This is a genomic window from Streptomyces harbinensis, assembly GCF_900116145.1.
Classification (GTDB): domain Bacteria; phylum Actinomycetota; class Actinomycetes; order Streptomycetales; family Streptomycetaceae; genus Streptomyces; species Streptomyces carpaticus.
In genome coordinates, this window is sequence record NZ_FPAB01000004.1 from 1 (window position 1) to 56,036 (window position 56,036).

51 protein-coding genes, 8 tRNA genes and 1 riboswitch (1 of these 60 running past the window's edge) are annotated in these 56,036 nt (G+C 73.0%); of the genes, 33 read left to right on the top strand and 26 right to left on the bottom strand.

What is annotated here, in order from left to right; all coding sequences use genetic code 11:
* Positions 1–461 precede the first annotated feature (461 nt).
* Together BM385_RS11370 and BM385_RS11375 are read right to left on the bottom strand one after the other, a co-directional pair.
* Complete coding sequence (locus BM385_RS11370) at positions 462–2,108, bottom strand: ATP-binding SpoIIE family protein phosphatase (protein ID WP_093842975.1); 1,647 nt, start codon at positions 2,106–2,108, stop codon at positions 462–464.
* Positions 2,109–2,169: 61 nt separating this feature from the next.
* The gene (locus BM385_RS11375; RefSeq protein WP_019431888.1) at positions 2,170–3,537 is read right to left on the bottom strand and encodes an NAD(P)/FAD-dependent oxidoreductase; all 1,368 of its coding nucleotides are present in this window, start codon (positions 3,535–3,537) and stop codon (positions 2,170–2,172) included.
* Between the two features lie 223 nt (positions 3,538–3,760).
* Here BM385_RS11375 and BM385_RS11380 point away from each other — a divergent pair, with 223 nt between their 5' ends.
* Together BM385_RS11380 and BM385_RS11385 are read left to right on the top strand one after the other, a co-directional pair.
* On the top strand, positions 3,761–4,513 hold the full coding sequence (locus BM385_RS11380) for a helix-turn-helix domain-containing protein (RefSeq protein ID WP_093842977.1): 753 nt from the start codon (positions 3,761–3,763) through the stop codon (positions 4,511–4,513).
* A 129-nt stretch (positions 4,514–4,642) separates the two neighbouring features.
* Complete coding sequence (locus BM385_RS11385) at positions 4,643–6,628, top strand: sigma-70 family RNA polymerase sigma factor (protein WP_254791521.1); 1,986 nt, start codon at positions 4,643–4,645, stop codon at positions 6,626–6,628.
* On the opposite strand, the gene BM385_RS11390 is transcribed toward BM385_RS11385, so the two are convergent.
* Positions 6,615–9,995 (bottom strand): AfsR/SARP family transcriptional regulator, encoded by a 3,381-nt coding sequence (locus tag BM385_RS11390; protein WP_093842979.1) that lies wholly within the window; start codon positions 9,993–9,995, stop codon positions 6,615–6,617. The genes BM385_RS11385 and BM385_RS11390 overlap by 14 nt on opposite strands.
* Positions 9,996–10,080: 85 nt before the next feature.
* Positions 10,081–12,084, bottom strand: coding sequence for an asparagine synthase-related protein (locus BM385_RS11395; protein WP_093842980.1), 2,004 nt, complete (start codon positions 12,082–12,084; stop codon positions 10,081–10,083).
* Between the two features lie 514 nt (positions 12,085–12,598).
* Between BM385_RS11395 and BM385_RS11400 the strand changes: the two genes are divergently transcribed.
* Both BM385_RS11400 and trmB read left to right on the top strand, forming a co-directional pair.
* Complete coding sequence (locus BM385_RS11400; RefSeq protein ID WP_026047107.1) at positions 12,599–14,008, top strand: NsdA family TPR-like regulatory protein; 1,410 nt, start codon at positions 12,599–12,601, stop codon at positions 14,006–14,008.
* 126 nt (positions 14,009–14,134) lie between these two features.
* Positions 14,135–14,878 carry a tRNA (guanosine(46)-N7)-methyltransferase TrmB gene (gene trmB, locus BM385_RS11405; protein WP_093842981.1) on the top strand — a complete coding sequence of 248 codons (744 nt, stop codon included), beginning with the start codon at positions 14,135–14,137 and terminating at the stop codon, positions 14,876–14,878.
* On the opposite strand, the gene BM385_RS11410 is transcribed toward trmB, so the two are convergent.
* The 9 genes from BM385_RS11410 to BM385_RS11445 all read right to left on the bottom strand — a co-directional run bounded on the left by BM385_RS11410 (position 14,866) and on the right by BM385_RS11445 (position 22,868).
* Positions 14,866–16,008 carry an MrcB family domain-containing protein gene (locus BM385_RS11410; protein ID WP_078575775.1) on the bottom strand — a complete coding sequence of 381 codons (1,143 nt, stop codon included), beginning with the start codon at positions 16,006–16,008 and terminating at the stop codon, positions 14,866–14,868. The two genes, trmB and BM385_RS11410, sit on opposite strands and share 13 nt — an antisense overlap.
* Positions 16,009–16,216: 208 nt before the next feature.
* Positions 16,217–17,218: a M23 family metallopeptidase gene (locus BM385_RS11415; RefSeq protein ID WP_019431896.1), complete on the bottom strand. Its 1,002-nt coding sequence runs from the start codon at positions 17,216–17,218 to the stop codon at positions 16,217–16,219.
* 7 nt (positions 17,219–17,225) lie between these two features.
* Positions 17,226–17,379: riboswitch (cyclic di-AMP (ydaO/yuaA leader) on the bottom strand.
* Positions 17,380–17,596: 217 nt separating this feature from the next.
* The gene (locus BM385_RS11420; protein ID WP_093842982.1) at positions 17,597–18,403 is read right to left on the bottom strand and encodes a type 2 periplasmic-binding domain-containing protein; all 807 of its coding nucleotides are present in this window, start codon (positions 18,401–18,403) and stop codon (positions 17,597–17,599) included.
* A gap of 7 nt (positions 18,404–18,410) precedes the next feature.
* The gene (locus tag BM385_RS11425; protein ID WP_093842983.1) at positions 18,411–18,659 is read right to left on the bottom strand and encodes a hypothetical protein; all 249 of its coding nucleotides are present in this window, start codon (positions 18,657–18,659) and stop codon (positions 18,411–18,413) included.
* Positions 18,626–18,811, bottom strand: a complete 186-nt coding sequence (locus BM385_RS26740; protein ID WP_139275167.1) for a hypothetical protein — start codon at positions 18,809–18,811, stop codon at positions 18,626–18,628. Before BM385_RS26740 ends, BM385_RS11425 begins: the two co-directional genes overlap by 34 nt.
* Positions 18,812–18,884: 73 nt before the next feature.
* On the bottom strand, positions 18,885–20,003 hold the full coding sequence (locus tag BM385_RS11430; RefSeq protein WP_093842984.1) for a PP2C family protein-serine/threonine phosphatase: 1,119 nt from the start codon (positions 20,001–20,003) through the stop codon (positions 18,885–18,887).
* A 58-nt stretch (positions 20,004–20,061) separates the two neighbouring features.
* Positions 20,062–20,137 (bottom strand) — tRNA-Lys (locus BM385_RS11435).
* A gap of 164 nt (positions 20,138–20,301) precedes the next feature.
* Positions 20,302–22,137: a DEAD/DEAH box helicase gene (locus BM385_RS11440; RefSeq protein ID WP_019431900.1), complete on the bottom strand. Its 1,836-nt coding sequence runs from the start codon at positions 22,135–22,137 to the stop codon at positions 20,302–20,304.
* 194 nt (positions 22,138–22,331) lie between these two features.
* Entirely contained in the window at positions 22,332–22,868 is a 537-nt protein-coding gene (locus tag BM385_RS11445; RefSeq protein ID WP_093842985.1) for a hypothetical protein, read from the bottom strand.
* An 80-nt stretch (positions 22,869–22,948) separates the two neighbouring features.
* Between BM385_RS11445 and BM385_RS11450 the strand changes: the two genes are divergently transcribed.
* From BM385_RS11450 to BM385_RS11485, 8 genes are all read left to right on the top strand, one after another.
* Positions 22,949–23,299, top strand: coding sequence for a metallopeptidase family protein (locus BM385_RS11450; protein WP_019431902.1), 351 nt, complete (start codon positions 22,949–22,951; stop codon positions 23,297–23,299).
* A gap of 85 nt (positions 23,300–23,384) precedes the next feature.
* Positions 23,385–23,460 (top strand) — tRNA-Glu (locus tag BM385_RS11455).
* 87 nt (positions 23,461–23,547) lie between these two features.
* Positions 23,548–24,003 (top strand): type II 3-dehydroquinate dehydratase, encoded by a 456-nt coding sequence (gene aroQ, locus BM385_RS11460; protein WP_037755297.1) that lies wholly within the window; start codon positions 23,548–23,550, stop codon positions 24,001–24,003.
* A 44-nt stretch (positions 24,004–24,047) separates the two neighbouring features.
* Positions 24,048–24,122, top strand: a tRNA-Asp gene (locus BM385_RS11465).
* A 4-nt stretch (positions 24,123–24,126) separates the two neighbouring features.
* A tRNA-Phe gene (locus tag BM385_RS11470) sits at positions 24,127–24,200 on the top strand.
* A 122-nt stretch (positions 24,201–24,322) separates the two neighbouring features.
* Positions 24,323–24,664, top strand: coding sequence for a PadR family transcriptional regulator (locus BM385_RS11475; RefSeq protein WP_093842986.1), 342 nt, complete (start codon positions 24,323–24,325; stop codon positions 24,662–24,664).
* A complete protein-coding gene (locus BM385_RS11480; protein WP_093842987.1) occupies positions 24,661–25,620 on the top strand; it encodes a hypothetical protein in 960 nt (319 codons plus the stop codon). The genes BM385_RS11475 and BM385_RS11480 overlap by 4 nt, the downstream gene beginning before the upstream one ends.
* Before the next feature lie 16 nt (positions 25,621–25,636).
* Positions 25,637–26,479 carry a phosphatase PAP2 family protein gene (locus BM385_RS11485; protein WP_093842988.1) on the top strand — a complete coding sequence of 281 codons (843 nt, stop codon included), beginning with the start codon at positions 25,637–25,639 and terminating at the stop codon, positions 26,477–26,479.
* On the opposite strand, the gene BM385_RS11490 is transcribed toward BM385_RS11485, so the two are convergent.
* Positions 26,476–27,480: a hypothetical protein gene (locus tag BM385_RS11490; protein ID WP_093842989.1), complete on the bottom strand. Its 1,005-nt coding sequence runs from the start codon at positions 27,478–27,480 to the stop codon at positions 26,476–26,478. The two genes, BM385_RS11485 and BM385_RS11490, sit on opposite strands and share 4 nt — an antisense overlap.
* Before the next feature lie 190 nt (positions 27,481–27,670).
* On the opposite strand from BM385_RS11490, the gene BM385_RS11495 reads away from it, so the two are divergent.
* Positions 27,671–27,850 (top strand): hypothetical protein, encoded by a 180-nt coding sequence (locus BM385_RS11495; RefSeq protein WP_019431927.1) that lies wholly within the window; start codon positions 27,671–27,673, stop codon positions 27,848–27,850.
* A gap of 38 nt (positions 27,851–27,888) precedes the next feature.
* On the opposite strand, the gene BM385_RS11500 is transcribed toward BM385_RS11495, so the two are convergent.
* Positions 27,889–28,869, bottom strand: a complete 981-nt coding sequence (locus BM385_RS11500) for an ABC-2 transporter permease (RefSeq protein WP_093842990.1) — start codon at positions 28,867–28,869, stop codon at positions 27,889–27,891.
* Positions 28,870–28,946: 77 nt separating this feature from the next.
* On the opposite strand from BM385_RS11500, the gene hrpA reads away from it, so the two are divergent.
* Together hrpA and BM385_RS11510 are read left to right on the top strand one after the other, a co-directional pair.
* Positions 28,947–32,903 carry an ATP-dependent RNA helicase HrpA gene (hrpA, locus tag BM385_RS11505; protein WP_093842991.1) on the top strand — a complete coding sequence of 1,319 codons (3,957 nt, stop codon included), beginning with the start codon at positions 28,947–28,949 and terminating at the stop codon, positions 32,901–32,903.
* A gap of 94 nt (positions 32,904–32,997) precedes the next feature.
* A tRNA-Asp gene (locus tag BM385_RS11510) sits at positions 32,998–33,072 on the top strand.
* A 501-nt stretch (positions 33,073–33,573) separates the two neighbouring features.
* Here BM385_RS11510 and bldC read toward each other — a convergent pair.
* Both bldC and BM385_RS11520 read right to left on the bottom strand, forming a co-directional pair.
* Positions 33,574–33,780, bottom strand: a complete 207-nt coding sequence (bldC, locus tag BM385_RS11515; protein WP_019431930.1) for a developmental transcriptional regulator BldC — start codon at positions 33,778–33,780, stop codon at positions 33,574–33,576.
* Between the two features lie 452 nt (positions 33,781–34,232).
* Positions 34,233–35,114 (bottom strand): DUF8083 family protein, encoded by an 882-nt coding sequence (locus tag BM385_RS11520; RefSeq protein WP_019431931.1) that lies wholly within the window; start codon positions 35,112–35,114, stop codon positions 34,233–34,235.
* A 170-nt stretch (positions 35,115–35,284) separates the two neighbouring features.
* Here BM385_RS11520 and BM385_RS11525 point away from each other — a divergent pair, with 170 nt between their 5' ends.
* Both BM385_RS11525 and BM385_RS11530 read left to right on the top strand, forming a co-directional pair.
* Positions 35,285–36,427, top strand: a complete 1,143-nt coding sequence (locus BM385_RS11525; RefSeq protein WP_019431932.1) for a Leu/Phe/Val dehydrogenase — start codon at positions 35,285–35,287, stop codon at positions 36,425–36,427.
* Positions 36,428–36,722: 295 nt separating this feature from the next.
* A complete protein-coding gene (locus tag BM385_RS11530; protein ID WP_019431933.1) occupies positions 36,723–37,028 on the top strand; it encodes a DUF3073 domain-containing protein in 306 nt (101 codons plus the stop codon).
* Between the two features lie 103 nt (positions 37,029–37,131).
* Here BM385_RS11530 and purM read toward each other — a convergent pair whose 3' ends face one another.
* The 3 genes from purM to BM385_RS11545 all read right to left on the bottom strand — a co-directional run bounded on the left by purM (position 37,132) and on the right by BM385_RS11545 (position 40,731).
* The gene (gene purM / locus BM385_RS11535) at positions 37,132–38,208 is read right to left on the bottom strand and encodes a phosphoribosylformylglycinamidine cyclo-ligase (RefSeq protein WP_019431934.1); all 1,077 of its coding nucleotides are present in this window, start codon (positions 38,206–38,208) and stop codon (positions 37,132–37,134) included.
* Between the two features lie 93 nt (positions 38,209–38,301).
* On the bottom strand, positions 38,302–39,843 hold the full coding sequence (gene purF / locus BM385_RS11540) for an amidophosphoribosyltransferase (protein ID WP_093842992.1): 1,542 nt from the start codon (positions 39,841–39,843) through the stop codon (positions 38,302–38,304).
* A 102-nt stretch (positions 39,844–39,945) separates the two neighbouring features.
* On the bottom strand, positions 39,946–40,731 hold the full coding sequence (locus BM385_RS11545; protein ID WP_019431936.1) for a sterol carrier family protein: 786 nt from the start codon (positions 40,729–40,731) through the stop codon (positions 39,946–39,948).
* 148 nt (positions 40,732–40,879) lie between these two features.
* Here BM385_RS11545 and BM385_RS11550 point away from each other — a divergent pair, with 148 nt between their 5' ends.
* The 3 genes from BM385_RS11550 to BM385_RS11560 all read left to right on the top strand — a co-directional run bounded on the left by BM385_RS11550 (position 40,880) and on the right by BM385_RS11560 (position 43,326).
* Positions 40,880–41,365 (top strand): PH domain-containing protein, encoded by a 486-nt coding sequence (locus BM385_RS11550; protein ID WP_019431937.1) that lies wholly within the window; start codon positions 40,880–40,882, stop codon positions 41,363–41,365.
* Between the two features lie 59 nt (positions 41,366–41,424).
* Positions 41,425–41,967 carry a hypothetical protein gene (locus BM385_RS11555; RefSeq protein ID WP_019431938.1) on the top strand — a complete coding sequence of 181 codons (543 nt, stop codon included), beginning with the start codon at positions 41,425–41,427 and terminating at the stop codon, positions 41,965–41,967.
* Positions 41,968–42,435: 468 nt separating this feature from the next.
* Positions 42,436–43,326, top strand: coding sequence for a DUF418 domain-containing protein (locus tag BM385_RS11560; protein WP_367889594.1), 891 nt, complete (start codon positions 42,436–42,438; stop codon positions 43,324–43,326).
* Here BM385_RS11560 and BM385_RS11565 read toward each other — a convergent pair.
* Together BM385_RS11565 and BM385_RS11570 are read right to left on the bottom strand one after the other, a co-directional pair.
* Positions 43,308–43,775 (bottom strand): pyridoxamine 5'-phosphate oxidase family protein, encoded by a 468-nt coding sequence (locus tag BM385_RS11565; protein ID WP_019431940.1) that lies wholly within the window; start codon positions 43,773–43,775, stop codon positions 43,308–43,310. The genes BM385_RS11560 and BM385_RS11565 overlap by 19 nt on opposite strands.
* 58 nt (positions 43,776–43,833) lie before the next feature.
* Complete coding sequence (locus BM385_RS11570) at positions 43,834–44,247, bottom strand: hypothetical protein (RefSeq protein WP_019431941.1); 414 nt, start codon at positions 44,245–44,247, stop codon at positions 43,834–43,836.
* Positions 44,248–44,281: 34 nt separating this feature from the next.
* Between BM385_RS11570 and BM385_RS11575 the strand changes: the two genes are divergently transcribed.
* The 4 genes from BM385_RS11575 to BM385_RS11590 all read left to right on the top strand — a co-directional run bounded on the left by BM385_RS11575 (position 44,282) and on the right by BM385_RS11590 (position 46,582).
* Positions 44,282–45,037, top strand: coding sequence for a PIG-L deacetylase family protein (locus BM385_RS11575; protein WP_093842993.1), 756 nt, complete (start codon positions 44,282–44,284; stop codon positions 45,035–45,037).
* A 57-nt stretch (positions 45,038–45,094) separates the two neighbouring features.
* Entirely contained in the window at positions 45,095–45,790 is a 696-nt protein-coding gene (locus tag BM385_RS11580; RefSeq protein WP_093842994.1) for a maleylpyruvate isomerase family mycothiol-dependent enzyme, read from the top strand.
* Between the two features lie 138 nt (positions 45,791–45,928).
* Positions 45,929–46,201, top strand: a complete 273-nt coding sequence (locus tag BM385_RS11585) for a hypothetical protein (RefSeq protein WP_037755263.1) — start codon at positions 45,929–45,931, stop codon at positions 46,199–46,201.
* A 186-nt stretch (positions 46,202–46,387) separates the two neighbouring features.
* Complete coding sequence (locus BM385_RS11590; RefSeq protein WP_019431944.1) at positions 46,388–46,582, top strand: hypothetical protein; 195 nt, start codon at positions 46,388–46,390, stop codon at positions 46,580–46,582.
* Here BM385_RS11590 and BM385_RS11595 read toward each other — a convergent pair.
* The gene (locus BM385_RS11595; RefSeq protein ID WP_019431945.1) at positions 46,577–47,266 is read right to left on the bottom strand and encodes an ArsR/SmtB family transcription factor; all 690 of its coding nucleotides are present in this window, start codon (positions 47,264–47,266) and stop codon (positions 46,577–46,579) included. The genes BM385_RS11590 and BM385_RS11595 overlap by 6 nt on opposite strands.
* Before the next feature lie 70 nt (positions 47,267–47,336).
* Between BM385_RS11595 and BM385_RS11600 the strand changes: the two genes are divergently transcribed.
* Positions 47,337–48,104 carry a sulfite exporter TauE/SafE family protein gene (locus BM385_RS11600; protein WP_026047116.1) on the top strand — a complete coding sequence of 256 codons (768 nt, stop codon included), beginning with the start codon at positions 47,337–47,339 and terminating at the stop codon, positions 48,102–48,104.
* A gap of 76 nt (positions 48,105–48,180) precedes the next feature.
* On the opposite strand, the gene purL is transcribed toward BM385_RS11600, so the two are convergent.
* The 3 genes from purL to purS are packed head-to-tail and all read right to left on the bottom strand — an operon-like array spanning position 48,181 to position 51,376.
* Positions 48,181–50,436 carry a phosphoribosylformylglycinamidine synthase subunit PurL gene (gene purL, locus BM385_RS11605; protein WP_093842995.1) on the bottom strand — a complete coding sequence of 752 codons (2,256 nt, stop codon included), beginning with the start codon at positions 50,434–50,436 and terminating at the stop codon, positions 48,181–48,183.
* The gene (purQ, locus tag BM385_RS11610; protein WP_019431948.1) at positions 50,433–51,113 is read right to left on the bottom strand and encodes a phosphoribosylformylglycinamidine synthase subunit PurQ; all 681 of its coding nucleotides are present in this window, start codon (positions 51,111–51,113) and stop codon (positions 50,433–50,435) included. The genes purL and purQ overlap by 4 nt, the downstream gene beginning before the upstream one ends.
* Entirely contained in the window at positions 51,110–51,376 is a 267-nt protein-coding gene (gene purS / locus BM385_RS11615; RefSeq protein ID WP_093842996.1) for a phosphoribosylformylglycinamidine synthase subunit PurS, read from the bottom strand. The genes purQ and purS overlap by 4 nt, the downstream gene beginning before the upstream one ends.
* A 376-nt stretch (positions 51,377–51,752) precedes the next feature.
* On the opposite strand from purS, the gene BM385_RS11620 reads away from it, so the two are divergent.
* From BM385_RS11620 to BM385_RS11655, 8 genes are all read left to right on the top strand, one after another.
* On the top strand, positions 51,753–52,070 hold the full coding sequence (locus BM385_RS11620) for a histone-like nucleoid-structuring protein Lsr2 (RefSeq protein WP_019431950.1): 318 nt from the start codon (positions 51,753–51,755) through the stop codon (positions 52,068–52,070).
* A 100-nt stretch (positions 52,071–52,170) separates the two neighbouring features.
* Positions 52,171–52,242, top strand: a tRNA-Gly gene (locus BM385_RS11625).
* Between the two features lie 45 nt (positions 52,243–52,287).
* A tRNA-Gly gene (locus tag BM385_RS11630) sits at positions 52,288–52,359 on the top strand.
* Between the two features lie 88 nt (positions 52,360–52,447).
* Positions 52,448–52,520 (top strand) — tRNA-Gly (locus tag BM385_RS11635).
* A gap of 149 nt (positions 52,521–52,669) precedes the next feature.
* A complete protein-coding gene (locus BM385_RS11640; protein ID WP_026047117.1) occupies positions 52,670–53,590 on the top strand; it encodes an ABC transporter ATP-binding protein in 921 nt (306 codons plus the stop codon).
* A complete protein-coding gene (locus BM385_RS11645) occupies positions 53,587–54,462 on the top strand; it encodes an ABC transporter permease (RefSeq protein ID WP_019431952.1) in 876 nt (291 codons plus the stop codon). Before BM385_RS11640 ends, BM385_RS11645 begins: the two co-directional genes overlap by 4 nt.
* A 50-nt stretch (positions 54,463–54,512) precedes the next feature.
* On the top strand, positions 54,513–55,817 hold the full coding sequence (locus tag BM385_RS11650; RefSeq protein WP_254791523.1) for a sensor histidine kinase: 1,305 nt from the start codon (positions 54,513–54,515) through the stop codon (positions 55,815–55,817).
* 106 nt (positions 55,818–55,923) lie between these two features.
* Positions 55,924–56,036, top strand: partial view of a response regulator transcription factor gene (locus BM385_RS11655; RefSeq protein WP_093842997.1) — the beginning only. It continues 493 nt past the right edge of the window; only the first 113 of its 606 coding nucleotides appear in the window; its start codon is at positions 55,924–55,926; its stop codon lies beyond the right edge, outside the window.

Here is a 56,036-nt window from a genome sequence, read left to right on the forward strand (position 1 = left end):
TAAGAGCAAGGAAAATCCTCGCTTAAATGCTGCACCTCAGACGAGGTCGAGATGCAGACTCAGTAAATAATCTGGCATTGACTATTTGGCACGCTGTTGAGTTCTCAAGGAACGGATGCTTCCTTTGGTTCCCTCTCGGGCCCCTCCGGGCTTTCCCTTCGTGTTTCCCAGCTTACCACATCCGATTTCTCGAACTTGGCCCCCGCTGGGGGGAGTTAAGCCTTTGAGTTTTGCGCCCTCCGGCGTGTCCACCACTTTAGGGGATTCCCCCGCCGGATTCAAAATCCGGGGTTCGGAACCGAATTCGGACATGCCGAATAAGGCCCCTCACGGGTTCGATCTCTTACGAGTGGGTGCCGCTCCGGTGATCGTGCGACCGCCGGCGGCGAGACGTGCTGACCCGCCTCCGGGGAAAACCTCCGGGGGTGGACAGCTCGGAGAACGTTACGCGCCGGCCCGCGTCACGTCAACTCGAACTCGGCCCACACGGCCTTGCCGCCCTCCGGCAGCCGCCGGGAGCCCCATTCCGTGGCGATCGTGGCCACCACGGCGATGCCCCGGCCCGTCTCGTCCGCCGCGTCCGCCTGCTGCCGGCGCGGCAGATGCTCGTCCCCGTCCGTCACCTCGACGATCAGCCGGCGGTCGGTCCTGCGCAGCCGCAGCCGCATCGGGGCCTTGCCGTGCTTGAGGGAGTTGCCGACGAGTTCGCTGGCGGTCAGCACCCCCAGCTCGCGCAGTTCCTCGGGGAAGCGCCAGCTGGTCAGCACGCCTTCCGCGAAGGCGCGGGCCCGCGAGGCCGCCTCGACACCGCCGAGCAGTTCCAGGGCGGCGCCCCGGAAGAGATCCGCCTCCTCGCCCTCCCGCTCGGGGCAGGCGAGCACCAGCACCGCCACGTCGTCGTCGTGGTCGCCGGTGATGCCCAGGGCGCGCAGCAGCCGGTCGCACACGATCTGCGGGCTGTCGCCCGAGCCGGCGAACGCGCGCTCCAGGGCGGTGAGGCCCACGTCGATGTCCGCGTCGCGCCGCTCGACCAGGCCGTCCGTGTACAGCACGGCGCTGGCGCCCGGCCCGAACGGCACCGAGCCGGAGGTGTGCAGCCAGCCCCCGGTGCCCAGCGGCGGCCCCGTCGGGCCGGTGACCCGGCGTACCTCGCCGTCGGCGTCGCGCACGATCAGCGGCAGATGACCGGCCGAGGCGTACGTCAGCGTGCCCTCATTGGGGTCGTAGACGGTGTAGGCGCAGGTGGCGATCTGGCTCGGGGCGATCTCGCCGGCCAGTCCGTCCAGCAGCTGGATCACCTCGTGCGGCGGCAGGTCCAGGCGCGCGTACGCCCGGACCGCCGTGCGCAGCTGGCCCATGACGGCGGCGGCGCGTACCCCGCGGCCCATCACGTCGCCGATGACGGCGGCGGTGCGGCCGGCGCCGAGGGTGATCACGTCGTACCAGTCGCCGCCGACCGCCGCGTCGATGCCGCCGGGCTGGTAGGTGGCGGCGACGCGCAGGTCGTCGGGCTGTTCGAGCTTCTGCGGCAGCAGGCTGCGCTGGAGGGTGACAGCGGCCTCGCGCTGGTGGCTCTCGCTCTCCCGCAGCCGTTCGGCCGAGGCGGCCTGGTCGGTGACGTCGGAGGCGAAGACCAGGACGCCGGGGGCGGTGGTGGCTTCCTCGGGGGTGAGGAGTTCGACCGGGGTGCAGGTGAAGGTGTACACGGCGTCCCGGCCGGCCGAGGCGACGCGGCGCGACTTCAGGGTGCGGGAGGTGCCGCTGCGCCGTACCTGGTCCATGAGGGGCAGCAACCCGACGTCGACCAGTTCGGCCAGGGTCTCGCGGGCCGGGTTTCCGGCGTCGCGGGAACCGAAGGCGGTGGTGTACGCATCGTTGGTGTAGACGAGGCGGTGTTCGGAGCCGTGGACGACGGCGACCGGGGCCGGCACCTGGCCGAGCAGTTCGTGGACGGCGGCGGCGTCGACACCGCGCCCGGTGCCCGGCGGTGCGGGGGGCGCCGGCTGGGGCTCCGTGCGCGCCGCGGGAACACTGCCCGTCTCCGCGCGGGCCGCGGCGTTGCGCCGCTGCGCTCCGGGCAGCCGGATACTCCAGCGCGTCAAGTTCACTGCCATCCGATCATTCGTCGTCTTGTGTGAGCCGCCGCCCACTCATGGTCCCATGCGGGCGTCAGGGGCGGTCCGGTCGGGGGATGCCGCCGGCTGCCTCCTCGAACTCGGCTCGCGGGTGTTCCAGGGAGCCGAGAGAGACAATCTCACGTTTGAACAATCCCGCAAGGGTCCATTCCGCGACGACGCGCGCCTTGCGGTTGATCGTGGGCATCTTGTTCAGATGGTATGTACGGTGCATGAACCAGGCGGGGAAGCCTTTCAGCTTCCGCCCGTACACCTGTGCCACGCCCTTGTGCAGTCCCAGTGATGCGACCGACCCCACATAGGCGTGCCGGTACGGCGTCACCGTACCCCCACGCAGCGTCGCCAGCAGATTGCGGGCGATGTGCCGGCCCTGGCGCACCGCGTGCTGGCCGTTGGGGGCGCACAGCGCGGTCGGGTCGTCCGCGGTGAGGTCCGGCACGGCGGCGCTGTCGCCGGCCGCCCACACATGCGGGGTGTCCAGCACCCGCAGCTCGGCGGTGCAGCGGATCCGGCCCCGCTCGTCCAGCGGCACGCCGCAGTCGGCCAGCACCGGGTGCGGCTTCACGCCGGCGGTCCACACCAGGGTGCGGGTCGGGTAGCGGGAGCCGTCGCTGAGCACCGCCACCCGGTCCTCGATGGTCTCCAGCCGGGTGGACAGCCGGATGTCGATGTTCCGGCCGCGCAGTTCCCGCACCGTGTACCGGCCCATCTCGGTCCCGACCTCCGGCAGGATGCGGTCGGTCGCCTCGATGAGCATCCACTTCTGCTCCTCCGGCCGCAGATTCGGGTAGTAGCGGCAGGCGTAGCGCGCCATGTCCTCCAGCTCCGCCATCGCCTCCACGCCCGCGTACCCGCCGCCGACGAAGACGAACGTCAGGGCGGCCTGGCGGATGGCGGTGTCGCGGGTGGAGGAGGCGATGTCCAGCTGTTCGAGGACGTGGTTGCGCAGGCCGATGGCCTCCTCGACGGTCTTGAAACCGATGCCGTGCGCGGCGAGCCCGGGGATGGGCAGCACCCGGGAGATCGATCCGGGGGCGAGGACGAGTTCGTCGTAGCTGATCTCCATGGCCGGCCCGCCGCTGTCGCGGGCGGCGGCGGTCCTGATGGTGGCCACCCGGCGGGCGGTGTCGATGCTGGTGACCTCACCGGTCACGAAGCGGCAGCGGTTGAGCACGCGGCGCAGCGGGACGACGACGTGCCGGGGCGAGATGTTCCCGGCGGCGGCTTCGGGGAGGAAGGGCTGGTAGGTCATGTAGGGATCGGGACTGACCATGGTCATGCGGACGTCGCCGCGGCCGAGCTCGCGCCGCAGGTGCCGCTGGAGGCGGTGGGCGGTGTAGAGGCCCACCGAGCCGCCACCGATGATCAGGATGTGCGGGGGCTTCGTGGCGTCCTTGGTCACCTGTCCATGAGGCACGTGCCGGGGCCGTGTTGTCCACAGGTCGGACGCGATGCTGCGCCGAACGGGCGGTGGACGGGCCGGACGGTCGCACTGTGCGATCGCGGGGCTCCGGCGGGTGGCGGTGCCGTGGTTCTCAGTGCCGGTGGCCTCAACTATGTTCGTGGGACAGATGGCCGAGGGGCGTTCTGTAGGGGGGCGTCCGTGCTGACGGGGGTTGACGGACATGATGCGGACGGACGACGAGAGCGGGCGGCGCGCGGGTGGGGGCCGGGCCGGGGGCTTACGGGTGGACGCGCAGCGCAATCTGCGCCATGTGCTGAGCGCGGCGCGCGACGTTTTCGGGGAGCAGGGGTACGGCGCGCCGATGGAGGAGGTGGCGCGGCGGGCCCGGGTCGGGGTCGGCACGGTGTACCGGCGGTTTCCCAACAAGGAGGCCCTGGTGCGGTACATCGCGGAGGAGCAGACCCGGTGGCTGACGGAGCGGGCGGCGGAGGCGCTGGCGGTGGCGTCGGCGGGTGAGCCGTGGCGGGGGCTCGAAGGGTTCGTGCGGGGGTCGGCCGCCTCGGGTTCGGGGCGGTTGCTCCCGCCGGAGCTGTGGTGGCTGGCCCCGGCGGAGGAGCGCGGCGCGGAGCGGGTGCCGCGGCAGCGGGGGTGCTGGGAGCGCGCGGGGGACGGCGCGGGCGGCGCGGAGGGCGCCGTGGAGAGCGGCCCGGGCGCGGAGGGTGCGCCGGGCGGGGAAGGTCCGGCCGGGCATCCGGGCGGTGAGCGCCGGGGGGCCGCCGAGTTGCTGGGGACGGTGGGGCAGTTGGTGGAACGGGCGCGCTCGGCCGGGGAGTTGCGGGCGGATGTCACGGTTGCGGACGTGATGCTGGTGATCGCCGCCGCGCCACCGCGGCTCGCGGATCAGCAGCGTCAAGAGGACGCCGCAGAGCGCTTGTTGGAGGTTCTGCTGCGCGGTCTGCGCCCCGGCACGTGACTGATGTGTGTTCGCGCGACCCCTCGGAAGGGTGGTTCCGGGGTCGACTCCGACCGCTGTGGGCCGAAGGTGTGGCAACCTGACCCCTGTCGCTGACACGTATGTCAATACCGGGGGGCTTTCCTTCGTATGAGTGCTGACACCGGCGGGGCTCAGGAGAGTTCGGGAGAGCGCGAAGGGCTTGTGGAGGGTTCGAAGGTGCCCCGGCAGCGGGAGCCCGCCCCGGCGGACGGCCCTCCGGGCGCGCCGGCCACCGACGCGGAGGACGGCGGGGCCGCGGCCGGGACCGCGACCGGGACCGGGGACGAGAGCCGGGACACGGGCGGCCGGGACGCGGAGGACCGGGCCGTGGGGCCGGCCGACATCGAGCTGGTCGAGCGGATGCGGCAGGGGGACGCGGCGGCGTACGACGAGTTGTACCGGCGCCACCGGGACGCGGTGCGCCGGTACGCCCGTACCTGCTGCCGGGACGCCGACACGGCCGACGATCTGACCAACGAGGTCTTCGCGGCCACGCTCCAGGCGGTACGTGGCGGCGCCGGTCCGGACACGGCGGTGCGCGCGTACCTGCTGACGGCGGTGCGGCGGGTGGCCGCCGACTGGGCGCGGTCCGCCCGGCGCGAGCAACTGGTCGAGGACTTCGCGGTGTTCGCGGTGACGGCGGCGGGGGCGCGCGCCAGCGAGGAGGACACCCTCGATCTGGGCCCCGATGTGCTGGCGATGCGCGAGGCCGAGGCGTCGCTGGCCGTCCAGGCGTTCCGTTCGCTGCCGGAGCGCTGGCAGACCGTGCTGTGGCACACGGCCGTCGAGGAGGCGTCGCCGCAGGAGGTGGCGCCGCTGCTGGGGCTGACGCCGAACGCGGCGGCGGTGCTCGCGCACCGGGCCAGGGAAGGGCTCAAGCAGGCGTATCTCCAGGCCCACGTGGGCCATGTGCGGGTGGACGACGGCGGGGACTGCGCGCGGTTCGCCGACCGGCTGGGGGCGTTCGCCCGGGGCAAGCTGCGGATGCGGGCGGAGCGCGGGCTGCGCAAGCATCTGGAGGAGTGCGCCCGGTGCCGGCTGGCGGCCTCCGAGGTGAAGGACCTGAACGAGACGATCCGTACGGTGCTGCCGATCGCGGTCATCGGCTGGTTCGCGGCGGGCTCCTCGGGCAAGCTCGGCGCGCTGCTGCTGGGAGCGGGCGGGGCGGGTGCCTCGGCGAGCGCCGCGGCGGCGGCCGGCGGGGTCGGCGCGGCGGGGGCCAAGGGCGGTGGCGCGGTGGCCGCCGAGGGGTTCGGGTCGTCGGCGAAGGCCGGGGCCGCCACCGGGGTGGTGGTGGTCGCGGCGGCGGCCGTGCTGGCCGTGGCGCTGATCGGCGGTTCGGCCGAGGAGCAGCCGCCGCGCGCGTCCGACCCGCCACCGGCCGCTCCGGTGATGCCGCCGGCCGCCGAGGAGCCCCCGGCGGAGCCCGAACCGGAGCCCGATCCCGTACCGGACCCGGCGCCACCCGCCCCGGCGCCCGCGCCGGAGCCCGAGCCGGAGCGCACGCCCGCGCCCGACCCCGAACCCGCGCCGGACCCGGAGCCCGAGCCCGATCCCGTACCGGAGCCGCCCGCCCCGGAACCCGAGCCCGAGCCCGAGCCCGAGCCCGAGCCGGAACCCGAACCGGAACCCGAACCGGAACCCGAGCCCGAGCCGGACCCCGAGCCGTACCAGCTGCGTACGCTCGCCTTCGACCTGTTCAGCGACGGCACCGAGCCGGCGATCCGGCTCTGGGAGAGCGGCTGGGTGTGGCAGCGCGACCAGGTGTCGATCGGCGGGCGATCGTACCCGCACGGCATCACGGTCGGCGGGCGCTCCTCGGTGACCATCGACCTCAACCGCGCCTGTGTCTCCTACCGCGCGGTGGCCGGGATGGACGACATGAACCTGGGCCTGGGCTCCGCGGTGTTCAGCGTGTACGGGGACGGCGAGCGGCTGTGGCGTTCGGAGGTGATCCGCAGCGGCGACGAGGCGGTGCCGGTGGAGGTGCCGCTGAACGGGGTGTCGGTCCTGCGGCTGGAGACCACACCGGACGGGCCGCTGAGCACGCTGGCGCTGGCCGACTGGGCGCGTTCGGAGATCAGCTGTCGCTGACCGGCAGCAGCGCGGTGAGGACGGCCAGCGTCTCGGCGCCGTCCACCAGCGGCGCCTCGTCGGCCGCGCCGGGTCCTGCCCCGGCCACCGCCCGCGTCACCCGGCGCAGGACGCGCTCCTCCGGCGGGGTCAGCGGGAGGTCGCCGCGCAGGGCGTGGACGCCGGCCAGCAGGCGGCGGGCGACGGCCGGTTCGCCGCCCTCGGTCACCACGGCGGCGGCGGCGAGCAGCAGCTGGCTCAGCAGCAGATCGGGGCAGCCCATCAGGGTGCCGTAGGAGAGGGCGGTGTGCACCTCGGCGAGCGCGGTCCGCCACGGCGCGCCCTCGGCGAGCAGCAGCCGGCTGGTGAGGATGCCCATGATCACCTGGAACATGGGGGTGGGGGTGCCGCCCTTGAGGTTGCTCACGGAGCGCTCGCGCAGCGTGCGGGCGGTGGCCGGGTCGCCGAGCTCCAGGGCCATGACGGCGCCCAGGTAGTCGGCGATGCCGAGGCAGTCGCGCAGCCCGAGCCGCTGGGCGCGTACGGAGACCTCGTCGAGGAGTGCGCGGGCGCGGTGCGGATCGCCGGAGTGGTAGGTCGCCTCGGCCAGCCGCACGGTGAAGAACGGGGTCTCGGCGTGCGCGCCGACCTCCTCGGCGATGCTGATGGCCTTGTCGAACTCGGCCGCGGCGGTGGGGTAGTCGCCGGTGAAGGAGGCGTAGTCGCCGCGCAGGCCGTAGGTCTGGCAGCTGAGCCAGCGGTCCCCCACCCGGTGGGCGAGCGCTTCGAGTTCGGCGAGGTCCGACAGGGCGCGCGGGGTGCGCAGACCGCCCACGGCGTGCGCGCCGGGCACTTCGAGGGAGACCCGGAAGCGGAAGAGGAGCATGACGGCCAGCTCCCACGACCGGTCCTCGGCGGGGTCGGCGCGGCGCAGTTGGGTGATGGCCCGGGTCATGCGGGCGGCGACGGCCGGGAAGGTCTCGCCGAGGAGGAAGCCGGTGAACGGCCACAGCATGCCGGGGAAGCGGTAGCCGCGTTCGGGCACGGTCTCGCCGAACGCGGTGTACATGCGCCGGGCGTGGCGGTGCATTCTCTCGTCGGTGAGGTCGAGGCTGCCCGGGTGCTGGTCGGCGAGGAGGAAGGCGGACAGCAGGCGCAGTTCGAGCCGGTGGAGGTAGCGGGGGTCGTCCGGCCAGGGCTCCCCGGGGCCCGGGGTCGGCCGGTCGTCGTCGGCGGCGTGCGGATCGAGTTCGAGGGTGAGCCGGATCCATTCGTGGCCCTCGGAGCGGTAGTTGCGCAGGTACCAGAACCAGCCCATGTGGAGGACGGCGCGCCCCGCGGTGTCGCGGTCGCCGGCCCGCAGGGCGCGGGTGAGGAGGGCGCGGATGTTGTCCAGGTCGGCCTCGACCCGGGCCAGCCAGCCCAGTTGGGCGGGGCCGCGCAGCCGGGGCGCGGCCTGTGCCAGGAAGCGCAGCAGGTGGGCGGTGTGCCGGGCCCGGGTGGCGGCGCGGTCGGCGGGGTGCTCGGCGGCGCGTCCCGCGGCGTACTCGTGGATAGTCTCCAGCATGCGGTAGCGGACGCCGGTGGCGGGGTCGGTGGTGTCGGCCAGCACGATGGACTTGTCGACGAGCGAGCCGAGGATGCCGAGGACCTGGTCGCGGGGGACGGTGGCGCCGTCGGCGACGACGGCTTCGGCGGCCGGGAGCGTACAGCCGCCGGCGAACACCGACAGCCGGCGCAGGACGGTGCGTTCGGGCTCCTCCAGGAGGTCCCAGGACCAGTCGACGACGGCGCGCAGGGTCTGCTGCCGGGGCAGGACGGTGCGGGAGCCGTTGGTGAGCAGCCGGAACCGGTCGTCCAGGCGGGCGGCGATCTGGCGCGGGGTGAGGGAGCGCAGCCGGGCGGCGGCGAGTTCGATGGCGAGCGGGAGGCCGTCCAGGCGGCGGCAGATCTCGGCGACGGCGGCGTCGTCGTCGGGGGCGTCGCGGCGTACGGCGGCGCCGCGTTCGGTGAACAGCCGGTGGGCGGAGGCGAGCGGGAGGGGTTCGACGGGGCGGACGAGTTCGCCCGGGACGCCGAGGGGTTCGCGGCTGGTGGCGAGGACGGTGAGGCGGGGGCAGTGGGTGAGGAGGGTCTCGGCGAGGGTGGCGGCGGCCGTGATGACGTGTTCGCAGTTGTCGAGGATGAGCAGCAGGCGGCGGCCGGCGCAGTACTCCAGGAGGCGTTCGGCGGGGTCGTGGTGCGGGTCGGTGCCGGAGGCGCCGCGGACCAGGGTGGTCTCGCGGCGGCCGAGTGCGGAGAGCACGGCGCCGGGGACGGCGCCGGGGTGGTCGAGCTTGGCGAGTTCGGCGATCCACACGCCGTCGGGGTAGTCGGTGACGGTGAGGCCGGTGTGCTCGGCGAGCCGGGTCTTGCCGGAGCCGCCGGCGCCGGTGAGGGTGATGAGGCGGGCGTGGCGCAGGTCGGTGCGGAGGGCGGCGAGGTCGCTCTCGCGGCCGACGAAGCTGGTGAGCCGGGCCCGTACGTTTCCGGCGGGCGGCGCGGGTGCGGGTGCGGGCTCGGGCTCGGGCTCGGGCGGGCGGGTGGCGGGGGTGCCGGGTGGGGCGGGTGGGGCGGGCTCGCCCGGGGTGAGGAGTTCGGCGTACAGGGCGGTCAGCTCGGGCCCCGGGGTGGTGCCGAGGCGGTCGGCGAGGGTGGTGCGGACCGTCTCGTACGCCGCGAGCGCCTGCGCCGGGCGCCCGGCGGCGCGCAGGGCGCGGATGTACAGGGCGTGCGCCGGCTCGTCGAGCGGGTCGGCGTCGATCAGTTCGCGCAGCTCCGGCAGCAGCGGTTCGGCGGGGCCGAGCGCGAGGTCGGCGGCGGCACGGCGGCGGCGGGCGGTGCGGTGCAGGGCCTCCAGCCGGGCGGCGACGGGGCGGCGGGCCGGCTCGGGGAGGTCGGCGAGGACGGGGCCGCGCCACAGGGCGAGGGCCGCGCGCAACGTGCGGGCCTCGGTGGCCGGGTCCTGCCGCTCGGCGGTGCGCACCAGGCGCTGGAAGCGGAAGAGGTCGATGCTGTCCGGGTCGGCGGTGAGCCGGTACCCGGGCGGGGCGGCGCTGCGGACGACGGCGTCCCGGTGGCGGTCGCCGAGGGCGCGGCGGAGCCGGCCGACGAGGGCCTGGAGGGCGGCGGGCGCGTCGGCCGGGGGGAGGTCGCGGGCGGCGGGGCCGGCGGCGGTGGGGTCGTCCGCCCAGATGTCGGCGATGAGGCTGTCGACGGGGACGGGTCCCGGCCGGTCGGCGCGCAGCGCGAGCGCGGTGAGCAGGGCGCGCACCCGGGGCCCGCCCAGCGGGATGGGGCGCCCGTCCGCGTCGTGCGCCTCGGTGGCGCCCAGGATGAAGAACCGCACGGTTCCATTGTCCGGTGCCGGGCGGCGGGCGGCCGGGCCCGGGGCGCCGGGCCGGCGCCCCGGCCCGGGCGGGGGCCCGGCGGCCTCAGGCGAGGGGGCCGACACCGCTGGTGACGGCGCGCGGGTCGTGGTGGCCCTCGGTGGTCCAGCAGGAGCCGCGCCGGGTGAGCAGGCGGCGCAGCCACAGTTCGGTGGCGACCAGTTCGGTGAGGCCGTCCAGCGGGAGCGGTTCGCCCTCGGTGGCGGCCCGCAGGGCCTTGCGCACCACGCGGGCCTCGATCAGTCCGGCATCGGCCAGCAGCGGGGCGTCGAAGAGGTCGACGAGGTCGCCGATGTTGGCGCGCAGCCCGGTGCGTACCGGGTCGGTGGGCGCGGGGAGGCTCGCGGTGCCCCAGCCGGGCGGCAGCTCGCGTACGCCCGCGCCCTCCAGGACGGCGCGCAGTACCTGGGCGCGCGCTCCCGGCTGGACGCGGAGGCTCTCCGGGAGCGCCTGGCAGGCGCGGACCACCTGGTTGTCGTAGAACGGCGCGTGCAGGCGCTGGTGGCGCACCTCGGTGGCCTGCTCGAAGACCCGGTGGTCGGCGGCGTGCCGGGCGAGCGCTGCGCGCGCCTGGCGCACGCCGGGCCGGCCGGCGCTGGAGCCGGAGTGCGGGCGGGCGGCGGCGGCCTCCAGCCGTACGGACACCTGCGCCAGGGTCTCGCCGGTCAGCCAGCGCGCGGCGGGGCCGGGGCGGCACCAGGCCAGCGCGGCGAGGGAGGCGCCGAGCGCCCCGGTGCGCAGGTCCTCGGGCGGCCGGCGCAGCTGGAGCGCGGCGCTGGTGAGGCCCTCCGGGTACGGGGTGCGGGCCAGCCGGCGGGCCGCGCGGTAGATGGTGAACGGGACGAGCAGCCCGCGGCCGTCCGAGGACGCCTTGGCCAGCGCGGAGACGGGTCTCAGCAGATGGCGGCGGCGCCGGTCCAGCAGCAGGTCGGCCAGCCGGGCGGGGTGGGCGTCGAGCACCTGCCGGGCGCCGTTGCCGATGAGGTGGTCGGCGCTGCCTGCGGCCAGCCGGTGCCGGTGCCGGGCGGCGGTGACCAGGGACGGGCCGGGTTCGTCGGTGAGCGGGCCGCTGTCGAGGTCGGAGTACGGCAGGGCCTCCTCGCCGCCGGTGACCACCACGTGGTGCAGCCGGGGGTTCTCGCCGATGACCCGGGCCCGTTCCAGTTCGGCGTAGGAACTCCCGCCGCCGGTCAGGTCGTTGAAGGTGACGGCGAGCAGGCGTTCACCGGCCTGGGTGGCGCCGGTGCCGAAGATCGTGCCCGGCATGCCGGGCAGCCCGGCGGCCAGCAGGGCCAGGGTGGCGGAGGCGCTGCCGCCGGACAGGTCGGCGCCGACCCCGGGGGCGGTGCCGCCCTCCTGGGTCAGGTCGGCGTGCCGGGGGGCGGCGAGCCGGGTGCGGACGGCCTCGACGAGGGCGTCGCGGACCCCGGCGATGGCATCCTCGCCGGCCAGCGGCGGGGCGGCGACGACGAGCGGGGCGGTGGGTTCGTAGTCGATGGTGTCGCGGCTGCCGCCCTCGCGCAGCATGAGCGCGTGGCCGGGCGGGACGCGGCTGACGCCGGCGTACGGGGTGCCGTCGCCGACCGCCTCGGGGCTGTCGGGGCAGGCGAGCACGGCCGCCAGATGCGGGACGTCGAGCTGGGCCTCGGTGAGGTCGGCGAGCGGCAGGGCGGCGGTGGCGTAGGCGGTGCCGCCGGCCCAGCCGGTGTGGAAGACGGGGCGGGTGCCGGCGAGGTCGGCGGGGATGACGGTGCGGCGGCCGAAGCGGGCGACGGCGGTGTAGCTGCCGGGCCACAGGGTGAGCTGGCGCAGTGCGCCGGCGCGTGCGGCGACCAGCGAGCGCCGTAGCTGGGAGTCGGTGGCGCCGCAGTAGCCGAAGACCGCGAGATGGGTGTCACCCTCCGCGACGACGAGGCGGATCTCGTCGGGGCGCCAGTCGCCGACCGCCCACAGCGGGTCGGGGCCGTCCCACAGCAGGTGCGCGCCCAGGGGCTGGATGTCGCGGGCAGCACTGGCCTCCGCGCCGCACCACCCGACCAACCACCGCATCGCCGCCTCCCCACTGGACCTCAGGCCCCATGCTGCCATGGGAGCGCGGTGAACGGGACATACCCAGGGCGGTGTTGGGTGGGCATGCCAAAATCACCGGCTCCGGTACCGTGCCCGGAAAACCGGCGTCTTTCGGCCAAACTCTGGCTGGAGAAAGGCCGTTGGCGAGGGCGCCCGACGGGCAGAAGATGTTGTGGTCCGGGAGACGCTGGTCGTCTCCCGGACCAGACCGCCGTCCGCGGGGAATGAGACGGCGGCTCCCCCGGCCCGCCGGAACCCAGAGGGCCAACGGGCCGACCCACGCGTTGTCCATCGAACCGCCACCACCGCCGGCTGCCCAGAGCGCACACCCGGGCGCACGGCCACATGCCCGGAGCACAATCCGGGAGAGAGGAAGCGCTCGAACCTGTGTACGGACATGATTCCGCCATCCGGGAACAAACCCCTTAACGGTCAGCAGGCACCGAACTACGCTGGGTTCGCGAAGGCGTCGGTGTGTGTCAGGGGTGCGCGGATGTCCAGGGAGCCACGCGGGCCGAACGAGAAGCTGGGGACGATTCTCGCCCTGGCCGGGATCAGTAACGCCGGCCTCGCGCGCCGGGTCAACGATCTCGGCTCGCAGCGGGGATTGACTCTGCGCTACGACAAAACATCCGTCGCACGATGGGTGACCAAGGGGATGGTGCCCCAGGGCTCCGCCCCGCACCTCATCGCGGCGGCCATCAGCAGCAAGCTCGGCCGGCCCGTGCCACTGCACGAGATCGGCCTCGCGGACACCGACCCGGCCCCCGAGGTCGGCCTGGCGTTCCCGCGCAAGGTCGCCCACGCCGTCGAGTCGGCCACCGAGCTGTACCGTCTCGACTCCTCGCCCGGCAAGGGCATCTGGCAGTCGCTGGCCGGCTCCTTCGCGGTCAGCGCCTACGCCACCCCCGTCTCCCGCTGGCTCATACGCCCGGCCGACGCCACCGTCACCCGCGAGACGGAACGCCCCCGGGAGGGCGGCTGGGGCCGGGTCGGGCACTCGGACGTCTCCAAGCTCCAGGAAGCCGCCGAGGAAGCCCGCCGCTGGGACTCCAAGTACGGCGGCGGCGACTGGCGTTCCTCCATGGTGCCCGAGTGCCTGCGCACCGACGCCGCCCCGCTGCTGCTGGGCAGCTACAGCGACGAGGTGGGCCGGTCCCTCTTCCGGGCCACCGCCGAACTCACCCGGCTGGCCGGCTGGATGGCCTTCGACACCGGACAGCAGGAGGCCGCCCAGCGCTACTACATCCAGGCGCTGCGGCTGGCGAAGGCCGCGGCCGACGTACCGCTGGGCGGGTACGTCCTGGCGTCCATGTCGCTCCAGGCCACCTACCGGGGCTTCGCCGAGGAAGGCGTGGACCTGGCCCAGGCCGCCCTGGAACGCAACCGCTCGCTGGCCACCGCCCGCACCATGAGCTTCTTCCACCTGGTGGAGGCCAGGGCGCTGGCCAAGGCGAACGACGCGGCCGGCTGCGGCTCGGCACTGTCCGCCGCCGAGGGCTGGCTGGAGCGCTCCCGGCCCGGGGACGGCGACCCGAGCTGGCTGTCGTTCTACGCCTACGACCGGCTGGCCGCCGACGCGGCCGAGTGCTACAGCGACCTCAAACTCCCCGGCCAGGTACGGCGCTTCACCGAGCGGGCGCTGAAGGAGCCCACCGAGGAGTTCGTCCGCTCGCACGGGCTGCGGCTGGTGGTCGCGGCCGTGGCGGAGCTGGAATCCGGCAATCTGGACGCGGCGGTCGCCGTGGGTGCCCGGGCGGTGGAGGTGGCGGGGCGGATCTCCTCGGCGCGGACCACCGACTACGTCCGTGACTTACTGCACCGGCTGGCTCCGTACGGTAACGAACCGCTGGTCAAAGAACTCCAGGAGCAGGCCCGTCCGCTCCTGGCTGCTCCAGCGTGAAATCGCACATGACAGGGGCACTGGCCCCTGTCATGGCCGGTAACGGCCGCTGCGGGGTATGACCCGCGTCACAGTCGGCCCCGGACGTACCATCGAACCACTGTGTCCAATGAACCACACGCTCCGATGTCCGGCACCCCCCGCTCCATGTTCGAGCCGGGCGCCGGCCCGGCGGCCGACCCCGCCGGAAACCGCCACGAACGCCGCATCCGCAGCTTCCAGCCCCGCCGCAGCCGGGTGACCACCGCCCAGCGGGAGGCCCTGCTGCGCCACTGGCCCCACTGGGGCGTGGAGGTCGACGGCGACTCCGTCCTCGACCTGCCCACCCTCTTCTCCGGCCGGCCGGTGGTGCTGGAGATCGGCTTCGGCATGGGCGAGGCCACCGCCGAGATGGCGGCGGCCGACCCGGACACCGGCATCCTGGCGGTGGACGTCCACACCCCCGGCCAGGGCAACCTGCTGCGCCTGGCCGAACAGCGCGGCCTCACCAACATCCGGGTGGCCAACGGGGACGCCATCATCCTGCTCCGCGAGATGCTCCCCGCGTCCTCCCTGGCCGGCCTGCGCGTCTTCTTCCCCGACCCCTGGCCGAAGAAGCGCCACCACAAACGCCGCATCATCCAGCGCGAGTTCGTGGACCTGGCCCTGACCCGCCTGGCCCCGGGCGCCCTGCTGCACTGCGCGACGGACTGGGAACCGTACGCCGACTGGATGCTGGAGGTCCTCACCGCCACCCCGGCCCTCCACAACCTCTCCCCCACCGGCACCTTCACCCCCCGCCCGGCGACGCGCCCCCTGACCCGCTTCGAATCCCAGGGCCTCCACAAGGGCCACCGGGTCCGCGACCTCCTCTTCCGCTACGAACCCTGACCCTCACCCCGCTGGGCAATCCCCCACGCGGCGGCCCGATCGGAGCCGCGCCAGCCGTCAGGGGTGGGCCACACCGAGGCGATGCCGTGTTCTTCGAGATACGGCTCGTATACCCCCATCTCCTCGCTGAAGAGCCCGAGGAGATGGGGCGTAGGGCGGCCCTGTTCCCGGTAGAGCAAGTGGCGGTATTCGAAGAGCTGACTGAGGGCTTCTCGACTGGCCAGCGTTCTGTTGCCCTTGCGTACGACTTTGGCCTCGACGATCCACTCTTGGTCATCGCGGCGCAGGATGATATCCCGAGGGTGCGCCTTCTCCGTGATGGGCTTGAAACCCTGCTGGCGGGCGTGGGGGCCGAAGTCCGCGATCAACTTCTCGTGATCTCGCCGCTTGATCTGCTGGTGCGCGGAGATGTGGGCGACGTACGCGTCGCTGTCCTTGGGGCGAAACTCGTCCAGCCCGTGGTCCGCGCTTTCTAGGACGGGGGCGTGTGGATAGTCCGGGGCGAGCATGATCTCCGGACCAGGCGCGGCGAAATTCTCTTGGATGTGCACCGCTGCCTCTTTGGCCAGCTTCAACACGCCGGCCATCATCCCCAGGTCGGCGCAGAGATCGGCCTCGGCGGGGAGGAACGCCAGCTCGTAGGTGATGGCGGCGATGCTGGCTTCCTCGTACGCGCGTGGGCGCCAGTTGTCATTAGGGTCACGGAATTTCGGAGTATCAGTGAGCCCGCGCAGCGCATGCTCGGGAAGGAGCTGACGGAACGCTTCGGTGCGACGCCTCAGATAGATGAAGAGCCGCTTTCCCTTGCTTTCTCCGAGCTGCTTATGAATCGCGGTAATACCCTGTTGCAGCGTCACGGTGACGGTGCGTCGGTCGGCAGCGACGATGTAGGCGAGGTAGAGCCCGCTCTCCCCCGAGCGACCGTCCACGGAATCATGGATCCCGATCCATGGCGTAACGGGAACAACGCCCTGTCCGCCGTGCCCTTTTGCGACCATCCCATAGGGCAGCGACCCCCGCAGCCGGTCGCCGGCCGCTCGGAGCAACTGCTGACCGGGGTCGTCCTTCGTGACTGTGCCGGACCGTTTACAGGTCTTGGCGACCTCGATAAGTAGATCTCTTATCCCCATGGCGGGACCCTACGCGGAAAGGGCTCTTAAGCCGAGGCCTCGGCCGGGAGTGTGAGGTCCTGCGGTGTCAGGGTGGTGCCGCGCAGTTGCCGCTGAGGCAGAGCCCGGACACCTGGAGTTCGCCGATGGGTTTCATGCGGGCCAGGGTATGCCGACGGCCCTGGCGTCGGGGGGAATCACCAGGGCCGTCGGCGGTGGGGGGATGGTCTCAGACCGAAAGGCCCTTGCCGCGCAGCCAGGTCAGCGGGTCGATCGGGTCACCGCCGGGGCGGACCTCCAGGTGCAGGTGCGGCCCGGAGGAGTTGCCGGTGGAGCCGACCCGGCCGATGGTGTCGCCGGTGTCGACGGACTGGCCGGCGGTGACGTTCATCGAGGAGAGGTGGCAGTACCACAGCTCGGTGCCGTCCTCCAGCTCGACGATGATGCGGTACCCGTACGAGCCGGCCCAGGCCGCTTCCTTGACGGTGCCGGTGTGGATGTTCTTGACCGGGGTGCCGGTGGGTGCGGCGAAGTCGGTGCCGGTGTGGGTGGAGGACCACATGGTGCCGCTGGCGCCGAAGCCGGAGGAGATGGTGTAGCTGGTCAGCGGGAGGGTGAAGCTGGCGCGGAGTTCCGCGAGCCGGCGCTCCTCCTCCTGGCGCTGCCGTTCCTCCTCGGCCTCGCGCTGCCGCTGTTCCTCGGCGAGGCGCTCCTCCTCGGCGAGTTCGGCGGCGGCGGTGATCGCGTCCTGCTGGGCGGCGACGAGGGCCTGCTCGATCTCGGCGGCCTGGGCGGTGGTGTCCTGCTCCTCGGCCTGCTGGAGGATGCGGGCCCGCAGCGCCTCGCCGGCGTCCTGGGCTTCGCTGAACGGGGCCGCGGTGACGGTCTGCTCGGCCTGGCCGGCGGTGTCGCCACTGTCGCCGGAGGAGATGAGGCTGTTGAGCACCGGGATCTGGTCGGGGATGGAACGCACCGAGTCCAGGCCGGGGACGGAACCGGCGCCGCCCTCCTGGGCGGTGGCCATGCCGCCCGCGCCGACGGCGGCGATCACGCCGACGCCGAGCACCGCCCTGCTGCGGGCGATGGTGCCGCCGCGCTGCCGGGTGACCCGGTGCCGGCCGCGTACGGGGCGCAGCGTGTCGGCGCTGGGGTTCCACTCGGTACGGGGCTCGTCATCGGTGGCCTGCGGGCCGTAGTAGGCGGGGTGGGACCCATACCGGTTCGACGCCACGGAGGCGTACTCCTTTCCTTCCCTCGCCGACCGGGTTAGCTGACGGGTTCGGAGCAGGAAGGTCTCCTACGGGCGGCCGGGCCGTCCGATGCACCCCAAGTGGTGGTTCCCCGGTTCCGCGGCGCGCTGGTCGCGTGCCGAGGATTAGGCGGTGCAGCACGACCGCCGTCGTGGCGACGGCGGAGACGACCGCGCTGCGTTATCGAACGTTAATAGACGCGCCGCCGTAATTCCAAGTGGATCCGGGAAAAGACTGCGCCTCTTCTCCCCGGCAAAAAGGGGCAGTGCGGTGCACATGAGGGCATAATTTTCTGTCCGTTACATGGCGAAGTTTTCTGACGGTGTGTCAGTTGTTATTCAGCGCCGCCCCCCGGTCACTCACGGTGGCAGCCGCCCCTCCAGGGCGAGCGCCAGCGACTGGTGCAGCCGCTCCGCCGTCCCCTCCAGCGACCCGCCGCCCGCGAGCAGTTGGGCCACCTCCTGGCGCAACTCCCGCGAGAACGCCGGATAGTACGGACTCGCCGGCCGCGCCCGCGCCTCCTGGAGCGCGCACCACAGGAACTCCGGGTACCCCGGCGGCAGCCCGCGCACCGCCCCCTCCGGCACCCGCTGCGCCTCCGTACGCCGCACCACCCGCGGCGCCGCCGCGCAATCCGGCTCCGCCGCCCCGTACGCCTCGCGCAGCGCCGGCGCGAACCCCGCCTCCAGCAGCCGGCGCTGGCTGCCGGGCTCCGCCGTCAGAAAGCGAATCAGCCGCTCCGCGTCCGCCGCCCGCGCGCTGCCGGCCGGCACCGCCAGGCTCTGCCCGCCCAGCGCACCGGCGGCGCGTACCGGGCGGGCCCTGGCCCGGGCCCACAGCCGGTCCCGCCGCGCCCGCACCGTCCGCGCCAGCCGCCGGGCGCGGGAGGTGCGCGGCAGCCGGACGGCCTGGGAGAGCACGGTGTTGCCGACCTCGTTGGCGGTGTGCAGTTCCGGATGCCAGTCGTCGGGATCGCGGTCCGGTGAGCGCACCGTCCGCACCACCTCGGGGGTGAACCGGCCGTACGCGTCGTCCACCAGCACGTCGTACAACTGCTCGATGTTCGCCAGGACCGAGGGCAGCGACGGAAAGCCGGTGCCCCGGTCGTACTCGGACACCCCGATCAGCACCACCCGCGACCGGCGGGCGCGCGGTTGATGGATCACCGCCGCGTCACTCGGGGTCGATCGCGGCTGCCGCCCTCCGCGCCATCTCGGTCAGCTCGCCCCGGGTGTACTGCCGCTCCGACTCCAGCGTCAGCGTGCAGTCGCCGCCCACCTCCACGGTCACCGTCACCCCGGCCCGGCGGCGGTTGCGCAGCTGGTTGTACACCGAGCGCAGCAGTTGGAGGAACGCCGCCTCCAGCGCGGCGACCGCCAGACCGGTGGTCAGGTCGATGACCAGGTCCTCGCCGATCCCCATCGCGTTCCGGCCGGCGGCCCGGTCGCGGCCTCCCGGCGGACGGTCAGCCCCTCCAGCTCGGGGTCCGCCGTCAGCCAGGAGGACAGCAGGCCGGTGCCGCCCCCACCGGCACCGGCTTCCCGTACCCGGATCCGCCCGATCGTGGTCGCCATCGCCGCATTCCCCGCCCTTCCCCCGGACACGCCGACAAACCGTCACCCGATTGTACGAGTGATGTGCGCCACATCAACGGTTTGTCGCACCCGGGTTACCGGCGGTCGCCCGGGACACGGCGAGCAGGGCCATGTCGTCGTTCAGCCGTCCGCCGGTGTACCGCAGCACGTCGGAGACCAGCCGGTCGAGCAGTTCCTGCGGGTTGCCGAACTCCTCCTCGTCCAGCGCCAGCGCCGGGTCGAAGAAGACCCCGCGCCCGTCCCGCGCCTCGCTCACCCCGTCCGTGTACAGCAGCAACTGCGCGCCGGGCGGGAACGGGAAGGTCTGCGGGCAGCCCGTCCAGCCGGACAGTTCCATCAGCCCCAGCGGCAACTGCGGGTCCGACACCTCCAGATAGCGCGCCGGGGCGTCCCCGGGCAGCAGCAGCGGCGGCGGGTGACCGAGGTTGATCAGCCGCAGCTCGTGCGGCGGCGCCCGCGGCACCTCCACCACCACGGCCGTGGCGAACTCCTCCTGCGGATCGATCGCCCCCCGGGTGCGCTTCTCCCGCTCCACGGCCGCCTGGAGCCGGGTGCACAGCGTCCCCAGTTCCTCCTCGTACTCGGCGGCCTCCCGGAACGTCCCCAGGATCACCGACACCATCTCGGTCGCCCCGAGCCCCTTGCCGCGCACATCGCCCACCAGCAGCCGCACCCCGTACGGAGTGTCGCGCACCGCGTACAGATCGCCGCCGATCAAGGTGTCGCGCTGCGCCGCCCGGTACCGGGCGGCCACCAGCAGCGACCCGGCCCGGTTCGGCGGCTTGGGCACCACGGCCCGCTGGACGATCTCGGCCACCCCACGCGCGGACGCCACCCACTGGTCGCGCTGGGCGACGATGCGGTTGATCAGCAGCGCCAGGCCGGTGGCGGTCAGCACCGTCAGAAAGGTGATGATCTCCTGCCCGGTGAGCACGGTGCGCCCGGTGAAGACCAGCAGCGCGGACGCCAGCAGCGCCGCCAGCCCGGTGTACACCGTGCCGCGCAGGGTCATCACCGGCGCGGCCAGCACCGGCGGCGCCACGAACAGCGGCGTGAAGGTGAGATGCGGCGGCGTCACCACGCTGAGCGCCAGCCCGGTGAAGATCAGTGCGGCGGGGACGAGCCGTACGTACCGCAGCCCGCGCGCCGGCTGCCGTGGTGTGGGGTACACACACCCAATCTGCCGCGCCCGGCGGCGGGCGGCGAGTCGATCAACCGGGGTGGATCGGTGGTAGGCCGTGTGGGACTCGAACCCACAACCAAAGGATTAAAAGTCCTCTGCTCTGCCAATTGAGCTAACGGCCCGCAGGAGCAGCATAGTCGCACCGTCCCGGCCGGCGGTGGTGCGGTGGCGGATCGGAGGGCCTGCGTCGGCGTCGGGCGCCGGCGAACGCCGTGCCGGGCCGCCGCCCGGGAAGGCCCGTGGGGCCCGGCTCACGGTGAGCCGGGCCCCACGGGGCCGTTCGGTGTCAGCTGCCGCGCTTCCAGCGGGGCTTGCTGTCGTCGCGGTACCCGCCGCCGCTGCCGCGCCGGTCGTCCCGCCGGTCGTCACGGCGGAACCCGCCGCGGTCGTCCCGCCGGTCGTCACGGCGGCCCTGGTACGGGCGCCGGTCATCGCGCCGGAAGCCGCCGCGGTCGTCCCGCCGGTCCCGGTGGTCCCGGTCGTCGCGGCGGAAACCGCCCCGGCGGTCGTCACGGCGGTCGTCCCTGCGGTCCCGGTCGTCCCGCCGGAAGCCGCCGCGGTCGTCCCGCCGGTCCCGGTGGTCGCGCTGGTACGGGCGCCGGTCGTCCCGGCGGTCGCCGCGCTCGGCGCGCTCCCGCTCCTCCTCGGCCGCCTTCGCCGCCCGCTCCGCGCGCCGCGCCTCCCGCTTCGCCTCGCGCTCGGCCTCCGCCGCCGCCTGGGCGGCGGCAGCCGCCGCGATCGCCTCGGCCGGGTCCTCGCCGCGCTCGCGCGCCGCGCGCCCGGTCAGCTTCTCCGCCTCCGAGCGCAGCTCGCCGGCCCGCTCCTGGGCCCGCTCCAGCTCCCGGGTCAGCCGGCCGACCTCGCGGTCGGCGTGCAGCGCGGCGCCCATGGCGGCCTCCGCCTGCACCTCGGTCAGCGACCGGGCGCCGATGATCTCGGCCACCTCGTCGTCGAACAGGTCGCCCCGGCCGATGACGTGCCGCGAGGCGTCGACGCCCGCGTCCTCCATCAGCCGGAAGATCGTCCGCCGCTGGTGCGGCAGCGCCAGCGAGACCACGGTGCCGGACTGGCCGGCCCGCGCGGTCCGCCCGGAACGGTGCAGATAGTCCTTGTGGTCCCCGGCCGGGTCCACGTTGAGCACCAGGTCGATGCCGTCCACGTGGATGCCGCGGGCGGCCACGTCGGTGGCCACCAGCACCTTGATCTTCCCGCCCTTGAAGTCCTCCAGGGTGCGGGTACGGGCGCCCTGCGTCATGCCGCCGTGCAGCGCGTCCGCGCGCACCCCGGACTCGCGCAGCTGCTCGGCGACCCGGTCGGCGCCCAGCTGGGTGCGCACGAAGACGATCGTGCGCCCCTCGCGCGCCGCGATCGCCGCCGTCAGAGGGGCCTTGTCGCGGGGCTTCACGACCAGCACGTGGTGGCTCATGGTGGTCACCGCGCCCTGCGCCGCGTCCACCTCGTGGCTGACCGGGTCGACCAGGTAGCGCTTGACGAGGGTGTCGATCTCGTTCTCCAGGGTGGCGGAGAACAGCATCCGCTGGCCGCCCGGGGGCACCAGGTCGAGCAGTTCGGTGACCTCGGGCAGGAAGCCGAGATCGGCCATCTGGTCGGCCTCGTCCAGGACGGCGACCTCGACGTCCTCCAGCGAGCAGGAGCCGCGCGCGATCAGGTCGCGCAGCCGGCCCGGGGTGGCGACCAGGATGTCGACGCCGCGCTCCAGCGCGTAGATCTGGTTGCCCATGGAGGTGCCGCCGCACACGACCTTGAACCGCAGGTTCAGCTCGTGGCCGTACGGCTCCAGGGCGTCGGAGACCTGCATGGCCAGCTCACGGGTCGGGGTGAGGATGACCGCGCGGGGCTTCTTCTTCTCGGTACGGCCGCCGGCCAGCCGGGCCAGCGTCGGCAGACCGAAGCTGAGGGTCTTGCCGGAGCCGGTGCGGCCCCGGCCGAGGATGTCGTGCCCGGCCAGCGCGTCCGGGATGGTCGCGGCCTGGATGGGGAACGGGGTGGTCACGCCGTTCTCGGCGAGCTTGCGCACGACCGGCTGCGGCAGCCCGAGGTCGGCGAAGGTGGTCGTCGGCTCATCCAGGGGCAGGATGGCGTCGGCGGTTGTTACGGACATGCGAAATGAGACCCTTCCGGAGTCTTGGTCGGCACGCGCCTTAGCTCCGTAGGTGCTCACGACCGCCTGTCTTTGCGGTCAGCCACGGCTTGACGAGGAACGCGCCACACGGCGCGCTGTGATCGGGCGCCGGGCAAGTGGGATCAAACGATCTACAAGCATACGCACCGCACCGGCGCGAACGCAAACGGCGCTCACCCCTCCCCGTCCGGCTCGGGGCCGCTCCCCGGGCCGGTGCCCGGCTCCGGCTCCGGCTCGGTCTCCGGCGGCGAGGGCTCCTGGCCGGTGGGCTCGGGCGCCGGCGGCGGGGCGGGCGGGGCCGGCGGCGGGCTCGGCTCCGGATCGGCGGGCGGCGGCGCGGCGCTGCTGGGGGTGGTGGCCGGGTCCGGCCGCCCGGCGGGCGGCGCCTCGGGGGCCCCGGGCGCCTCCGGTGCCCGGTCCGGCGCCGGGGCCGCCGGACGGTCCCGCGCCCCCTTGCCGTCCTCGGCCGGCTTCTCCTCGCCCGCCCCGGCGGGATCGTCCCCGCTGCCGCCACCGGACCCCGGTGGCCCGTCCCCGTCCGGTACCGGCTCCTCCCGTACCTCCTCGGCCGCCTCCTCCACCAGCGGCGAGGCGTTCCCGGCCTCGGTCGGACCGGCACCGGGCGCCTCGGTGTCGGGGTCCACGCTCAGACAGCCGGTGAGCGTCAGCGCGATGAGCGGGACGAGGACGGCGGGGACGGACGGACGCACGGCGGTGCTCCTCGGGTGCGGGAACGACGGGCGACCTGCCCAACTGCCATCCCGGCCCCCGGGTCACGGACAATGGGGGTGTGCTGAAGATGACACGCGAGTCATTCGAGGAACTGGTGAGCGAGGCGCTGGATCAGGTCCCGCCCGAGCTGGCCCGTCTGATGGACAACGTCGCCGTCTTCGTCGAGGACGAACCCGACCCCTCGGACCCCGAACTCCTGGGCCTGTACGAGGGAACGCCGCTCACCGAACGCGGCGAGTGGTACGCGGGGGTGCTGCCGGACCGCATCCTGATCTACATGGGTCCGACCCTGCGGTACTGCGAGACGGCGCAGGACGTGGTGCACGAGGTGACGGTGACGGTGGTCCACGAGATCGCCCACCACTTCGGTATCGAGGAGGAACGGCTGCACGAACTGGGCTGGGGCTGAGCGCACCGTGTTGGTGATCCGTTGCGGCATCACCTATGCTTCTGGCGTTCACGCCTCACTGGGAAAACGTGGTGGTGTGACAGTGGCCCTCATCGTCTAGTGGCCCAGGACGCCGCCCTTTCAAGGCGGTAGCACGGGTTCGAATCCCGTTGGGGGCACCACCCGAAGCCATCCGCAGCGTTCCGTCTGTGGGTGGCTCTTTGGCTTTTCCGACCAGGAAGTGATGCCCGGTGACCTCCAAGCCCCTGATGGTGCTCAACGGCCCCAACCTCAATCTGCTGGGCCGGCGCGAGCCGGAGATCTACGGCACGGACACCCTCGCGGACGTGGTCCGGCTGTGCGAACGGACCGCCGCCCCGCACGGCGTCACGATCGACGCCCGGCAGAGCAACCACGAGGGGCAGCTGATCGACTGGATCCAGGAGGCGCGAGAGCACCACGCGGGCATCGTGATCAACCCGGCCGCGTACTCCCACACCTCGGTCGGCCTGCTGGACGCGCTCAGCGCGTGCGACGGGCTGCCGATCGCCGAGGTGCACCTGTCCAACATCCACCGCAGGGAGGCGTTCCGGCACCACAGTTACGTCTCGGCCGCCGCGTCCGCCGGGGTGATCGTGGGCTGCGGCGTCCAGGGGTACGCGTTCGCGGTGGAACGGGTCTGCGGCCTGCTGAAAACCCCGCTCAGCAGGCCCTCCGCACCGTGATACGCTTCTCGAGCGACATCGGGGAAAGCCGGTCGCAGACACCAGGTCCTGTAGAGCAGTTTGGAGTGCTCGCCACCCTGTCAAGGTGGAGGCCGCGGGTTCAAATCCCGTCAGGACCGCTTCGGCTGGGTAGCTCAGTTGGTACGAGCGTCCGCCTGAAAAGCGGAAGGTCGCCGGTTCGACCCCGGCCCCAGCCACCTTCCTTCTGTAGTGAAAAGGCCCAGCGGCTTATGCCGCCAGGGCCTTTTTCGCGTGTTCAGGCGCCCTGTGAGGTACCCCGCCGGCGTCCATACTTCGGGTGCCGATATATCCTCGCGCCATGACGCGACAGAAGCCGCCCATGTCGGAGCCGCAGTACTTCATCCTCGCCGCGCTCCAGGACGGGCCGTTGCACGGGTACGGCATCATCAAGGCCGCCGAGCAGGCCACCGGCGGCCGGCTCCGGCTCGCCGTCGGGACGCTCTACGGGGCGCTGGAGCGGCTGGAGCGGGCCGGTCTGGTGGCGGCCGGTCACGAGGAGATCGTGGACGGGCGGGCCCGGCGCTACTACCGGCTCACCGAGGAGGGCGGCACGGCGCTGGGCCGGGAGGCGCTGCGGATGCAGCAGGCGGCGGCCGTCGTCATCGGGCGGGCGGACGGCACCACTGTGGCCTGGGCATGAACCGTCTCCTGCTCGCCGCCCACCCCGCCGCCTACCGGTCCCGGCACGGGGACGAACTCCTGGCCTGCCTCGCCGAGTCCTACCCCGGCCGGTCCTGGCCGCCGCCCCGGGAGGTCGCCGCGCTGGCCCGCGCCGGGGTGCAGTTGCGGGCCCGGGACGCGGTGGAGGACACCGCCCGGCCGGGGTGGCTGGACGGCGTGCACATGGCGGGGCTGGTGCTGGCCGCGCTGGCGCTCGTGCCCTACCTCCAGGACGTCTGGCACTGGGCGCTGCGCATCGACCCGGGCGCACACGCCATCGGCTTCGACTTCGCCGGCTGGTACCCGTGGGCCGAGGGTCCCGGCACCGCGACCCGGCTGCTGCCGTACGGGCTGCTGCCGCTGATCGCGCTGGCCGCCCTGCTGCGCGGCCGGCCGTGGCTCGCGCTGCCGGCGGTGGGGGCGATGCTGTACGCCGGTGCCACGCTGGGCAGTTCGCAGCTCTTCGGCGAGGAGGGGATGCGGGGGCCCGGCTACTACGGGCTGGGCGCTCCGCTCACCGCCGGTGATCTGGTGCTGTCGGGCACGCTGTTCGCCGCGTGCGCCGTGCTGGCGCTGTGCCGTGGCGGCCGGCTGCGGCGGTACTCCCCCCGCTGGCTGGTGCCCGTGGTGCTGGCGATGGCGGTGGCCGGGAGTCTGCACATCACCTCCGTCGGTCCGCTCTTCCAGCGCGGCCAGTTCGTGCTGGAGGTCGCCGCGCTGCTCGCCGCGTGGGCGGCTACAGCCGCCACCGGCGACCACCGGTGGCTGATCCCGGTGACGGCGTTCGCGTTCGTGCGGACCCAGGCGGTCGTCGTCCACCCGGACTGGCTCGTGCAGTCGCTGCCCGGGCTGGTCGTCCTCCTGCTGCTGATCATGCCGCTCCCGGCCCTGGCGATCGCCGCCCGGCGCCGGCAGGAGCGGGCCCTTCCCGGATAGAACCGAGAGAACGCGCATGACCGTGCACCACACCCCGACCACCCCGTCCCCGGCCCGTCCCGCGCGCGGCCGGCGCCCCGGCGCGGGCGCGCTGTACCTGCTGGGGTTCGCGGCGCTGTACCTGGCGGCCGTCCGCACCCCGTTCGGGCAGCGCGCGGAGAACGGCCTGATCAACGAGAACGGGGCCGGGCCCGCCTGGATCTACGACTGGTCGGGGGCGGCGTACGGCTCGTGGGCGCTGCCGCCGCTGGAGGACACCGCGCTGCCCACCCTGCTCGCGGGCCTGGCCGTCCTCGCGGCGGTCACGGTGGTCCGGCGGTGCTGGTGGCGCGGGGGCGCGGCGGCCGGGGTGGTCATCGGCACACTGGTGACGGCGGAGGTGTGCGCGCGGGTGCTGCCGCGCCCCGATCTGGTGGACGCGCCCATGATGCTGCTCGAACCGAGCTTCCCCAGCGGGCACGCGGCCGTCCCCGCCGCTCTGGCGGCCGGCGCGGCCCTGGTGGTCTCCGCGCGGGTACGGCCCTGGGTGCTGGCGGCCGGGCTGCTGTGGCTCGCCGTGACCGCCGCCGCCGTGCAGGCCACCTACCACCACCGGCCCAGCGATGTCCTGGGGGCGGCGCTGCTGGCCTGCGTCTGCCACCGTCTCGCGGTCCGGCTGCTGCCCGCGGACGCCGCGCAGGGGGCCCCGGCGCCGTCCCGGTGGCCGGCGGTGGCCGCGCTCGTCCCGGCGGCGGCCGGCGCCCTGGTGGCCGGCGCGCGGAACGACGGCCTCCTCCCGTCGCTGGTCTTCGCGGCGGCGGCCTTCGGGTGCGCACTGCTCGTGTGGTCCGCCGTCCGGTTGGATCGCTCAGCCCGTTAGAGATCGAGCGGCTTGGCCCAGGCGCCCAGCGCCGCCCGCTTCCGCAGTGCCTTCTCCACGACCGCGGGGGCCCAGGCCCGCGGCCCGTCCGGCAGAACATGCACCCGGTCCGCGTACAGCGGTTCGGCCGCGTCATAGCGGTGCCAGGTGCCGTCCGTACGGCGGCGGTCCGGCTTCAGGATGCTGAGCAGGCCGAACGCCTCCAGCGCCCGCGCGGTGTCCTGGACGTCGCGCGAGAGCCCGAACCGGGCGGCGCGGCGCGACTCCCCCGCGATGACGTACCCCGACCCGCCGCCGAGCCGCAGCCACATCAGATAGGCGGCCGTCTCGCTGGGGGTCAGCACCTGCACCCAGCCCCGGGTGAAGAACTCCACCGGTACGGCGAGGGTGTCCTCGGCGCGCTCCGGCACCCGGTACTCGGCCACCCCCGCCCCGGGGTTCCTGCCGTCCTCGGCCAGCAGCCGGAAGCCGTCGTAGCGGCGGCGCGGGCCCGGGCCGGGGAGTTCGGTCAGACCGTGGCGGGTGAGCACGGTCAGGGCGGAGCGGAACTGACGCAGTTTGTTGGCGGTGTACTGGGAGGCCGTCATCGGTCCTTCTCCCGTGGGGGAGACCGCCACCAGGTCGAGCCAGGTCGTCCCGGGGTGCGCGGCCCTCCGGCCGAGCGGGACGCCACCCGGCCAGGCGCGTCCTGGCCGGGTGCCGCACTGGGCGGCGAACAGCGCCATCAGATGGAAGCGCAGGGCCACACCCTGCGGGAGGAGGAGCCGGGCGAGCGGTGGCCTCAGGTGCTCCGGCGGGCGACGGCGGACGGAGCCGGGGTGGAGCAGCGAGGGCGTGCGGTTCTCCAGGTAGCCGGCGCGCAGCCGGATCGTCTCGGGGCGGACGGGTCCCGCGGCGTGCAGTTCTCCGGCGGTGGCGGTGATCTCCCGTAATCCGCGGTCCCGTACCAGTGCGCGTACGGCCTCGGCCCGCCGGGCCGCCCGTTCTCCGCCCTGGGTCATGTCCCACCCCGTCATGACGTCTTGGTCCGACTTACCAATAATTAGTCGCGCGTCCACGGTCGGACCAAGACGTCGTCCGCTCTCCCGTTCCCGCACTCCCCCACCGCCCAGACTGGTGAGGCGGGGACGGCCACGCCGGCCAAGCACCGGCCGCCCCCGCTCCGTTCACCGGCGACCAGGGAGGTCACCCATGCCCGTCCAGCCTACGCACCGGAATACCGACGCCGCCGTCTTCGTGGCGGTGCTCGCCCTCGGGGTGCTGCTCATCATGAGCGGTTCGGCCACCCCGCAGGAGGTGGCCGTGCTGGGGTCCGCGCTCGGCGGTCTGTACGCCGTCTGGCAGCGGCCCCCGGCCCGGCTCCGCGGCTAGGAACCCGGTGACGGCCGGCCCGGTGCCCGGGCCGGCCGTCACCGGCCGCCCGGGTGGCGGTGGCGCCAGGTCCAGAAGATCGCCGCCGAGACCGCCGCCCACAGCAGCAGCACCAGATACGGCTGGAGGTGCTGGTGGCCGGCGAAGTACACGGCGTTGTGGAGGGCGTTCACGGAGGCGCCCGGGGGCAGCCAGCGGCCGATCAGGCCCAGGGGTGAGGGGAGCAGCGGCCAGGAGACCGGGCCGCCGGAGGCCGGGTTGCCGAGGAGGACCAGCAGGCCCCAGGTGGGGAGCAGCGCCCAGCGGCCGAAGAAGGTGTTGAAGACGGTGAAGACCATGCCGGCGGTGAACATCGTCAGCATCAGCTGCGGCCAGCAGACCGGCGGCAGTGGCACCGCGCCCAGCAGCCAGTCGACGGTGGCGCACAGCAGGAAGCCGCCGAGGACGGAGTAGGCGGCCACCGCGGCGATCCGCTCGCCGGGGGTGAGCCGGGGGGCGTGGACGCCGAGTTGGATGGCGCCGAGGAAGCCGACGATCACGGCGGCCAGGGTGATGTAGAAGAGCGCGAGGCCGCGCGGGTCGCCGGAGTGCAGGGGTTTGAGGTCGGTGACGGTGACCGGGACGCCGAGGGCCTTGCCGGCGGCGGGGCCCGCCGTCTTCAGGAGTTCCGCGACCGAGGCGCCGGAGGCGCTGGTCACCGCGAGGGTGATGCCCTCGCCCTGTTCGCGCACCACGGCGAAGACCTGCTGGCGCTCCACCGCGTCCACAGCCTGTGGATAATCCGGGTAGGCGCGCACCCGCAGCGTGGTGTGCAGTTCCTTCTCCAGCGCCGCGACGTAGCCGCGGGCCCGTTCCGTCTCCGGCTCGCCGGCCACGGCGACGGGCATCCGGTGCGGGGTGGGGTTCGCCAGGGCGTAGGTGTAGGAGCCGGCGAACAGCGCCGCCCCGAAGGCGGCCAGCAGGGAGACGACCACCGCGGGGTAGTAGGGGCTGTGCCTGAACGCCTGCCAGCGACTCACATACGCACCCTAAAGGGACAAAGCTCCGCGATATTGGTTCGCCGCTCCCCGGTCCCGGGTGAGACCCTTGGGGGCGTATGTCTACGCAGCCCCCCTCCCCCGCCGCCCTTGCCGAGCGTCTGCCCCAGCTGATGCTGCACGACGAGCGCCGTCTCGGCCGGCGGCTCGACGGTGCGCGCCGGATCCGCAAGCCCGAGGCCCGGCAGGCCGTGCTGGGCGAGATCGCCGAGGCCATGGACCGGGCCGAGCTGCGGGTCGAGCAGCGCCGGGCCGCCCTGCCCGCGATCAGCTACCCCGAGCAGCTGCCGGTCAGCCGGAAGAAGGACGAGATCCGCGACGCGATCCGCGATCACCAGGTGGTGATCGTGGCCGGCGAGACCGGTTCCGGGAAGACCACCCAGATCCCGAAGATCTGCCTGGAGCTGGGGCGCGGGGTGCGCGGGCTCATCGGGCACACCCAGCCGCGCCGGATCGCGGCCCGCACCGTCGCGCAGCGGGTCGCCGACGAGCTGCGGACGCCGCTGGGCGAGACGGTGGGCTGGAAGGTCAGGTTCACCGACCAGGTCGGGGACTCCACGCTGGTCAAGCTCATGACGGACGGCATCCTGCTGGCCGAGGTGCAGCACGACCGGGAGCTGCTGAAGTACGACACGATCATCATCGACGAGGCCCACGAGCGCAGCCTCAACATCGACTTCCTGCTCGGCTACCTGGCCCAGCTGCTCCCCCGCCGCCCCGATCTCAAGATCGTCATCACCTCGGCCACCATCGACCCCGAGCGCTTCGCCCGCCACTTCCGCACCCCCGGCGGCGATCCGGCGCCGGTCATCGAGGTGTCCGGGCGTACGTACCCGGTCGAGGTCCGCTACCGGCCGCCGGAGGAGGACGACGACCAGGTCTCGGCGATCTGCGCCGCCGTCGACGAGCTCCAGGCGGAGGGGCCCGGCGACATCCTGGTCTTCCTCTCCGGGGAGCGGGAGATCCGCGACACGGCCGACGCCCTGGAGAAACGCCGGCTGCGGTTCACCGAGATCCTGCCGCTGTACGCCCGGCTCTCGCACGCCGAACAGCAGCGCGTCTTCCAGCAGCACAGCGGGCGGCGCGTCGTCCTGGCCACCAATGTGGCCGAGACCTCGCTCACCGTCCCCGGCATCACGTACGTCATCGACCCGGGCACCGCCCGGATCTCCCGGTACAGCCACCGCACCAAGGTGCAGCGGCTGCCGATCGAACCGGTCTCGCAGGCCAGCGCCAACCAGCGCAAGGGCCGCTGCGGGCGGACCAGCGACGGCATCTGCATCCGGCTGTACTCGGAGGAGGACTTCCTCTCCCGGCCGGAGTTCACCGACGCCGAGATCCTGCGCACCAACCTGGCCTCCGTCATCCTCCAGATGAACGCCGCCGGGCTCGGCGAGGTGGACCGCTTCCCCTTCATCGACGCCCCCGACCACCGCAGCGTCAAGGCCGGCGTGCAGTTGCTGGAGGAACTGGGCGCGCTGCACGGCGCCGAGCTCACCGACACCGGCCGCAAGCTGTCCCAGCTGCCGGTGGACCCCCGGCTGGCCCGGATGGTGCTGGAGGCCGGCCGCAACGGCTGCGCCCGCGAGGTGATGGTGATCGCCGCCGCGCTGTCCATCCAGGACCCGCGCGAGCGGCCGGCCGACAAGCAGCAGGCGGCGGACGAGAAGCACCGGCGGTTCCGGGAGGGCCCGGGCGAGGAGTCCGACTTCCTCGCCCTCGTCGCGCTCTGGGACTACGTGCGCGAACGGCAGCGGGAGCTGTCGTCCTCGGCCTTCCGCCGGCTGTGCCGCACCGAGTTCCTCAACTATCTGCGGATACGCGAGTGGCAGGACATCTACGCCCAGCTGCGCTCGGTCGCCAAAACGATGGGCGTGACCCCGGCCGACGAGCCCGCCGCCCCGGCCGTCGTCCACCAGTCGCTGCTCGCCGGACTGCTCTCGCACCTGGGGCTCAAGGACACCGAGAAGAACGAGTACCTCGGCGCCCGCAGCGCGAAGTTCGCGATCTTCCCCGGCTCGGCGCTGTTCCGCAAGCCCCCGCGCTGGGTGATGTCGGCGGAGCTGGTGGAGACCTCCCGGCTGTGGGCCCGGGTGAACGCGAAGATCGAGCCGGAGTGGATCGAGCCGCTCGCCCAGCACCTGGTGAAGCGGACCTACAGCGAGCCGCACTGGGAGCAGAAGCAGGCGGCGGTGATGGCGTACGAGCGGGTCACGCTGTACGGCGTCCCGATCGTCGCCCAGCGCAAGGTCAACTACGGCCGGATCGACCCGGAGACCTGCCGGGATCTGTTCATCCGCAACGCCCTGGTGGAGGGCGACTGGCGCACCCAGCACCAGTTCTTCCGGGAGAACCGCAAGCTGCTCGCCGAGGTGGAGGAGCTGGAGCACCGGGCCAGGCGGCGCGACATCCTGGTCGACGACGAGACGCTCTACGACTTCTACGATCAGCGGCTTCCGGAAGAGATCGTCTCCGGGGCGCACTTCGACTCCTGGTGGAAGAAGAAGCGCCGGGACGAACCGGATCTGCTCAATTTCGAGAAGTCCATGCTCATCAACGAGCGGGCCGAGGGCGTCACCAAGGCGGACTACCCGGACAGCTGGCGGCAGGAGCGGCTCTCGTTCCGGGTGACGTACCAGTTCGAGCCGGGCACGGACGCGGACGGCGTCACCGTCCACATCCCGCTCCAGGTGCTCAACCAGGTGCGCCCGGACGGCTTCGACTGGCAGATCCCGGGCTTGCGCGAGCAGTTGGTGACGGAGCTGATCCGGTCGCTGCCCAAGGCGATCCGCCGGCACTGCGTCCCGGCCCCGAACTACGCCGGCCGCTTCCTGGCCGGTCTGTCCGGGCCGACCTCCCGCCCGCTGCGGGTGGAGCTGGCGGCGGCGCTCCAGCGGATGACCGGGGTACGGGTGGCCCCGGAGGACTTCTCCCCCGAGGCGGTGCCGGCGCATCTGCGCATCACCTTCCGGGTGGTGGACGAGCGGCGCAGGAAGCTCGCCGAGGACAAGGATCTGGAGGCGCTGCGGCTGGCGCTCAAGCCGAAGACCCAGGAGGCCATCTCGCGGGCGTTCAAGGCGTCGGGGAAGTCCGCGGCCGGCCAGGAGCGGGGCACGACGGAGGCGGCCTGGGAGCAGCGCGGCGGGCTCACCTCCTGGACGGTGGGGACGCTGCCGCGCCGGTTCGAGACCCGGCGGGCCGGGCAGCCGGTGCAGGCGTATCCGGCGCTGGTGGACGAGGGGTCGAGCGTCGCGGTGCGGCTGTTCGACACCGAGGAGGAGCAGCGGGCGGCGATGTGGCTGGGCGTGCGCCGGCTGGTGCTGCTCAATCTGCCCTCGGATCCGGCGAAGTTCGCGGTGGGCAAGCTGGACAACGCGGCGAAGCTGGCGCTGTCCGCCTCGCCGCACGGCAGTGTGCAGGCGCTGCTGGCGGACTGTGTGACGGCGGCGGCGGACCGGCTGATCGCCGACCGGGGCGGGCCGGTGTGGGACCAGGAGGCGTTCAGCAAGCTGTTCGACGCGGTGCGGGCCGACATCGTCGATCTGACGCTGCGGATCGTGCGGCAGGTGCGGCAGGTGCTGATCGCCTGGCAGGCGTGCGAGCGGCGGCTGAAGGCGACCACCTCGCCGGTGCTGGCGGACTCGGTGGCGGACATCAGGCGGCAGCTGGGCGAGCTGGTGTGCCCGGGCTTCGTGACGGCGCACGGGGCGGGGCGGCTGGCGGATCTGCTGCGCTATCTGACGGCCGTGGACCGGCGGTTGCAGCAACTGCCGCACCAGGCGGAGCGGGACCGGGCGCGGATGGCGAAGGTGGCGGAGATGCGCGACGAGTACGCGTGGCTGCTGGAGCAGTTCCCGGCCGGCCGGCCGGTGCCGCGGCAGGCGCGGGAGATCCGCTGGATGATCGAGGAGCTGCGGGTGAGCTACTTCGCGCACGCGCTGGGCACCGCGTACCCGATCTCGGACAAGCGGATCGTGAAGGCCATCGACGCGCTGGTGCCGGGCCCGGGTCACTGAGCCGGGTCACTGAGCCGGGGGCTTTCACCCCGGCTCGTCCGCCGATTGGCTCCGCGCCCGGTCGGTGGGGTAGAGTCACCGACGCGACATGCGAGGTCCTGTAGAGCAGTTTGGAGTGCTCGCCACCCTGTCAAGGTGGAGGCCGCGGGTTCAAATCCCGTCAGGACCGCATCGGAAACCGGACCCCCACAGGGGGTCCGGTTTTTTTGTGTCACGTTTTCAACTACCCCGATGAAAAAGGGGAGTTGGGGGGAAGGAGAGGGGCAGGGGAAGAACGGGCCCCGCGCCGGAGGAGCGGCACCGGCCCGGCGAACCGTTCGCACTACCGCATCAACAGCCCCTGAGGCAAGGCTTTTGCCTTGTGACGGGAGTCACCGCAAACGATCGCTCAGCGGGCTGGTTCGACCCCGCAGAGACACCCGCTTATTTAATATGTGCAATTGCACTCTCCGGAGAGGCTTCCGGAAGATCCCCCGAAAGATGCCGGAAGGGCGCCGGAGGCCGGCCGGCGGCGACCGGTCCCGGACATGCAGATCGCGCCGGACCCGGCGGAGTCCGACGCGATCTGTGCCACCAGACCGGGGTGGGGGCCCCGGAACCTGGGTCGTGCTGGGGTTTTACGCGGTGTAGCTCAGGTATTGCAGGGTGCTGCCTGGGTTGTGCTGCAGGCTCAGGCCTCGCCGCGCTGCTGCGGAATGCCCGCCAGCAGTGCGCGCACCTCCGCTTCGCGGTAGCGGCGGTGCCCACCGAGCGTGCGGATGGACGTGAGCTTGCCCGCCTTTGCCCAGCGTGTCACCGTTTTGGGGTCGACGCGGAACATCGTGGCAACCTCAGCCGGGGTCAGCAGCGGCTCGGCATCAGGGGTGCGAGCGGTCATGAGCGGCCTCCTCGGGAGAACCGAACCATCACGGTTCTTTCCTCTAAATTCTGCACCTTGGCCCGCGTTGCCCGAAATGGCAGACGCGGGCCGAGTCGGTTATAGGACGAACGGCTTGTCCTCGGCACTACAACTACACCATCCGTCCAGCCGGGTCGGCCAAACCGATGGAATTGCGCTCTCAGGTGTTCAACCTCGGCGGAAGCCGATGGACCATGCCATAGCGGACAGTCATCACCGCGTGACAATCAGTCACTATCGTGATCAGTCCGCATCAGGCGCACCAAGAGGTGCATTACCGATCTATCCGCCCTTCGACGGATAGAAGAAGCCCGATCGGGCTCCTTGTCCTATTTTGGCACGAGGAGACGGGTTGCTGACAAGACTTCCCTAGAGTGCCATCCATCACGCTTGGGCCTTTAGTCCCCCGGCCCAGGCGCCACGGCCCGCCCTCAGTTGGCGAACTGACGCTCGCGGACCGTCATCCAGCGATCGGTCAGCTCCTCGTACAGCCGTCCCGCCCGGTCCAGATCGCCCTCCGCCAGCGCGGCGAGACCGGCCGCGACCTCGGCGGCCGAGCGATCGGCTGCGAGCTGTTCCTCAGTGATCGTATAGATCAATCCCCCGTAGTCCAGTTCGACCAGTGACCGCGGATGAAACTCCTCCAGCCAGCGACCCACATCGGTGAGCGCCGCCACCAGCGGACCCGCCGGCTCCTCCCCGCCCGCCCCCGCCTCGGCGGGCGCCTCGGCCACCGCCCGCCGGGCGGCCTCCCGCACCGTCTTCAGCCCGCGCGCCACCCGCTGCCGCGCCCGCACCATCGGCGTCCGGTACCGCAGCCGCGCCGGCCGCTCCCCCTCCGCCGGCACGAACTCGCGCTCCTCGTCGGCGAACAGCGCGAACCAGCGCACCGGAACGTGCCACACCGCCGACCTGATCCACGGCCGGGCGTCCGGATTGCGCTCCCGCCACCGCCCGTACTCCGCCGCCGCCCGCTCCCGCGCCTCGGGCGGCAGCGCCGCGTCCACCACCGACTGCGGCATCAGCCAGTGCCCCACCTCCCCCAGCGCCTCCCAGGACCGCAGCCTGGTCCGCCAGGGGCACACGCACACCACCCCGTCCACCACCGCCACATAGGCGTCGGCACTCTCCTTCGGCGGCACCACCCGGCCCGGCACCGCCACCAGCTCGGCGATCGAACGCCGCAGCTCCTCCTGCGGCCCCGGCGGATCCGGTCGCTCGGCGTAGCGCGCCCAGTGCGAGCGCTCGGGCTCCCCGAACGCCGCGAGCGGTTCGTACACCCGCAGATACGCCGCGTACGGCACCTTCGACACGTGCGGTCCCTCCAACTGGTCCTCCCGGGCTCCCCGGCCACCCCGCCCCCCGATCGTGGCAGTGTGACGCACCCTTGGCACCCCGTGCAGACCAACAGGCTTAGGCTCGTGTCAGCAGGCCCTCCCGACCACTTGGAGGGCATCCGCCGCGTAGCGCAGGAGTCACCACCGTGACCGACGTAACCTCCGCTGTCAGCGCCGACAGCGCCGACAGCATCCCTTTCGCACCCTCCGGCTCCGCCCTGGACATCCTCTTCCGCTCCGAGCAGGGCGGCCATGAGCAGGTCGTGCTCTGCCAGGACCGTGCCTCCGGCCTCAAGGCCGTGATCGCCATCCACTCCACCGCCCTGGGCCCCGCGCTCGGCGGCACCCGCTTCCACGCCTACCCCGGCGCGGCCGTGCCCGAGGAGGCCGCGCTGCGGGACGCGCTCAACCTGGCGCGCGGGATGAGCTACAAGAACGCCATGGCCGGCCTGGAGCACGGCGGCGGGAAGGCCGTGATCATCGGCGATCCGGCCACCCTCAAGAGCGAGGAACTCCTGCTCGCCTACGGCCGTTTCGTGGCCTCGCTCGGCGGCAGGTACGTCACGGCCTGCGACGTGGGCACCTATGTCGCCGACATGGACGTGGTGGCGCGCGAGTGCCGCTGGACGACGGGGCGCTCCCCCGAGCAGGGCGGCGCCGGGGACTCCTCGGTGCTCACCGCCTTCGGGGTCTTCCAGGGCATGCGGGCGGCGGCCGTGCACCGCTGGGGCAGTGACGACCTCACCGGCCGCACGGTGGGCATCGCGGGCGTCGGCAAGGTGGGCCATCTGCTGGCCGGGCACCTGATCGAGGCCGGTGCCGAGGTCGTGGTCACCGATGTCCGCCAGGAGTCGGTGGACCGGCTCACCGGCGCGCACCCCGGGGTACGGGTAGTGGCCGACACCGAGGCGCTGATCCGCACCGAGGGTCTGGACATCTACGCCCCGTGCGCGCTGGGCGGCGCGCTGAACGACCGGACGGTGCCGGCGCTGACCGCCTCCATCGTCTGCGGCGCGGCCAACAACCAGCTCGACCACCCGGGGGTCGAGAAGGACCTCGCGGACCGCGGCATTCTGTACGCGCCCGACTACGTGGTGAACTCGGGCGGGGTGATCCAGGTGGCCGACGAACTCCACGGTTTTGTGTTCGCTCGTGCGAAGGCAAAGGCCGAGGGCATCCACGCCACCACCCTGGAGATCTTCGAGCGGGCCGAGGCCGAGGGGGTCCCGCCGGCGGTGGCCGCCGACCGGATCGCGGAGGCCAGGATGGCGGCAGCGGCGGCCCGCTGACCGGCCGCCCGCCCCGGGCCGCGGGGGCGCGGCCCGCCCGGTGGGTAAGACATGTCACCACCCCTAGGGCGAGTCGCGCTCCGAAAGAAGGTAAAATCGCCGCTGACCAGCAAGGAGAGTTTCACCGGAATCGTTCGGGCGACCCGGGACCTGCGGACGGCGTACCGCAGGCGCGCGGAAGCAGGTACGGTTGAAACCCGATGGATCGGGCCCTCGTCCGAGAGCCCGCTCTCCTTTATGAACGGATGTCAACACTCCGGGGCCGTCGGGCCCCGTCGTTGAGGGGGTCGAGCCAATGGGGCGCGGCCGGGCCAAGGCCAAGCAGACGAAGGTCGCCCGCCAGCTGAAGTACAGCAGTGGCGGCACCGATCTATCACGTCTGGCCGAAGAGCTGGGTGCATCGCCGTCGAACGAGTCGCAGCACGGCGACCAGTTCAAGGACGGTGACGAGCTGGACGACGAGCTGGACAACGACCCGTACGCGCGGTACGCGGAGATGTACGGCGACGACAGCGACGACGAGGACGAGGACGACCAGGGGTCCGGCAGGTCCCAGGGTTCCCCCGGCTCGTCCGGTGCCTCCAAACGCCGGAGCACTTGAGCGGTTCCTCAGCAGCCTGCTGAGCGACGGCAGCACACGACCCGGTCCCGGTATCACCGCCGGACCGGGTGCTGTGCTGTCCGCTTCCCGCATGCCGTAGGGCTCAGCCGGCGTAGTCACCACTGAGGGTCACGGCCTCGTCGCCCGCTGTCCGCTCCGTCACCTCACCGGCCACCCAGGCCGGCACCCCGCGCTCGGCGAGCAGGGCGAGCGCGCCGTCCACCGCGTCCTGCGGCAGCACCGCGACCATGCCCACGCCCATGTTCAGGGTGCGCTCCAGCTCGGGGCGGGCCACCTTGCCGGCGTCGCCGACCAGGCCGAACACGGGCGGCGGGGTCCAGGTGGAGCGGTCCACGCGGGCGTGCAGTCCCTCGGGCATCACCCGGGCGAGGTTGCCGGCCAGGCCGCCGCCGGTGATGTGCGAGTAGGCGTGCACCTCGGTGGAGCGGGCCAGTGCCAGGCAGTCCAGCGAGTAGATCCGGGTGGGCTCCAGCAGTTCCTCGCCGAGGGTGCGGCCCAGCTCCGGGATGTCGCGTTCCAGGGCCCAGCCGAGCTGCCGCAGCAGCACGTGGCGCACCAGCGAGTACCCGTTGGAGTGAAGGCCGGAGGCGGCCAGCGCCACCACCGCGTCACCCGAACGGATGCGATCGGCGCCCAGCAGTTCGCCGGCCTCGACCACTCCGGTCGCGGCACCGGCCACGTCGTACTCCTCGGGGCCGAGCAGCCCCGGGTGCTCGGCGGTCTCGCCGCCGACCAGCGCGCAGCCGGCCAGGACGCAGCCCTCGGCGATGCCCTTGACGATGGCGGCGACGCGCTCGGGGTGGACCTTGCCGACGCAGATGTAGTCGGTCATGAACAGCGGCTCGGCGCCGCACACCACCAGGTCGTCCACCACCATGGCGACCAGGTCCTGGCCGATGGTGTCGTGGATGTCCAGGCGCTGGGCGATGGCGACCTTGGTGCCGACGCCGTCGGTGGCCGAGGCCAGCAGCGGGTGCCGGTAGTTCTTGAGCGCCGAGGCGTCGAAGAGGCCGCTGAAGCCGCCGAGGGTGCCCACGGACTCGGGGCGCTGGGTCTTGGCCACCCACTTCTTCATCAGCTCGACGGCGGTGTCGCCGGCCTCGATATCGACACCGGCGGCGGCGTAGCTGGCGCCGGGCTGCTCGGAGTGGGTGGTCATCGCGCGTCTCTCTTCGGGGGGAGTGGGGTACGGGGACCGGCCGCGGGCGTACCGGCCGCCGGCGGGGCGGTCCGGTCGTACGGTCGCCCGCCGCTAGGGGCGGCGCAGTGCGTCGGCGGCGCCGGGGCCGGTCAGCAGCGGCAGCGTGGGGCGGGCTTCGTCCTGCTCCAGGACGTCCTTGCCGAGCACCTGCGGGTCGGGCAGTTCGACGGGGTACTGGCCGTCGAAGCAGGCCCGGCAGAGGTTGGGGCCCGCGATGGTGGTGGCCTCGGTCATCGCGTCTATGGAGATGTACGCCAGGGAGTCGGCGCCGAGCGAGGTGCCGATCTCCTCGACGGACAGGCCGTTGGCGATGAGCTCGGCGCGGGTGGCGAAGTCGATGCCGTAGTAGCAGGGCCACTTGATCGGCGGGGAGCTGATCCGGACGTGGACCTCGGCGGCGCCGGCCTCGCGGAGCATGCGGACCAGGGCGCGCTGGGTGTTGCCGCGCACGATGGAGTCGTCGACGACGACCAGGCGCTTGCCGCGGATGACCTCTTTGAGGGGGTTGAGCTTGAGCCGGATGCCCAGCTGCCGGATGGTCTGGCTGGGCTGGATGAAGGTCCGGCCGACGTAGCTGTTCTTGACGAGGCCCGAGCCGTACGGGATGCCGCTGGCCTCCGCGTACCCGATGGCGGCGGGGGTGCCGGACTCGGGGGTGGCTATCACCAGATCGGCGTCGACCGGGGCCTCGGCGGCGAGCCTGCGGCCCATCTCGACCCGGGAGACGTAGACGTTCCGGCCGGCGATCTCGGCGTCCGGGCGGGCCAGGTACACATACTCGAAGACGCAGCCCGCGGGCTTCGCGTCCGCGAATCGGGAGGAGCGCAGACCGTTCTCGTCGATGGCGATCAGCTCGCCCGGCTCGACCTCACGGATGACGGAGGCGCCGACGATGTCGAGGGCGGCCTGTTCGGAGGCGACCACCCAGCCGCGCTCCAGCCGGCCGAGCACCAGCGGGCGGATGCCCTGCGGGTCGCGGGCCGCGTACAGCGTGTGCTCGTCCATGAAGACGAAGCTGAAGGCGCCCTTGACCTGCGGCAGCACGATCGGGGCGGCCTGCTCCACGGTCAGCGGCTCACCGGTGGTCGCATCCCGCTGCCCGGCGAGCAGCGCGGTGACGAGATCGGTGTCGTTGGTGACCGCGGCGCGCTGCCGGCGGCCGTGGTCGGTGGGGAGTTCCGCGACCAGCTCGGCCAGGGCGGCCGTGTTGACCAGGTTCCCGTTGTGGCCGAGCGCGATCGAGCCGTGGCCGGTGGCCCGGAACGTCGGCTGGGCGTTCTCCCAGGTGGAGGCACCGGTGGTGGAGTACCGGTTGTGGCCGACGGCCAGATGCCCCTGGAGAGAGCTGAGAGAGGTCTCGTCGAAGACCTGGGACACCAGTCCCATGTCCTTGAAGACCAGGATTTTGGATCCGTCGCTCACCGCGATACCCGCGGACTCCTGTCCGCGATGCTGGAGTGCGTACAGACCGTAGTAGGAGAGCTTGGCGACCTCCTCGCCCGGGGCCCAGACACCGAAGACGCCGCAAGCGTCCCTCGGGCCCTTTTCACCGGGGTCGAGGTCGTGGCTGAGTCGTCCATCACCACGAGGCACATGGTTGAGTCTAGGACAGGTTCCCCGCTTGGGAAGAACCAGCGGATTGTGAGACATCCCCCAGCGGGGGCCCGGCGGGGCCCGATCCGGCACCCTGTGGCATCAGCCGAGCACGGGCAGTTGGCCGGCGAGGCCGAGCGCGCGTTCGCCGCTGGCCTTCAGCCGGCCGGTGGCGGTGGTCTGCGCCCAGGTGGCGCGGCCGGTCGCCAGCCGCAGCCAGGTGATGGGGTCGGCCTCGACGACCGAGGGCGGGGTGCCGCGGGTGTGCCGGGGGCCGGGCAGGCACTGCACGGCGACGAAGGGCGGCACCCGCAGCTCGGTGGAGTTGCCGGGGGCCTTGGCGGCCAGCGCGTCGGCCAGCACCCGGACGGCGATGGCCAGGGCGCCGCGGTCGAGCCGGACCGGGCTCTGGAGGGAGCGGGTCAGATCGTCGCTGTGCACCACCAGCTCCACCACCCGGGTGACGGTGAAGTCCAGGCCGCGCATCGGGCCGAAGCGGTGCGGCAGGAGCAGATCCTCGCGGACGGCGGTCTCCAGGACCGCGTCCAGTTCCTCGGCGGCGGCGTCGATGGCCTCCACCGGGTCGCCGGCCGCCTCGGGGGCGTCCCCGACGCCGGCGCCGGGGTGGGCCGCCCAGTCGTCGAGGTCGAGCGCGGGCCGGGTGGCGGCGGGCGCGGGCTGGGCCAGCAGCCGGGGTACGGCGTCGATCTGGCCGGCGATGTGGGCGAGCAGCGCGTGGACGTCCCGGCCCGGGAGCGCGGCGGGCCTGGCCAGTTGCTCGGGGGTGAGGGCGTGGGCGGCCAGGCGTACGTGTTCCACCTGCGCGAGCAGCGCGTCACGGACACGGTCGGGGTGGTAGGCGCGTGACTTGCGCCGGGCGGCACACATGGAAGGGAGCTTACGGCTATTCCTGCGGGAAGATCAGCGTTTGGGGAGGTGGCAGGGGCCACGCGGGGCGGTGGCAACGACATGACAACCTGATACCAAGTGGCAGGACGGCGCCGTCGGTCCCCGCGCGCTGTGCCATGCTCCCGGTATGGCTTACGCGGACCGTTACCTCGCCGACGACGAAGAACTCCTCTACGAGACCAGGCAGCACTGGACCACGCTGGTCAGTGAGTTCGTGCAGTTGGTCGTCATCGCGGCGGTGGCGGCCGTCCTCACGCTGATCATCGGGGACCTGGGGTCGCCGGTGGCGTGGGTGGTGCTGGGGCTGGCGGGGATCGCGATCATCTGGCGCTGGCTGATCCCGATGCTGCAATGGCGTTCGACGGTGTACTTCCTCACCACCAAGCGGCTGCACAAGCGCACCGGTTTCCTCACCAAGCAGGGCCGCAGCATTCCGCTGAGCCGGGTGAACGACGTGTCGTTCTCGGCGTCCCTGTGGGAGCGGATCATGCGGTACGGCACGCTGCACGTCCAGTCCGCCTCCGAGCAGGGCAAGATGACGTTCAAGCACGTGCCCAGCCCGGAGGAGTTCAAGAACCGGGTGTACGAGGCGCTGGACCGGGTGAACGACTGACCTGCGGCCGCTGACCGGCCCCGGTCCCGTCCGGCGGACTGCCACTACCATCCTCTTTTGTGATCGCACTGGCTGTGACCATCGGGCTGGCGTTCGCCGGCTATCTCGCCACCTACCTCAACGGGGTCCGGCTCTCGCAGCGCGAGGAGCGGCTGGCCCGCGTCAACCGTCAGCTCAGTGACTTCTACGGGCCGCTGTTCGCCCTGACCGAGGGCAACAGCCGCAGCTACGCCGAGTTCCTGGACCGCAACGTCCGGCCGGACGGCACCTCGCCGTTCGGCGCGGACGGCCCGCCCGCCACCGAGCGGGAGAGCAGCGAGTGGCGGCTGTGGGTGGCCACCGTCTTCCTGCCCAACATCCAGGCGATGCGCGATCTGGTGATCCGGCGCGCCGATCTGCTGCGCGAGCGCGAGATGCCGCCGGTGCTGCTGGAGTTGTGCGCGCACGTGTCCGGATACGAGATCACGGCGGCGCGCTGGGAGCGCGGGGACTACCGCGAGCATCTGTCGGTGGTGCCGTTCCCGGGCGAGGAGATCCACGCCTACGCGCGACGGGGGTTCACCGAGCTGAAGGCGGAACAGGCCCGGCTGCTGGGCGGCTGACCGCCGCCCGGGATCACCCTTCCGTCGTACGGGGAGTGTTCCGAGGTCGGATGCGCACGGGCCGGGACCGTTCCTAGCGTGCCGGTATGTCCACCCCGACGACCGCCCGTGCGCGCGGACCGGTGCGCGGCGCCGAACGCGCCCTCGCCCCCGACCTCGCACGCGGCGTGATGCTGCTGCTCATCGTGCTGTCCAACACCGCGTTCCATCTGTGGGCCGCCCCGCACGGCCCCTCCGGCTGGCACCCGGTGGACGGCTCCCTGCCGGACCGGGTGGTGCAGTTCGCCATGATCACGGCGCTGGACCTGCGGGCGTACCCGCTGTTCGCCTTCCTCTTCGGCTACGGGCTCATGCGGGTGTTCGCCCGCCAGACGGAGGCGGGCACGGACCCCCGGGCGGCGACGCGGCTGCTGCGGCGGCGCGGCCTGTTGGCTGATCGTCTTCGGCGGCGCGCACGCCGCGCTGCTGATGGCCGGCGACATCATGGGCTCCTACGGGGTGGCGACGCTGCTGCTGTGCGCGCTCTTCCTGCGGCGGTCCGACCGGACGATCCTGATCGGGGCGGCGGTGGCGCTCGCGATCCTGGCCATGACGGTCGCGCCCGCCGTCGCCGCGCTGCTGGGCGGCGACCTCGGACGGCTGGGGAGCGCGCCGAGCGAGGCGACCACGGTCGTCTACGCCTCCGGGGACCCCAGCTGGCTCGCCGCGGCCGGCACCCGGCTCACCACCTGGTCGTTCGTCACCGCGGCCGGCGGGCTGCTCTCCTTCCCCGCCCATCTGATGATGCTGCTCGGATTCTGGGCGGCGCGGCGCCGGATACTGGAGCGCCCGCGGGAGTTCCTGCCGCTGCTGCGCCGGACCGCGGTGGTGGGCGTCACCCTCGGCTGGCTGACCGGGCTGCCCTCGGCGCTGGCCCACGTGGGCCTGTGGACGGTGCCGGCGGACGCGGTGGCCGAGGGCGGGGCGCTGGCGCTGCTCCAGGAGAGCACCGGCTGGCTGGGCGGCCTGGGGTACGTGGCGCTGTTCACGCTGCTCGCCCACCGGATCGCCGCCCGCCCCGCGGGCCCGGGGCGCGCGGCCCGGGCGCTGGCCGCCCTGGGCAAGCGGTCGCTGTCCGGATATCTGGCCCACTCCCTGCTGTTCGCCCCGCTCCTGGCGGCCTGGGGGCTCGGCCTCGGCGCCCACCTGGGCAGCGCGACGATGGCGCTGTTCGCGGTCGGGGTGTGGCTGGTGACCGTGGTGGCGGCGGACGCCCTGGAGCGGCGCGGGCTGCCCGGCCCCGCGGACGCGCTGCTGCGGCGGCTGGTGTACGGACGAGGCCGGCCCGCCGCCCGGCCCGGTCAGGGCTCGACGGTGTAACTCAGGTCCTGGGCGGAGAGCCTGGCCGGAGCCAGCCGCAGCCACACGGCGCCGCTCTCGGCCGGGTCGGTGTGCAGGTAGCGGGAGAACCGGGTGGCCCAGCGGCTCTCGTCCGCGCCGAGGTAGCGGCTGAGCTTGCGCCGGCCGCGCGGCACGTCGAACGGCACCAGTTCGGCGCGGCCCCGGGCGATGACCTGCCGGACCCGGCCGGTCGCCAGGTCGCACTCGTCCACCACCAGAGCGACCCGGGGGTCGGCGGCGGCCTGCTGGTGGAGCCGGGCCCACGGCCCGGTCAGGGTCCAGAACTCCGCCTCCTCCCACAGGAACCACACCGGCCGCACGATCGGGCCGGCCGGGGTGACGGTGGCGAGGCGGGCGGTGAGCGGCCGGGCGAGGAACGCCTCGACGTCGAAGCCTGCGGTGGCGGAGAGGGCGGCGGCGGAGGTCATGCCCCGATGCTGTCCGGCGCGGCCCGCCCCGTACACCGTCCGCCGTCCGATCCCCGCCTCATCCTTTGGTACTCGTCCGGCCCGGCGCGCGGCGTACGGGGGTGGGCGCGGCGCCGTGCAGCCGGTCCAGGGCCTCGGCGGCGGCGCACCGGCCGGCCGTCCGGAAGGCGTGCTCGGTGGAGTCGACGGGGTGGATGACCAGTTCGCGGACCACGACCGTGACCGCGAGCGGCACCCGCGGGCAGCGCGCGGCCAGTTCGGCACGGAAGCCCTCGGCCAGCGCCGCCGTGAACACCGGCGCCGTCTCCCGGTGCGCGTCCGGATCGCGCACCGCGCCGCCGGCGACCTCGACGGCGAACCCCGGCGGCCCGGGCTCGACATCCACCGTGGCCACGGCGAACACCCCGCAGCAGTTCTGCCGGACCCAGGACACCCGCACCTCGCGGAGCGGCCGGGAGGGGAACGTACGCATGGCCCGAACGTAACCCCTGCGGCAGGATGGGGACATGGCCACCCTCGTCGCCTTCAACGCCCACCCCGATGACGAGTGCCTGCTCACCGGCGGCACCCTGGCCCGCGCGGCCGGCGAAGGGCACCGGGTGGTGCTGGTGGTCGCGTCCGACGGCTGCATGGACGCCGTGCCGGAGGGCGGCGCCCCGCGCCTGGCCGAACTGCGCGCCGCCGCCGGTGTCCTGGGCGCGCACCGGGTGGTGCACCTCGGGTACGCCGACAGCGGCCACGGCGCGGAGCTCTACCCGGACCCGCCGGACCGGCAGCGTTTTCTGCGCGCCGATCCGCGGGAGGCCGCCGAGCGGCTGGCCGGGGTGCTGCGCGAGGAGCGGGCCGATCTGCTGCTGGGCTACGACCGCAACGGCGGCTACGGGCACCGCGATCACGTCCGCGTGCACCAGGTGGCCCGCCTCGCCTTCGCCCGCGCGCCGGTGCCCCGGCTGCTGGAGGCCACCGTGCCGCGCGAGACGGCGGCGCGGCTGGCCCGGCTGCTGCGCGAGGACGCCTCCCGGCTGGAGTCGATGTTCCTGCCCCGGGCGGAGATCACCCACGCCATCGACGTCCGCCGCTACGCCGCCCGCAAGCAGCGGGCGCTCGCCGCCCACCGCTCGCAGACCGGCGGGAAGCTGCCGGGCACCCTGGTCGGGCTGCCGCCCCGGCTGTTCAGGGCACTGCTGGGCCGCGAGTGGTTCCACGAGGTGCCGCGCGGTGCGGCCGGCCCGGCGGCGGAGGCCGCCGCGCCGCGCCCCTGACCCGGCCCGCCCGGCGGGCCCGTACCGCCGCCGTACCGCCGCCGGTAGGGTCCCGGCATGACCAGAGAACCCGCGTTCTATTTACGGCTCCTGCGCACCGAACTCGCTGCCTTCCGGACCACACTGGACGGCGATCTCGACGCCCCCGTCACCCACTGCGCCCCGTGGACACTGCGCGACCTCGCCGGCCATCTGGGCAGCGGCAATCTGTGGGTGGTCACCGCGACAGCCGAGGGGCGCGGCGACCACCACCCGCCCGCGCCCGAGGGCGACGCGGCGCTGCGCGCCTGGTACGAGGAGAGCGCCGCGGCGCTGCTCGCCGCGCTGGACACCGACCCGGCCACCCCGGCCTGGACGTTCCGGGCCCCGCACACGGTCGGGTTCTGGCAGCGGCGGCGGGCCCAGGAGACGCTGATCCACCGGTGGGACGCGCAGCACGCGCTGGGCGCGGCGCAGCCGCCCGGCGCCGAGCCGGCCGCGGACGGCATCGCCGAGGTGTTCGAGGTGATGGCGCCGCGCATGATCGACCGCGGTCTCGCGCCGGTGCCGGAGCGGGCGGTGCGGCTGGTGGCGGACGACCTCGGCCGGGAGTGGACGTACGGGCCGGGCGAGCCGGTGGCGACCCTGACCGGCCCGGCCGGGCAGCTCCTCCTGCTGCTGTGGGGCCGGGCGGCCGACTCCGCTCCCGGCCTGGAGTGGAGCGGCGACCGGGCGGCGGGACGGCGGGTGCTGGCCGGGCCGCTCACCCCCTGACCGGGCGCGCGGGCGGCGGGGCACGGCGGGCGTTGGCGGTTTTCCGTGGCAGGACGGCAGCGCAGCCCCTGGGAGCCCGGCCGCGCCGTCGTTAGCGTCGGTGCCGCCCGCCCCGTACGACCCGTGAAGGACCTCACCGTGCCCCTGCGACCGCTGCGCCTCGCCGCGCATGCCGAACTGGTCTCCCTCCTGGCCCTGCTGGCCAACCTCGCCACCGTCCACCTGGCGCCCGTCTCCTCCCTGCTGGGGCCGCTGCACGGCTGCGCGTACCTGTTCGTGGTGCTGCTGGCCTGGCGCCTGCCCCGCGCAGGCACGGCGGTGAAGGCGCTGTCGCTCATCCCGGGGGTGGGCGGCCTGCTCGCCCTGCGCGCGGCGGCGGGGACGCCCGCCGGCCGGCCCGCCGCCGGGTAAACGCCCCGCCGCCCGGGTCATCCCCGGGTGGACTGTCGCGGGACGGCGAAGAGTGTCATGCTCGTACTCCTCGCAGTCGCCATCTCCTTCTCCGTCTCCTCGCCGCCGACGCTCGTCACCGCATCAGCACGTGGCACGACAAGGCGGTCGGGGAGTGGCCGGGGCCCCGTCGCCGGGGGTGAGCCCGTGACCGAACCACTGCCGGATCTGCGCCGGTTGCAGCCGCATCAGCTCATGGGCATCCGCTGTGTCCTGTGCAATCGCTATCTGGGGGCCATGGCCCGGCGGCTGGGCCCGCCGCTGCTCGATCGCTGGGGCTACCGGTACCAGCTGTACGCCTGCCGCCCGCACTGCCCGCTGCGGCGGTTTCCCGAGTCATAGCTCCAGGGCGAGATGCTCGGCGAACGCCGCCCGGCCCGGCTCGGTGACGGTCACCGCCCGCGTCATCCGGTCCCGGGTGAGCCAGCCGCTCTCCAGCGCGTGCCGGCACAGCGCCGCGCCCACCGTGCCCGCCAGGTGCGGGCGGCGCACCGTCCAGTCCAGGCAGGACCGCACCAGCGGGCGGCGCCCGGCGGCCGGGAGGGAGATGCCGAGGCCGGCGAGCCACACCGCGCCGTCGCCGGTCAGCCGCACGCCCCGCTGCCAGTCCAGCAGGCCCTGCTCGGTCATCGCGTCGGTGACCGCCACCCCGACCGTGCCGGCCAGGTGGTCGTAGCAGGTCCTGGCGTGGGCCAGCGCGTCGCGGCGGCGCGTCCCCGACAGCGAGCGGGCGGGGGCGCCCAGGACAGCGTCGCCGGCGAGGGCGGCCAGGTTCTCCAGCAGGTCGGCGACCTGCGGGTCGACCAGCCGGACGTACCGGTGCCTGCCCTGCCGCTCCTCGGTGAGCAGACCGCCGCGGACCAGCAGGTTCAGATGCTCGGTCGCCGTCGAGGGCGCCACCCCGGTGTGCCGGGCCACCTCGGTCGGGGTCCAGGCGCGCCGGTCCAGCAGCGCCCAGCAGATCCGGGCGCGGGTGCCATCGGCCAGCAGCCGGGCGACGGCGGCGAGGTCGGGAGCGGTGTCCATGGCTCCAGTGTCCCTCCGCGACCCTTCGGTCCCGGCCGAAATATCCGGGTTCTAGGATCCGATCATGACCATGACGCTCGGGGAGATGATCGCCGTATTCTGCGCCGGCCTGGCGGCCGGCGGCATCAACACCGTGGTGGGATCGGGCACCCTCATCACCTTCCCCGTGCTGCTGGCGACCGGGCTGCCGCCCGTCACCGCCACCGTCTCCAACGCGCTCGGGCTGATACCCGGCTCGATCAGCGGCGCCATCGGCTACCGGCGGGAGCTGCGCGGCCAGGGGCGGCGCATCCTGCGGTTCGGCACCGGGGCGCTGCTCGGCGGCTTCACCGGCGCCGCCCTGCTGCTGGCGCTGCCCGCCACCGCCTTCGAACGGATCGTGCCGGTCCTGGTCGGCCTCGCCCTCGTCCTGGTCGTGCTCCAGCCCCGGATCGGCCGGGCGGTACGGGAGCGGCGCGAGCGCACCGGGCGCGCCGCGCGGCCGGACGGCGGGCCGCTGCTCTCCGTCGGCCTCACCCTGGCCAGCGTCTACGGCGGCTACTTCGCCGCCGCGCAGGGCATCATCTACATGTCGCTGATGGGCATGCTGCTCGACGAGAACATGCAGCGGCTGAACGCCGTCAAGAACGTCCTGGCCGCGCTGGTGAACACCGTGGCCGCCGTCTTCTTCCTCTTCGCCGCCGACTTCCACTGGACGGCCGTCGCCCTGCTCGCCGTCGGCTCCGCGCTCGGCGGCCAGCTCGGCGCCCGTGTCGGCCGCCGGTTGAGCCCGGCCGTGCTGCGCGGCTGCATCGTGGTGGTCGGCTCGGTCGCCATCGTCCAGCTCGTACTGCGCTGAGCGCCGCGCCCATCGACGGCGCGGGCCCCGTACCGGTCGTTCCGGTACGGGGCCCGCGCGCGTGCGCCGGTGCGGCTCAGCCGAACAGCGCCGGCAGCGTCGCCTCGCGCGCCGCCCGCAGCTCCGCCAGCGGGATGCCGAACGCACCCTGCACCTCGATGGCCTCGCCGTCGATCACCCCGACCCGCGCGGCCGGCAGCCCGCGCGCCGCGCACATGTCGGTGAAGCGGGTCTCCTCGCTGCGCGGCACCGCGACGATCGCGCGGCCGGCCGACTCGGAGAAGAGGAAGGTGAACGCGTCCAGACCGTCCGGGACGACCAGCCGGACGCCGACGCCGCCGGCCACCGCCGACTCCGTCACCGCCTGGACCAGCCCGCCGTCCGACAGATCGTGCGCCGCGTCGATCATGCCGTCCCGCGAGGCGCTGATCAGGATCTCGGCCAGCAGCCGCTCCCGCTCCAGGTCCACCTGCGGCGGCAGCCCGCCCAGGTGGTTGTGGATCACCTGGGACCACGCCGAGCCGCCGAACTCCTCCCGGGTGTCCCCGAGCAGATAGACCAGCTGGCCGGCCTCCCGGAAGGCGTGCGGGGTGCGGCGCGTCACATCGTCGATCACCCCGAGCACCCCGACCACCGGGGTGGGGTGGATGGCCTGCTCGCCGGTCTGGTTGTACAGCGAGACATTGCCGCCGGTCACCGGGGTGCCCAGCGCCTGGCAGGCGTCCGCCAGGCCGCGGGTGGCCTCGGCGAACTGCCACATCACGGCCGGGTCCTCCGGCGAGCCGAAGTTCAGGCAGTCGGTCACGGCCAGCGGCTTGGCGCCGGTCGCGGCGACGTTGCGGTACGACTCGGCGAACGCCAGCTGCGCGCCCGCGTACGGGTCGAGCTTGGCGTAGCGGCCGTTGCCGTCGGTGGCGATCGCGACGCCGAGGTTGGTGTCCTCGTCGATGCGGATCATGCCGCCGTCCTCCGGCTGGGCCAGCACGGTGTTGCCGAGGACGTACTTGTCGTACTGGTCGGTGATCCACCCCTTGGCCGCCTGGTTGGGCGAGGCCACCAGCCGCAGCACCTGCTCGCGCAGCTCCTGAGCGGTCGCCGGGCGCGGCAGCGCGCCCGCGTCGTCGGCCTGGAGGGTGTCCTGCCACGCGGGGCGGGCGAAGGGGCGGTTCAGCAGCGGGCCCTCGTGCGCGACGGTGCGCGGGGGCACGTCCACGATCTGCTCGCCGTGCCAGAAGATCTCAAGACGGTCGCCGTCGGTGACCTCACCGATCACGGTGGCGATGACGTCCCACTTCTCGCAGACCGCGAGGAAGCGCTCGACCTTCTCCGGTTCGACGACCGCGCACATCCGCTCCTGCGACTCGCTCATCAGGATCTCCTCGGGGGAGAGCGAGGAGTCGCGCAGCGGCACGGTGTCCAGCTCGACGCGCATGCCGCCGGAGCCGTTGGAGGCCAGCTCGGAGGTGGCGCAGGACAGGCCGGCCGCGCCGAGGTCCTGGATGCCGACGACCAGGTCCTGGGCGAACAGCTCCAGGGTGGACTCGATGAGCAGCTTCTCCTGGAACGGGTCGCCGACCTGGACGGCGGGCCGCTTGGCGGGCTTGCCGTCCGCGTCCTCGAAGGTCTCCGAGGCCAGGATCGAGGCGCCGCCGATGCCGTCGCCGCCGGTGCGGGCGCCGTACAGGATGACCTTGTTGCCGGCCCCGGACGCCTTGGCGAGGTGGATGTCCTCGTGCCGCATGACGCCCACGCACAGCGCGTTGACCAGCGGGTTGCCCTGGTAGCAGTCGTCGAAGACGACCTCGCCGCCGATGTTGGGCAGGCCCAGGCAGTTGCCGTAGCCGCCGATGCCGGCCACCACGCCGGGCAGCACCCGCTTGGTGTCGGGGTGGTCGGCGGCGCCGAAGCGCAGCGGGTCCATGACGGCGACCGGGCGGGCTCCCATGGCGATGATGTCGCGGACGATGCCGCCGATGCCGGTGGCCGCGCCCTGGTAGGGCTCGACGTAGGAGGGGTGGTTGTGCGACTCGACCTTGAAGGTGACCGCGTACCCCTGGCCGACGTCCACGACGCCCGCCTGCTCACCGATGCCGACCAGCAGCGCGTCGGAGGCCGGGGCCTTCTCGCCGAACTGCTTGAGGTGCACCTTGCTGGACTTGTACGAGCAGTGCTCGGACCACATCACCGAGTACATGGCCAGCTCGGCGCCGGTCGGGCGGCGGCCGAGGATGGCGCGGATGCGCTCGTACTCATCCTGCTTGAGGCCCAGCTCGGCCCAGGGCAGCTCGGTGTCGGGGGTGGCGGCGGCGTGCTTGACGGTGTCGAGGGTCATGAGGCGGCGACCAGCTTCTTGAGGACTGAGGTGAAGAAGCCGAGGCCGTCGGTGGTGGGCCCGGTGAGGGACTCGACGGCGTGCTCGGGGTGCGGCATCAGGCCGACGACATTGCCCGCGGCGTTGGTGACGCCGGCGATGTCGCGGCGGGAGCCGTTGGGGTTGCGGTCCAGGTAGCGGAAGACGACCCGGCCCTCCGCCTCCAGCTCGTCGAGGGTGCGCTCGTCGGCGACGTAGCCGCCCTCGCCGTTCTTCAGCGGGATGGTGATCTCCTGGCCGGCGGTGTAGTCGGCGGTCCAGGCGGTGCTCGCGTTCTCCACCCGCAGCCGCTGGTCGCGGCAGATGAAATGCAGGTGGTCATTCCGGGTGAGGGCCCCGGGCAGCAGATGCGATTCGCACAGCACCTGGAAGCCGTTGCAGATGCCGAGCACCGGAAGCCCGGCCCTGGCCTGCTCGATGATCGTTTCCATCACCGGGGAGAAACGGGCGATCGCGCCGCAGCGCAGATAATCCCCGTAACTGAAGCCGCCGGGCAGAATCACCGCGTCCACCTGGTGGAGGCTGGTGTCCCGGTGCCACAGGGCGACCGGCTCGGCGCCCGCGAGGCGGACCGCGCGCTGGGCGTCGCGGTCGTCCAGCGAGCCGGGGAAGGTGACGACGCCCACACGGGTGCTCACGGCGCGACCTCTTCCGCGGTCTCTTCCACGCGTACGTCGAAGTCCTCGATCACGGTGTTGGCGAGGAAGGTCTCGGCAAGCTCGCGGATGCGGGCGAGGGCGGCCTCGTCGACGGGCCCCTCCACCTCCAGCTCGAAACGCTTGCCCTGGCGGACATCGGAGATTCCGTCGAAACCCAGCCGGGGCAGCGCGCGTTGCACGGCCTGGCCCTGGGGGTCGAGGATCTCCGGCTTGAGCATGACGTCGACTACGACGCGGGCCACAGGTACTCCCGGTGGGATTGGTGCTGACGCTGCTGCCATCAGCGTACCTGTCGGACAAATCTACACGGGTAGACCAAGCGACGACCGGCCCTGCCTCTGGCATGAATCGGTCACGTTCAGGTATCGGGGGCGGAAACCCCTGCAAGAAGCGGCGGGAAAACCGTAAGGTCCCCATTGCGGCGGTAACACGTGGGACCGAATTACCAGCACGCGGGTCTTCGCACTTCACGGGAAAAGCCGCCCGTTGTACAAATAACGAACACGGCACCGCCGTACAGCACCTTGCTCCCGATCAGGGGAAGCCCCCGCGGCGCACCGCGCAGCCGGACCCGGCGCCGTCAGGAACGGGGCGAACCCGCCGAAAGGACCGATATCCGTGGCACAGCGCGTCGTGGTCACTCTCTCCGACGACATCGACGGCGGGGAAGCGTCGGAAACGGTGGCTTTCGGGCTCGACGGGAAGACGTACGAGATCGACCTCAGCGAGGAGAACGCCGAGAAGCTCCGCGCCACCCTCGCCCCCTACGTGACGGCCGGCCGCAAGCAGGCCAAGTCGGGCCGCGCCTTCCACCACACCTCGGTGGCCCCCGACCCGCGCGCGGTGCGCGCCTGGGCGGAGTCCAACGGCTTCGACGTGCCGGCCCGCGGGCGGATCCCGCGCAAGGTGTACGACGCCTTCAACGAGGCTCACTGATCCGGGTGTTGGGCCGATTTGCCAACGACCCCAGGTGATCGGCTAGAGTCTGGATCACGCCGAAGGGCGGGGCCGGAAAAGCCCCGAACGAGGCGGATGCGCGGGTGTAGTTCAGTAGTAGAACACCCTCTTTCCAAGAGGGAGGCGCAGTGTGCAATTCCTGTCACCCGCTCGATCCACTCCGGTGCGTACACCGTGCGCACCAGCCAGTGGTCACGCGGGTGTAGTTCAGTAGCAGAACACCCCCTTTCCAAGGGGGAGGCGCAGTGTGCAATCCCTGTCACCCGCTCTGCATCTCAGGTACTCGGTACAGACCCCCTCCGGGGATCGGGTACAGTAGGTGTCGCACCGCACGGGAAACCGGGCGGGGCAAGCAGGCGGACGTAGCTCAGTTGGTAGAGCACAACCTTGCCAAGGTTGGGGTCGCGAGTTCGAATCTCGTCGTCCGCTCAGAGTGAAGGGCCCGATCCGAACGGATCGGGCCCTTCGGCGTGTTGGCGCCCGGCCCTGCCCTGCCCGTCCGCCGATCTGACATTCGTCATACCGATCCATGACAGTCGGCCATGGGATCCGGCCCGCCCGGGCGGGAGCCTTGAGCCATGGTCAACGGCGATACGACGACAGTGATCGAGGCCCGCGGGCTGCGCCGCCGGTACGGTCCGGAGGGCCCGGCCGGCTTCGAGGCCGTGCGGGGGATGGACTTCGAGGTGCGGCGCGGGGAACTGTTCGCCCTGCTGGGCACGAACGGCGCGGGCAAGACCTCGACGGTGGAGCTGCTGGAGGGCCTCGCCCCGCCGACCGGCGGCGAGGTGCGGGTGTTCGGGCACGACCCCTACCGGCGGCGGGACCGGGTGCGCCCGTACATCGGGATGATGCTCCAGGAAGGCGGGTTCCCCGCCGATCTGACCGTGACGGAGACCGCCCGGATGTGGGCCGGCTGCATCACCGGGCCGCGGCCGGTGCCGGAGGCGCTGGAGCTGGTGGGTCTGGAGGGCCGGGCGGACGTCCGGGTCAAGCAGCTGTCCGGCGGCGAGCGGCGCCGGCTCGATCTGGCGCTGGCACTGATGGGCCGTCCCGGGCTGCTGTTCCTGGACGAGCCCACCACCGGGCTCGACCCGGAGGCGCGGCAGCGCACCTGGCAGCTGGTGAGCGAGCTGCGCGACGAGGGCACCACGGTGCTGCTCACCACGCACTACCTGGAGGAGGCCGAGGCGCTGGCCGACCGGCTGGCGATCATGCGCGAGGGCCGGATCGTCGTCTCGGGGACCACCGGCGAGGTGCTGGACGCGCAGCCGGCCCGTATCCGGTTCACGCTGCCGGACGGGGTGGGTCCCGAGCGGCTGCCGCTGTCGGTGCCGGCCGCGGCGGACGGACAGCGGGTGGAGATCCGTACCCGCGCCCTCCAGCAAGCACTGACCGAGGTGCTGCTGTGGGCCCGGGACGCCGGGGTCGAGCTGGTGGATCTGGACGCCCGCTCGGCGTCGCTGGAGGAAGTCTTTCTGGAGGTGGCGGGGCAGTGAACGGCACGGCGACGAAGGACGGGCGGCCCGGGAACGTGCCGCACGGTACGGAAGAGCGGCACGCCGGGATGAGCCAGGCGACCTGGCGGCTGCTGCTGGGCATGCCGAGCAAGGCGTCGATGCGGCGGATGACGGCGCTGGGGCGGGCGGAGCTGACGCTGATCCTGCGCAACCGCACGGCCCTGTTCATGGCGCTGGCCATGCCGGTGGGCATGGTGCTGGTCTCCTATGTCTCGGCGGGGAACCTGGAGTCGGTGGAGACCGCCCTGAGCATCGGGGAGATGGTGCTCACCGGCGGGATCGGGTTCGTCCTGCTGCTGGTGGCGTACTTCAACCCGATCACCTCCTACGTGGCGCGGCGCGAGGAGCGGGTGCTCAAGCGGCTGCGCACCGGGGAGCTGACGGACGGCGAGATCCTGACCGGTACGGCGCTGCCGTCGGTGGTGCTGGCGCTGGGGCAGATCGCGGTGCTGGTGGTCTCCGGGGTGCTGCTGCTGGAGGTGGGCATGCCGAAGCAGCCGGTGGTGCTGGTGCTCGGGGTGCTGCTGGGTGTGGTGATGATGGTGGGGCTGGCGGCGCTGACCGCGGCATTCACCAAGACCGTGGAGAGCGCGCAGATCACCAGCTTGCCGTTCTTCATGCTGTCCGCGCTGGGCTCGGGGCTGTTCGTGCCGCTGGACGCGTTCCCGGACGGCATGGCGAACGTCTTCCGGGCGCTGCCGATGACCCCGGTCATCGAGCTGGTGCGCGGCGGCTGGCTGGGCGGGATGTCCGGCGGCGAGCTGCGGCTGGCGCTGCTGCTGGCACTGGCCTGGACCGTCGCGTCGGTGTTTGCTGTACGGCGGTGGTTCCGCTGGGACGCGCGGCAGTGAGGGCCTGACGGAGCCGGAGAGGGACCCGGGAGAGAAGGGTGTGAGGCGGGATGAGTACAGCGGCGGCGTCGCCGCGCTGGGTGGACCGGGTCATCGGGAGCACGCAGCGGGCACGGGTGTACCACTACACGAAGTACACGCTGTACTCGTTCGCGTCGCTGGAACTCCTCGCCGTGCTCGTGAACCTGCCGCAGTGGACGACGGGCGGCGCCGCCGCCACGGTCGTGATGGCGCTGCTGGTGCTGCTGCACACCGCGGCCAACATCCAGCTCACCCGGCTGGGGATGCGCTGGTACCTGCACGAGGGCGGCGAGGGCGCCCCGGAGTGGCCGGGCAGGCTGCTGATGGCGCAGGCGGTGCTCACCTTGCTGGTCACCGGGTGGCTGGCCGGCTCGGTGGCGACGGGGCAGGCCCCGATCACCGTGCTGGGGATGCTGGTGTCGCTGTACGCGTTCGGTGTCTGCGGGCCCTCGCTGCTGCTGTCCCAGCGGCAGTTGTGGGCGGGGCTCGGGGTACTGCTGGCCGTGGTCGCGCTGGCGTGCCTGATCGCCGGAACACCGGGCCGGGTACTGCTGGTGCTGGTGGCGCTGACGGGCTTCCTGCTGGTGACGATGGCGTTCACCTGCCGGGTGACGACCTGGACCCTGCGCGTGGTGAACAAGCTGGACGCCGCCCGGGAGACCGAGGCCCGGCTGGCGGTCGCCGAGGAGCGGCTGCGGTTCGGGCGGGACATGCACGACGTGCTGGGCCGGAACCTGTCGGTGATCGCGCTGAAGAGCGAACTGGCCGCGCAGCTGGCGCGGCGCGGCTCGCCGGCGGCGGTGGACCAGATGACCGAGGTGCAGCAGATCGCCCGCCAGTCGCAGCAGGAGATGCGGGAGGTGGTGCGCGGCTACCGGGAGGCGGATCTGCACGCGGAGCTGGCCGGGGCGCGCGGGGTGCTGGAGGCGGCCGGGATCGCCTGCCGGATCGAGGACGGCGGCAGCACCGAGCTGCCGGTGATGGTGCAGTCGGCGCTGGGGTGGGTGGTGCGGGAGGGCACCACGAACGTGCTGCGGCACGCGGACGCGACGGCGTGCGTGATCCGGCTGCGCCCGCCGGGGCCGGGCGGGATCACGGCGGTGCTGGAGATGGAGAACGACGGGGTCCGGGCCCGGACGCACGGAACACCGGCGGGCACCGGTCTGCTGGGGCTGCGGGACCGGCTGGCGGTGCTGGGCGGTGCGCTGTCGGCCGGGGCGTACGGGGACGGGGACACGGACGGGGGCACGGGCGCGGGGGATTCCTTCCGGATCACCGCGACGGTGCCGGTGATGGCGGCGCCGTCGCACCAGGCGGAGAGGGTGAGTGCGTGATGTCCCGGCGGTGGTCCGGCCGGCCGGCCGGTCGGGCGGATGCCCGGTGCGGTACGGGCGGGCGGCGGCGGGCAGTGGCCGGCCGGGTCCTGGCGGAGGTGCGGGCGTGATCAGGGTGCTGCTCGCGGACGACGAGCATCTGATCCGGGGGGCGCTGGCCGCGCTGCTGGCGCTGGAGGACGACCTGCTGGTGGTCGCGGAGGCGGCCTCGGGCCCCGA

Coding starts and splice junctions, on each gene's coding strand:
- BM385_RS11560 (WP_367889594.1), top strand. CDS start 42,436: ATGGCCGGCGACATCATGGGCTCCTACGGGGTGGCGACGCTGCTGCTG.
- BM385_RS11425 (WP_093842983.1), bottom strand. CDS start 18,659: ATGGGGATCGGCGAGGACCTGGTCATCGACCTGACCACCGGTCTGGCG.
- BM385_RS11490 (WP_093842989.1), bottom strand. CDS start 27,480: ATGACCCAGGGCGGAGAACGGGCGGCCCGGCGGGCCGAGGCCGTACGC.
- BM385_RS11485 (WP_093842988.1), top strand. CDS start 25,637: ATGACCGTGCACCACACCCCGACCACCCCGTCCCCGGCCCGTCCCGCG.
- BM385_RS11400 (WP_026047107.1), top strand. CDS start 12,599: ATGTCCAGGGAGCCACGCGGGCCGAACGAGAAGCTGGGGACGATTCTC.
- BM385_RS11550 (WP_019431937.1), top strand. CDS start 40,880: ATGGCTTACGCGGACCGTTACCTCGCCGACGACGAAGAACTCCTCTAC.
- BM385_RS11595 (WP_019431945.1), bottom strand. CDS start 47,266: ATGGACACCGCTCCCGACCTCGCCGCCGTCGCCCGGCTGCTGGCCGAT.
- bldC (WP_019431930.1), bottom strand. CDS start 33,780: ATGACCGCTCGCACCCCTGATGCCGAGCCGCTGCTGACCCCGGCTGAG.
- trmB (WP_093842981.1), top strand. CDS start 14,135: ATGTCCGGCACCCCCCGCTCCATGTTCGAGCCGGGCGCCGGCCCGGCG.
- BM385_RS11565 (WP_019431940.1), bottom strand. CDS start 43,775: ATGACCTCCGCCGCCGCCCTCTCCGCCACCGCAGGCTTCGACGTCGAG.
- hrpA (WP_093842991.1), top strand. CDS start 28,947: ATGTCTACGCAGCCCCCCTCCCCCGCCGCCCTTGCCGAGCGTCTGCCC.
- BM385_RS11530 (WP_019431933.1), top strand. CDS start 36,723: ATGGGGCGCGGCCGGGCCAAGGCCAAGCAGACGAAGGTCGCCCGCCAG.
- BM385_RS11475 (WP_093842986.1), top strand. CDS start 24,323: ATGACGCGACAGAAGCCGCCCATGTCGGAGCCGCAGTACTTCATCCTC.
- BM385_RS11380 (WP_093842977.1), top strand. CDS start 3,761: ATGATGCGGACGGACGACGAGAGCGGGCGGCGCGCGGGTGGGGGCCGG.
- BM385_RS11545 (WP_019431936.1), bottom strand. CDS start 40,731: ATGTGTGCCGCCCGGCGCAAGTCACGCGCCTACCACCCCGACCGTGTC.
- BM385_RS11385 (WP_254791521.1), top strand. CDS start 4,643: ATGAGTGCTGACACCGGCGGGGCTCAGGAGAGTTCGGGAGAGCGCGAA.
- BM385_RS11495 (WP_019431927.1), top strand. CDS start 27,671: ATGCCCGTCCAGCCTACGCACCGGAATACCGACGCCGCCGTCTTCGTG.
- BM385_RS11600 (WP_026047116.1), top strand. CDS start 47,337: ATGACGCTCGGGGAGATGATCGCCGTATTCTGCGCCGGCCTGGCGGCC.
- aroQ (WP_037755297.1), top strand. CDS start 23,548: ATGGTGCTCAACGGCCCCAACCTCAATCTGCTGGGCCGGCGCGAGCCG.
- BM385_RS11640 (WP_026047117.1), top strand. CDS start 52,670: ATGGTCAACGGCGATACGACGACAGTGATCGAGGCCCGCGGGCTGCGC.
- BM385_RS11575 (WP_093842993.1), top strand. CDS start 44,282: ATGGCCACCCTCGTCGCCTTCAACGCCCACCCCGATGACGAGTGCCTG.
- BM385_RS11570 (WP_019431941.1), bottom strand. CDS start 44,247: ATGCGTACGTTCCCCTCCCGGCCGCTCCGCGAGGTGCGGGTGTCCTGG.
- BM385_RS11650 (WP_254791523.1), top strand. CDS start 54,513: ATGAGTACAGCGGCGGCGTCGCCGCGCTGGGTGGACCGGGTCATCGGG.
- BM385_RS11480 (WP_093842987.1), top strand. CDS start 24,661: ATGAACCGTCTCCTGCTCGCCGCCCACCCCGCCGCCTACCGGTCCCGG.
- purL (WP_093842995.1), bottom strand. CDS start 50,436: ATGACCCTCGACACCGTCAAGCACGCCGCCGCCACCCCCGACACCGAG.
- BM385_RS11410 (WP_078575775.1), bottom strand. CDS start 16,008: ATGGGGATAAGAGATCTACTTATCGAGGTCGCCAAGACCTGTAAACGG.
- BM385_RS11580 (WP_093842994.1), top strand. CDS start 45,095: ATGACCAGAGAACCCGCGTTCTATTTACGGCTCCTGCGCACCGAACTC.
- BM385_RS11395 (WP_093842980.1), bottom strand. CDS start 12,084: ATGCGGTGGTTGGTCGGGTGGTGCGGCGCGGAGGCCAGTGCTGCCCGC.
- BM385_RS26740 (WP_139275167.1), bottom strand. CDS start 18,811: ATGGCGACCACGATCGGGCGGATCCGGGTACGGGAAGCCGGTGCCGGT.
- purM (WP_019431934.1), bottom strand. CDS start 38,208: ATGACCACCCACTCCGAGCAGCCCGGCGCCAGCTACGCCGCCGCCGGT.
- BM385_RS11440 (WP_019431900.1), bottom strand. CDS start 22,137: ATGTCCGTAACAACCGCCGACGCCATCCTGCCCCTGGATGAGCCGACG.